We start from the raw sequence: 57,671 nt of genomic DNA, 5'->3' as shown, positions 1-57,671 counted from the left end.
CTCTTCCTTCCAAGCGCCGAATCCATCGACAACGGCATCGAAACCAGCGAGGTCTTCCTTCGTGAGGTCGAGGATGTCTTTCTTGCGGTAATCCTTTGCCTGCGTGTCATTTTCCGCATGGCGGCCAAAGGCGACAACCTCATGGCCGCGATTCAGAGCCTCGGCGATAACTTTCTTAGCGACACGTCCATTTGCTGCTACAACTGCGATTTTCATGATAACATTCTCCTTTTCACGCTCAGGGCTCTGCCCCGTTTCTTTCGCAATTAATTATGTAACTTTCTTTATTACATCTTACATTTCGTATAATACCATCCACGAGTATTGTTGTCAATAATTTTATTACATCTTTTTCCAAAAAAGAACACGCAGCAATTTCCAAGAAATGCGTGCGTGTTCTTGCTATCAGACTTCCCGTATAAAACAGTAAATCACCATGGCGCCTCAAGAGTTTTCACCTATATCATGTACTACATCCTTTTCAATCAGGCGATGCTCGACTAGCGAAGCGTAGAATACCTTGCCGTAATTGGCATTATCGGCCAGACGCCAGATGGAATACACCCGCTTCGTGTTGCCCTTAAGCGTATGGATGCAGTAAATCACGCTTCTCTCCTTGCCGGACTCCGCATTAGCGAGTTGCTGATGAACCATTTCCTTGACACGTTCCCGGTCACATCCACAAATGATATTTTCCTGGATGCCCTGCGTGAAATTCATGAACTCATTGACATTCTGGCACTCAAATAGCTCGAGCATTGTCTTGTTGACGAAAAGGATCCTGCCGCGCGGTGCAGCCTCGCAGACGAGCAAGGCCGTCGGCAGATTGCTCGCGATTGTCTCAAGGTTGAAGCCGAGCGACGTGCGGTTGAGCTTCTCCATCGTCTCCTCATAGCAGCGGTAGTGGTTGCGCCCGCGCAGCTTGACAGCGTAAAGCGCCGCATCAGCCTGATGGAAGAGCTTCGAGAGCGTCATATCGGCGCCCGTATACAGGGCATAGCCGATGGACACGGAAAAATCATGCGTCTCGCCGCCGAAACAGAAATACTTCGGCTGTGCAGAAAAAGACTTGATCTTGTCCAGGACTTCTTCAGGCGTAGCATTCTTCATAAAGATGGCAAACTCATCGCCGCCGTTGCGCCCGATGATGTGATTCTCGCCGAAGGCGGCACGCAGTTTGCGTGCCAGTGTACGCAGGGCTTCATCGCCGGCCAGATGGCCATGAAGATCATTGATGAACTTGAACGCATCGATGTCGATGCTGATGAGCGCACCCGGCTCATTGGGATGGCGCAGCAGCCAGGTCTGGATGGCATGGTCGAGTCCCATGCGATTGAGAATGCCCGTCAGGGGATCATGGCGCGAAACGTATTGCAGATTTTGCTGCGACGCAGCCACCTTCTGCACCATCGACTGGAAATTGCGGCTGAGCTCGCCGATATCATCTTGATGCGTATCATGCAGATCGATATCGAAACGACCAGCCTCCACCGATTTTGCCGCGCCGATGACCTTCTGCAGGCGGATGGACAGGCGGTTGATCATGAAGACTGGCAGCAGCGAGACGATGAGGCAGACGAGAATCAGGCCGATGCCCATCTGCATCAGGGCTTTATGCGTCCGGGAATAAATCTGACGGACATTGCGCAGATCCATGAGATTCATGTTGTTGCGCAGCGACGTCACCGCCGCGATGCTGTCCTTGCCTTTCCATTGATACGAAATCATCTTGGCATCGGTCATGCCGGCAACTTTCACTTCATCCGCGGAGCTTTCCAGATGGATATCGAGATCCTCGAGCCGCACGCCCTGAGGATCTTCCGGTGAATACGTCATCTTACCGCTGGCATCGCTGAGAATCATCATGCCGTGATCGCCTTCCGGCGGTTCGTCCCCATAAATGTCGCGCATAAACGACTCAAAATCGAGGTCGATGCCCAAGATAGCTACCATGACCCCCTGCTTATAGACAGGGCATACGTAGGAGATGATATAACGCTGCAAGGCCTCTGAATAATACGGCGCGAGCCAGGCGGCCTGTCCCTGCTCGGTCATGTAGGAAAATGCCTTGACATGGCGTGGCGAGGAATAAAGCCCCTCTGCACGAGCTTTTGCCCGTACATCGGTAAATGTGCCATTCTTGTCCATATCCGCCTTCCAGAGAGCGGAAACATTCTCCGACGGATAATACAGATAATACGAACAGATCAGGCTGAGGCCCGGCACAGCGCCCTGGAAGTCATTGTCCACGAGTCTGGCTACGTCCCGCTGAAACGCCGGATCCCGGAGCAGCCGGGTATCCGTGATTTCCCGTTCGACCGAATGCGTCGCATAATCCACGATATTTTCGGAACGCAGCAGTTCATCATTCATATCAGCCGTCTTCCCGTCGACAATATGATTCATGTTCTGCAGCTCATAGTCATGCGTCAGATGTGAAATTGTCCAGATACTGATACCACCCATGCAAAGGGCCATCAGAAGCATGCCGGCAAGGCACACGGCCAAAACCTTTCGTTTTAACGAGTAAAACAGCTTCATGACAAATCCTTTCCGTCCGACTGCAATCCATAAACAAATGAATGTCTGAGATTGGTTCCTCCCCAATCATTATATCCTATTCGCCAGAAGAACGAATATTCCTGTATTTATTTCAGGTATTTTTGCCCCCCCCCGAAAGGACAAACAGGTTCTGCCAGCAGTTCCGTCTGCTCCGGCTCCCCTTTGCTGCCTTCGGGACGCGAGGGAAAGAAGACCTGCAGGACGCGCGCATCAGCCGGTTTTCCCGCATAAGCGCCGATCAGGAAGAACAGCAGCGAGACGGTGATGCCGATGGTGATCTGGTGGAGGCCCATGACCTTGAAGCCAAGGCCCTGCGTCAGGCAGTAAGCAAGGGTGCCGCCGCCCATCGACAGGATGGCGCCGAGCTTATTGGCCCTCTTCCAGAAGAGCCCGAAGAGCAGCGTCCAGAAGAAGGCTGTCTCCAGGCCGCCAAACGCAAACATATTGATGATCCAGATGAGGCTCGGCGGCGTCAGCGCGATGAAGAAGACCGCCACGCCGATGGCAGCCGTCACGACAACGGAGAGCAGGCGCAGGCGGCGTGCCGGAACCTCTTCTTCATGTTTCTGCTTATAGTGCAGATAGACATCCTTGACAATGGCCGATGACGCGACGATCAGGAGGCCCGAGATTGTCGAGATTGACGCCGCCAGCGGCCCGATGATGGCAAAGCCCACGAGCGCCGAGGGCATGGCCGCGACGATGGTCTTCGGGATGATGTAGTCGACACCGCCGTAATCGGCCGGCGAGCCCGTGAGCACGCCATGAGCCAGGATGCCCGTGAAATTGACGCCGATGTTCATGAAGCCCACGACAACCGTGCCGATGAGCATCGCGCGGTGCAGGCTCTTCGTGTCCTTGTAGCTGATGCCGCGCACGACGGACTGCGGCAGGGCAATCGTGCAGATGCCCACGAGAATCCACTGCGTGAGATAGAGGCCAACGGGCATGTGTCCGGCCGAAAGCGGTTCCAGCATCTCGGGATGCTGCACGTGAATGTTTTCCATGATGGCCGTGTAGCCGCCGCCAGCCGATAATACGTAATAGAGAAGCAGCACGATGCCGCCCATCATCATCAGGGCGCAGCAGGTATCCGTAAAGGCCACGGCCCGGAAGCCGCCGATACTCGTGTAGACGACGACCACGAGGCCAAAGAGCAGGAGCCCCGTCTCGTAGCTGTAGCCTGTGACGGTCGCGAAGAGCTTGGCGCCGCCGACAAACTGAGCCGTCATCGTGCCGCAGAAGAACAGCACGATGATGAAGGCCGCCATGGCCGCGAGGCCATCGGACTGGAACCGTTCACGAATGATATCGACAACAGTCACAGCATCAAAGCGGCGCGAGAGCAACGCCACGCGCTTGCCAAAGATGCCGAGCACGAGAAAGATGGATGTGACCTGGACGACGGCCATGTAGATCCAGCCGAAACCAATGGAAAATGCCATGCCCGGCCCGCCGACAAACGAGCTCACAGAACTGTACGTGGCAACCGTCGTCATGGCCAGCACAAAGCCGCCGAGATCGCGGTTGCCGATGAAATACTGGGAGACAAAATCGCGGCCAAGCCCATGACTCGAGCGCCGGACCCAGAAGCTGATGCCCACCATGATGCCCATGAAGACGAGCAACGGCAAGAGTGCCAAGAGATTCCCCTCATTTGTCATGACGAGTCACCTCCTCATCCTCAAGCGACATATCGCGGAAGACGAAATGCGTCAGCGCCTTGACGCCCACGATGGCAAACACCCATACACCGAGGCTCGATGCCCAGACCCAGAGCGGCAGATGCAAAAACTCCACCTGTGTGCCCGCGAGGCCAAAGCCCGCCGCCGTCCAGAACAGGATCAGCGTGAGCAGCAGCGCTCCCGTCGCACCAGCTTCTTTCTTGACCTGCTGGTACTTCTCATAGTTATTCATGTTTTTCCTCCTTGTACAGTCGCACCTTAATCCATGCGTACCGTCGTTTTTATGATAACACGATTGGGAGGAAATGCCAAACAAAACAAAGAGCAGGAACCGTAAAAAAACAGCTCCTGCTCTTTGTTTATAGAATGTTTCACAATGTAATATGGAAGCAAACACCAGCTGCCGCTCGCAGGCGGCGAGCCGGTGTTTGGCTTAGTCAGCTTCATGCAACATCCGTAATGTTGATCTCATGACCTTTTGCCTCGGTCTTGGCCGTCTTCGGCATATGGACGGCGAGAACGCCATCTTTGTACTCAGCGGTGCATTTGGCATCATCGATGTTGTCGATGTAGAACGAACGGCTCATCGAGCTCGTATGACGCTCGCGGCGTACATAGTTGCCCTTCTCGTCCTTTTCATCGGACTTCTCATCCTTCTTCGTGGCGATGGTCAGGTAATTGTTCTCGTAGGTAAGGGAGATGTCTTCCTTCTTGAGGCCAGGCAACTCAGCCGTAAGATCGTAACTGTCGCCATTATCTTTGACATCAACCTTGAATTCCGGAGCCTTGAAGCTCGTCATGAACGGTTCATCAAAGACGTCCAGCAGGCGATCGAATACGTTGTCTTCCTTAGCTAAATCATGACGTGATGCAAATGGAACCAAACCAAACATAATCAAGATCCCCTTTCTGAAGTCTCAGCCCGTGGCATAAGCCCTGCGGCTCTTTGCCCGGACCCTTTTGCGAATTGTTGAGGTTACGTCCGGAGGTTTGCGGTTCGCTCTCGGACCTTCCGGCCTTCCTGCTCTCTCAACCTCCTTACAATTCTTATTATACTCAAATTAGTCAAAAAGTCAATAAGTCAAAAAGAAAAATAGTTTTTTTACAAAAAAGCAGGGCTGCCTGCACGAAAGACAGACAGCCCTGCTGAAAATACTATGCGCTTAGTCCAGAGCCTTGAACGCCTGGTCGAGATCGTAGATGATATCGTCGATATGCTCCGTACCGATGGACAGGCGGATCGTCGACGGTGTGATGCCGGAAGCGGCGAGCTCCTGCTCGTTCATCTGGGAATGCGTCGTCGAAGCCGGATGGATGACAAGGGATTTGACATCGGCCACATTTGCCAGCAGGCTGAAGACCTTGAGGTGGTCGATGAACTTCTTGGCAGCCTCAGCGCCGCCCTTGATCTCGAACGTGAAAATCGAGATGCCGCCGTTCGGGAAGTACTTCTTGTAGAGCTCATGATCCGGATGGTTCGGCAGCGACGGATGGTTGACCTTATCGACATGCGGGTTCTTGGCCAGATAATCGACGACCTTGAGGGCGTTCTCGACATGGCGCTCAACGCGCAGCGACAACGTCTCCGTGCCCTGCAGCAGCAGGAAGGCATTGAACGGCGAGAGCGTTGCGCCCTCATCGCGCAGGATCAGCGTGCGGACGTACGTCGCAAAGGCTGCGGCGCCGACATCCTTGGCAAAGCTGATGCCATGGTAGCTCGGGTTCGGCTCAACGAACTGCGGGAACTTGCCCGAAGCGATCCAGTCGAACTTGCCGCCGTCGACAAGCACGCCGCCGAGCGTCGTGCCGTGACCGCCGATGAATTTCGTTGCGGAATGCACGACGATATCGGCACCGTATTCAAACGGACGCAGCTGATACGGCGTTGCAAACGTGCTGTCGACGACAAGCGGAATCTTGTGCTTATGCGCGATGTCAGCCACAGCCTGGATATCGATGAGGTTGGCATTCGGGTTGCCGACGGACTCGATGTAAACGGCGCGCGTATTCTCCTTGATAGCCTCCTCAAAGACCTCTACGCCCTTCGTCGGATCGACGAACGTCGTCTCGATGCCATAGTTCGGGAACGTGTGCTCAAAGAGGTTGTACGTGCCGCCGTAGATCGTCGTGGCAGCGACGATGTGCTGGCCATGGTGAACGAGAGCCTCGAGCGTATACGTGACGGCAGCTGCGCCGGAAGCAACGGCAACAGCGGCCACGCCGCCCTCGAGTGCTGCGATGCGCTTGGAGAAGACATCCTCCGTCGGATTCGTCAGACGGCCGTAGACGTTGCCGGCATCCTTGAGCGCAAAGCGGTCAGCGGCATGCTGCGCATTGTGGAACACGAAGGACGTCGTCTGATAAATCGGTACGGCACGCGCATCCGTGGCAGGATCAGCCTGCTCCTGACCAACATGCAGCTGCAGCGTTTCAAAATGATACTTTCTCTCTTCACTCATGAATAACGGCCCCTTTCTATGACGGCTCACCCGAATGGTGTTTAAACATATCTATTTAATATGTTTACATTATAATTGTAACACTGTAACTTGTCAAGGGGCAGGCTCATTTTTTTACAGTCGTCTGTCCATCACCAGCAGAAGCCTGTTTATCAGCCGAACCGTCTGCCTTGCTGTCCGCATCCGGACGATTCCAGATATAGCCGCGCAGGTTCACCTGCTGAATGAGATCCGTCATGGCCTCACGCGCCAGATAGGAAGCCGTGCCCGTCGTGGAATAGTCGTCATCGTAGAAACGGGAGGCCTTCTTGTCGACGGCCTTGTCCGTCGCACGGTCGTACACGACGAGCTCAAGCGAAACGTAGCTGTGCAGGATGATGTCGCGGTCCCAGTGCCAGCTCATCGTCGTGTACTGGACGTAGTCGTTAACGATGGGGATTACGACGAGATCCGCGCCGAGCTTATCGGCTATGGCCTTTGCCCTGTCCTTGACTTTCCGTGAGCTGCTTTCAGCTGCGGCCTCGTCCCAGGCAGCCAGGCAGTCCTTCTCCGGCAGGTACTCCACACGGTGCAGCGTGCCGTTGAGCGGCACATGCAGGGCCCTGTCGATCTGCCTCTCGAGGTCGTCCGTCACCTCCAGGCCCGGCTCGAGCCAGGACGACTGCACGATGAGCGGGAACTGCGCCACCTTCAGGGGCTGGCGTTCCGCCGCTCCCGCCACGCCGCAGAAAGCCGTCAGCATCACGAGCATACAGAGAAAAGAGAGTAACTTGCGCATGATAAACACCTCCAGAACATCTCAGGCAGCAGCCGTTTTCGCGTGCAGCACTGCCAGAATCAATGAATGGCCTTTTTCTTGAAACGGCCGCCCACGATATCGTGCACGGCATTGATTGTCACGAAGGCATTCTCATCCTTCTCGAGCACAATTTCCTTGAGCTTGTCGACCTCGAGACGGGTGACGACACAGTAGAGGACTTCCTTTGGCTCGCCCGTGTAGCCGCCCTGGCCGTGCAGCAGGGTGACGCCACGGCCCAGGCGGTCGTTGAGGGCGGAAGTAATCTCGTCATGCTCGTTCGTGACAATCATGACGGCGTACGATTCATCGAGGCCCTTGATGACGACATCGATCATCTTCGAGATGACGAAGTAAGCCACCAGAGAATACATAGCCTTATCCCAGCCATAGAGCAGGCCGGCGCTCGACAGGATGAAGAGGTTGATGAACATGACGACCTCGCCAACCGAGAACACGGACTTCTTGTCCATGATGATGGCGACGATCTCCGTGCCGTCCAGCGAGCCGCCCGCGCGGATGATGAGGCCCACGCCGAGGCCGTCGATGATGCCGCCGAAGATGGCCGCGAGGAACGGATCGTCCGTCACGCGCGGAATCGGGGCAAAGACAGCCGACCAGGCCGAGAGCAGGCAGATGGCAATCGTCGTCGCGATGGCGAAGTTCTTGCCGATCTGCTTGTAGCCGAGATACAAGAACGGGATGTTGAGCAGCACGAGGAATACGCCGAGCGACAGCCCCGTGATTGAGCTCATCATGATGGAAATACCGACGATGCCGCCATCGATAACGTTGTTCGGAATCAGGAACAATTCGAGTCCTACGGACGCGATGATGGCACCCAGGAAAATCGTCAGGTATTTCTTGACGTAAAATGACGCCTTGCGGTGCTGCTGGATTACCGCCTTGGCACGCTCCGTGGGCACAATCTTCTGTACATCTTGCTTGATATCGGTCATCTATCTTCCTCTTTTCCTATTTATACTGCGCTTCTGTACTTTACATTATATAAGAAAACACCTGCTTTCTCCATGAAAAAAATGTGAAATCTCTATACGACGTCCTTCTCCTGTCCATGGGTGTGCACAAGAAACTTGAACGCATATGATTTGCAATCGTTACCAATTATTTATGCTCATTTCTTTTGTATTCATAAGCGGATATGATTGACTTTGACTGACTTTGATGATATTATAGGCGTATAGAAAGGTGTGAACGCCATGCTTACGGAAGAACGATATGCCACGATCCTGCGCATCCTCAAGGAGAAGCGGGCCGTGACCGTTCCGGAACTGACCCGTGCACTCTGCACGTCGGAATCCACCATCCGCCGCGACCTGACGGTACTCCACAAACGCGGACTCCTCTACAAGGTCTACGGCGGCGCCACTTCCATCGACAACAACTACAGCGCCATGGAAGAAGACATGCCGACCAAGAACAGCCGCTGCACCGAAGAAAAAATCGCCATTGCGCGCCGCGCGGCCGCGCTCGTGACGAGGCGCGACTTCGTATACATCGATGCCGGCTCGACGACGCTGCATCTGGTGGATTTTCTCAAGGAACGTCAGGCCGTCTACGTGACGAACGGCCTGCCTCATGCCTCCCGCCTTTCCGCCAAAGGCTTCAAAGTCTTCATGTTAGGCGGACAGATCAAATCCGTCACGGAAGCCGTCATCGGCACCGAAGCCCTGCACAACCTGGAGCTCTACAACTTCACGAAGGGATTCTTCGGCGTCAACGGCATCAGCGTCAAGTCCGGCTTCTCCACTCCGGATTCGAGCGAGGGGCTCGTCAAGAGCGAGGCACTCTCCCGCTGCGAGCACGCGTACGTCCTGGCCGATCAGTCAAAGTTCAACAAGATCTCACCGATCACATTTGCCAATATCTCAAGTGCCACCATCATCACCGGTCATCTCATCGATAGGAAGTATCTGGACTGCACCACGATACTGGAAGGAGAGTAAGAAATGATCTACACCGTAACATTCAACCCGTCCCTCGACTACATCGTACGGCTCGATTCCTTCACGGCAGGCGAAATCAACCGCGTGAACTACGAGCAGGTACTCGGCGGCGGCAAGGGCATCAATGTCTCGATTGTCCTCGGGAACCTCGGCCACGAGAGCACGGCCCTCGGCTTCACGGCAGGCTTCACGGGCGAAGAGATCAAGCGCCAGCTCGATACCTTCGGCGTCAAGCACGACTTCGTGCAGCTGCCGGCAGGTTTCACGCGCATCAACGTCAAGGTAAAGGCCGAGAATGAGACGGAAATCAACGGCCAGGGACCGGACATCAGCGAAGCCAAGCGCGAAGAGCTCTTCGACAAGCTCGACAAGCTCCAGGAGGGCGATACGCTCGTGCTCGCCGGCTCCATCCCGAAGACGCTGCCGGATGACATCTATGAAAAGATCATGGCACGCCTTGAAGGCCGCGGCATCCGCATCGTCGTCGATGCCGAGAAGAAGCTCCTGCTCAATGTCCTCAAGTATCATCCGTTCCTCATCAAGCCGAACAACCACGAGCTCGGCGACATGTTCGGCGTCAAGCTCACGACGGACGAGGAAATCATCACCTACGCCAAGAAACTGCAGGAGAAAGGCGCACAGAACGTGCTGATCTCCATGGCCGGCGACGGCGCCATCATGCTGACGGCAGACGGCCGCCACTTCAAATGCCCGGCACCGAAGGGCAAGCTCGTGAACTCCGTCGGCGCCGGCGACTCCATGGTTGCAGGCTTCATCACGGGCTACATGGAATCGAACGGCGACTTCGAGACTGCCTTCCACATGGGCGTCGCCACGGGCTCCGCTTCCGCCTTCAGCGAGAATCTCGCCACGCGCCCGGAAGTCGAAGCACTCCTGAAAACCATTGCGTAATTCCATCCATTTATCAAAAAGGAGAGAAATAAATGCGTATCACTGACTTGCTCAAGAGTGAGAGCATCGCTCTGGGCGTAAAGCCGACTGACAAGAAGTCAGCCATCCGTCAGCTCGCCGACCTCATGGCAGCGTCCGGCAATCTCGCGGATAAGGAACAGTACTTAAACGATGTCTTCGCCCGCGAAGCTTCTGGCACGACGGGCCTCGGCGACGGCATTGCCACGCCGCACGCCAAGAGCAAAGGCGTCAAAGAAGCCGGCCTCGCCGCCATGACGGTTCCTGAGGGCATGGACTTCGAGTCCATGGACGGCAACCCCGCCCGCCTGTTCTTCATGATCGCAGCTCCGGATTCCGCCAATGACGCTCACATCCAGATTCTGCAGCAGCTTGCCATGATGATCATGGACCCGGACTTCAAGGAAGCCCTGATCGCTGCCAAGACGAAGGAAGAGTTCCTGCACCTCATCGACCTCAAGGAAGATGGCAAGTTCGAAGCACCGAAAGCGGAAGAAGCGGAAACGGTCGAAGAAGCCCCCAAGAGCGACCATATCCAGGTCCTGGCTGTCACGGCCTGCCCGACGGGCATCGCGCACACCTTCATGGCTGCCGAAAGCCTCGAGCAGCATGCCAAGAAGCGCGGCATCTCCATCAAGGTCGAGACGAACGGCTCCGGCGGTGCCAAGAACATCCTGACGGACGCTGAGATTGCCGCAGCTGACGGCATCATCGTCGCCGCCGACAAGAACGTCGCCATGGCCCGCTTCAATGGCAAAAAAGTCGTCATCACAAAGGTTGCCGACGGCATCAACAAGGCCGATGAGCTCATCGACCGCGCGCTCGCAGGCGATGCCCCCGTTTACCACGCTTCGGGCAGCGACACGGAAGAAAGCGCTGCTGACGTCCAGGGCGAGAGCCTCGGCCGCCAGATCTACAAGCACCTGATGAACGGCGTCTCGCACATGCTGCCGTTCGTCGTCGGCGGTGGTATCCTCATCGCCCTGGCCTTCCTGTTCGATGATTACTCCATCGACCCGAAGAACTTCGGCTCCAACACGCCGCTCGCCAAATTCTTCAAGGATATCGGCGGCGCCTCCTTCGGCTTCATGCTGCCGGTCCTCGCCGGTTTCATCTCCATGTCGATTGCTGACCGCCCGGGCCTTGCTGTCGGCTTCGTCGGCGGTGCTCTCGCCGGCACGACGGGCTCCGGCTTCCTCGGTGCCCTGATCGCCGGCTTCCTCGGCGGCTACATCGTCAACTTTCTCAAGAAAGCTTCGAAGTGCCTGCCGGAGTCCCTCGAAGGCATCAAGCCGATGCTCATCTATCCGTTCTTCGGCATCCTGATCATGGGCTTCATCAGCCTCTTCATCATCGCGCCGCCGGTCTCCGCCATCAACGGCTGGATGGTCGACACGCTGAAGAACATGGATCCGTCCGCCCGTATCTTCATGGGCATGATTGTCGCCGGCATGATGGCTGTCGACATGGGCGGCCCGATCAACAAGGCTGCTTACGTCACGGGCACGGGCCTCTTAGCTTCCGGTGAGTTCCACGTCATGGCTGCCGTCATGGCAGGCGGCATGGTCCCACCGCTCGCAATTGCCCTCTGCACGACGTTCTTCAAGAACCGCTTCACGGAGAGCGAGCGCAAAGCCGGTATCACGAACTACGTCATGGGCCTCTCCTTCATCACGGAAGGTGCCATCCCGTTCGCCGCAGCTGACCCGCTGCGCGTCATCCCATCCTGCGTCATCGGCTCGGCCGTGACCGGTGCATTGACGATGGCCTTCGACTGCACGCTGCGCGCTCCGCACGGCGGCATCTTCGTCGTCCCGACCATCGGCAACCCGCTGATGTACCTCGTATCGATCCTCGTCGGTGCCGTCATCGGCTGCATCGTGCTCTCCATCCTCAAGAAGCCGCTCAAGAAGGGCGAGGAATAAGAGCATTCACCCCATCAAAACAAGCAACAAAAAACGTGTCCGGACGGACACGTTTTTTATTGCCATGATTCAAATCAGATCGACCCCCTGCACACCCTCGAGGCTGCGCACGGCATCGACCACGATGACACCCTTGACGCCCTGTGGATTGTAGACCTCCAGGTCGATGGAAAGATACTTGCGCCCCTTCTTGCCCCAGCGGCCATCATCGAAGTCATCCGACTTGATCTTGACGCCGCGGATGCGCAGATGCAGCCCCTCCAGGCAATTGTTGATCAAAAGCATCTGTCCCGGACGGTCTATTGTGTGGATGGATAGCGAGAAATTCTTCTCATGATCCACCCACTCGTCAAGCTTTGAAAGCGTGCCAAGCGTCACGAAGACGAGTGCCGTCGTGATGAGCGCACCGGAATAGAAGCCGCCGCCCACGGCCAGCCCCACGCCCGCCACGACCCAGAGGCAGGCCGCCGTCGTCAGCCCCGTAACCGTCAGCCCCTCCTTCATGATAGCACCGGCGCCGAGGAAACCGATACCACTGACGACCTGCGCCGCCAGACGCGCCGGATCGGCATTCGTATGCCCTTCGACGCCCTGATAAATCCCTTCTGACATCACCATGATGAGGCAGGCGCCGAGACAGACGAGCACATTCGTCCGCAGGCCCGCTGACTTGCGCCGCGATTGCCGCTCATAGCCGATGATGCCGCCCAGGATACAGGACAGCACCAGCCGCAGCAGCAGCTCCTCATTCGATATCATCATAGTCCCCATACATCTGCATCCCTTTCTGTTATCCACAAAAGAATCCACACCTGTGGATAAACTGTTTTTCCACAAGCCCATTTTTTCATTTCCTACTATAATATATACAGGGCTATGTGCATATTGTGGCTAAAATTTTTCTCCTTTTCTGTGGATAATGTGGATAAATCCGTGGATAACCACCATATATACGAAAATCAACTTGTCAACGCCCATATCTTGCGCTTTTTACCGCGATTTTCCCCACCATATCCTGTGGATATCTCAATCACCTCATGACCTTGTTTTCCACAGGCAATACGGATGGGCAATCAGGCTCGAATTGTAATACCGTGCATCGCCGGAAACCTCCTGCCCTGTCCACTCGGGCTTTTCAAACGGCGTATCCTCCGCCGGCAGCTCAATCTCTGCCACACGCAGCCCCGCATTGTCTCCCGCGAAGACATCGACCTCCCAGGTAAAACCGCCCACCTCTTCGAGATAGCGCGTCTTCTCGATGAGCGGCTGCTCGCAGAGCTTCAGCAGAGCCTCGGCATCCGCACAGGGAATCTCGTACTCAAACTCCAGCCGCCGGATGCCCTCATTGCGTCCCTTGATCGTAAGGAATCCCTTGTCCCCCTTGATGCGCACGCGCACGATGCGTTCCGGCGCAGACAACAGATATCCCTGCGCAATGCGCACGCCCACATGCTGTGGCTGCCAGCCCTCTTTCACGAGGAATTTGCGTTCAATCTCATCTGCCATGAAAATCCTCCCCTTTCTTATCCTCATGCTATTCTAACACGCCTACAGTTTTTTTTCAGTCTTGTTGCTTACGATATGATGTGGATATCAAGAAAGTAATTGCATGGGAGCCCGCCGCTCTTTATAATAAGAATATACCCCAATAATGGGGAAGTTTTGCTATCATCAGAAAAGAAGGTATCAATTTGCAAACAAATCCGATCCCGCCGCGCCAGCCACGCCGTTCACGCCGCAAACGCCGCGTCTGGCTCTGGGTGCTGCTGGTCCTGGCCTTTGTCGGCGCAGCAGCCGCCGGTGCCCTGTTCGCATCGAACAGCCTGCTCGACAAATCAGCCGACGACGTTGTCGAAGACGGCCTGCTTACGGCCAAGGACAAATCGACCATCATGATCATGGGCGTCGATGAACGAGCAGACGACGTCGGACGCAGCGACACACTGATGGTCGCCACCATCGATCCGAAGAAGGACCAGGCCGCTCTCATGTCCATCCCGCGCGATACCCGCGTCAAGATCAAGGGACACGGCTGGGATAAGATCAATGCCGCCTACGCCTACGGCAGTGCCAAGGGTGGCACGGAAGGCGGCGAGAAGCTCGCTCAGCGCACCGTGGAGGATTTCCTCGGCGTCAATATGGACCACTACGTCGTCATCAACATCCAGGCGTTCCAGAAGATCATCGACGCCATCGGCGGCATCGACATCGATGTCGAGAAGCGCATGTACTACGAGGATCCCTGGGACGACGACGGCGGCCTCATCATCGACCTCAAGCCGGGCATGCAGCATATGGATGGCAAGACCGCCGTCACCTACGTGCGTTACCGCGACGAGGAAGGCGACATCGGGCGCATCAAGCGTCAGCAGAAATTCATGAAGGCCTGCATGGACAAGGTCACCTCGCCGACCATCATCCCGAAACTGCCTTCAGTCATCAAGGAAGTCATGTCCTCCGTCAAGACCGACCTCTCCTTCCGCCAGATGCTGGAATTCGCCGGCACGCTCAAGGAAGCCCAGAAGAATGGACTCAAGACGGAAATGGTCCCGGGCAAGCCCCTCTACATCGACGGCGTCAGCTACTGGATCCCGGATCTGCGCAAATTGCGCACGACGCTTGCCGACACGCTCGGCATCCAGCTCAACGCCAGCGAACGCGCCCTGCTCGACCGTGCCGAGCACGAGTACGAAAGCTCGATCCCGGCCAATGCTACGGCTGCCCCGGCGACGAAATCGTCAAACAGCAAGAGCAGCACGCAGAAGAGCACGCAGAGCTCAAGCAAATCCCAGTCCTCCAGCTCTGCGAAGTCGCACAGCTCCTCTTCAACGGAGAGCCAGAGCCGCAGTTCCTCCCAGACGCAGGAAAGCAGGTCCCCGTCCAGCAGCGTCAGCCAGGGCACGGCTCCTGCCGCTCCAACAAAAAACAGCGGCAACAATAGCAAGACACAGTGATTTTTTCGATAAATCCATAGGAACATATAGAGAAGCAGACATTTTTCCTGTCTGCTTCTCTTTTTCTTTGCGCATATAACTTCCGGTTATAGGCCTAATTAATAATGGATATTTGTAATTTCCGTATAAAACTATATAATAGTATTCAACACGATTTTACAGATTATTGAGTCATAACTAAAAATAATTTTTAAAGTGTAACATCAGTCACAGTAATTCATAATTACAATCGTTAAACTGGAAACATCGGTAGGAGCTCGATAAGTCGAGCATATGAAAGGGTGTATGAATATGAATAACATCAATGAAAAGGCATTGGCTTTGCATAGAGAGAACCAGGGCAAAATCGAGATGCGCAGCAAGGTGCCTCTCGAAAAATCACGTGATCTGACGCTGGCTTATTCGCCGGGCGTCGCCGCACCGTGCCTCGAGATCAAGAAGAATCCCGAAACGATCTATGATTATACGGCCAAGGGCAATCTCGTCGCCGTCGTGACGAACGGCAGCGCCGTACTCGGCCTCGGCAACATCGGTGCCGGCGCCGGCCTGCCGGTCATGGAGGGCAAGGCCATCCTGTTCAAGGGCTTTGCCGGTGTCGATTCCGTCCCCATCTGCCTCGACACGCAGGATGTCGATGAGATTGTCCGCGCCGTCGAGCTCATGGCCCCGACGTTTGGCGGAATCAACCTCGAGGACATCAAGGCACCGCAGTGCTTCGACATCGAGAAGCGCCTGCGCGAGAAACTCGATATCCCGGTCTTCCACGATGATCAGCACGGCACGGCCATCGTCGTCGTCTCGGCTCTCATCAATGCCTTCAAGCTCACGAAGCGCAACTTCCAGGACTCGAAATTCGTCATCAATGGCGCCGGTGCAGCCGGCCAGGCCATCACGCGCCTGATCTACAACATGGGCGGCCGCAACATCATCCTCTGCGATTCCAAGGGTGCCATCTACACAGGCCGTCCGGAAGGCATGAATCCGTACAAGGACGACATCGCCACGATCACGAACCCCGCGCATCAGGCCGGCAAGCTGGCGGATGTCATCAAGGATGCCGATGTCTTCATCGGTGTTTCCGTAGCCGGCTGTGTCACGAAGGACATGGTCCGCTCGATGAAGAAAGACCCGATCATCATGGGCATGGCCAACCCGACGCCTGAGATCATGCCGGAAGACGCCCATGCCGCCGGTGCCCGCGTCGTCTGCACGGGCCGCAGCGATTACCCGAACCAGGTCAACAACCTGCTGGCCTTCCCGGGCATCTTCCGCGGCGCTCTCGACGTCCGCGCCAAAGCCATCAATGAAGAAATGAAGATGGCCGCAGCCAAGGCCATCGCCGGCCTCATCGACGCCAAGGAGCTCGACGAGAATCACGTCATCACGAGCCCGTTCGACCCGCGCGTCGCACCGACCGTCGCAGCTGCTGTCGCCAAGGCAGCCATCGAGAGCGGCGTAGCCCGCCGCACGGACGTCACGCCGGAGCAGGTAGCCCGCCATACGCACGATTTGCTTGAAAACGAACGCGCCAAGGAAGCTACGGCTTGACAATTTCAAAACAAAAACAAAAACGGCTTATCCGCATCACACGATACGGATAAGCCGTTTTTTCCGGAAGGCGCTGAAGACCTGATTTATTTTGCCGACAGTGTTTTATCGAGTTCCCTGGCCAGCTCAAGATCTGAAGACGGATTCTGCCCCGTAATAAGCTCGCGGTCATGGACGACGTGGCTGCCATACATGCCATCGACACGCATCCTGCCGCCTGCAATCTGCAGGGCCTGCTCGACGTGAAACGGCATCTCCGTGCCCTTGGCGACTTCGCCAGGCCACTCTTCTGCATCCGAGAGGACCGTCATCTCGTAGCCGCTGTAGATCCAGCCCTTGGCAGCAGCCATGGCTCCCTTCGCATCATGCGAGACAAGCGCCTGACGGTAAGCTGCGGCATCCGGCAGAGCTGCAAGCATCGCAGACGGGCCATGGCAGATGAACGCCGTCGGCTTCTGCTTCTCGTGGAAGTAGCGCAAGATTGTGCCGAGATCCTTATCCTGCATGAGGTCCGTCATCGGCGCATGGCCGCCCGGCACAAAGATGGCCGCATACTGCTCGAGGCCGTCCTTGATGGCGTCCTGCAGCGAGATGGGCTTGAGACCATTGACGAACGCCACAGCCTTGGCGCGCGCTGCTTCATCGCCGCCAAAGAATTTCTTGTCGTTCGAGCTCTTGTCCATGACCGGCATCTGGCCGCTCGGCGTGGCGAGCACGATCTCATAGCCGCGCTCTGCCAGATACTCCGTCGGCACGGCGAATTCATTGAGAAAGAAGCCGACATCCATGATGCTCTTGTCGGCAAGCTCCATCTTATCCTGACTCGAAACCACGACGAGGATCTTGCCCTTGCTCGCGGCCGCTTCTGAATGGGCGCTGAAGATTGGCAGCAACAGGAGCGCTGCCAGGCATAAGAATAGCACCTGCTTCATCAAAATCCCTCCTGTTGATCTTCGTGTGGATCCGGTAAAATCCTGTCTTTCATATTTGCCTTGCCCCAGTCGCAGATAGCCTGAACGACAGGCGTAAGGCTTTTCCCGAACTCGGTCAGGCTGTATTCCGTGCGCGGCGGCACGACGGGGTAAACCTTGCGATGGATGACGCCATCTGCCTCGAGCTCGCGAAGTTGCTGTGTCAGCATCTTCGGAGTCGCCTGCGGAATAAGGCGGTGCAGCTCGCCATAGCGGTGCGTCCGCTGCATCAGGTGCCAGATAATGATGCATTTGTATTTGCCGCCAATCAGGCTCAGCGCTGCTTCAACCGGGCAATGGAACATTGCTTCCTTCATCAAACGCTCACTCCCATCTGCCAACACCTTCTACAACCATCCGGCCAGCTCCAGCAACACTCATGCCTGATGTGCCGCTAATACCGTAGCAGCGAGGCCGCGAACCCATTCCTGATGACCGACATTCATCGGGTCCTTCGGGTCTTCGTGGAGCTCAGCTGCCGGCTTTCCCTTCTGCGATTCCTGCGTCAGGATGCGCACGCGGCCTTCCGAGAGGTCCTCAATAAGCCAGGCATGGATGACATCGAGGCGGTGCTCTGCATCGCCCTCTGCCCAACCATGCCAAGCCAGGCGGCCCGGCTCACCATCGTGCGGTGCCTCGAACTCCGTGATCTCCGCTTCAATCGGGAAGCCGAACGTCTTGAAGCGGAAGCGCGTATCCGGTGCTAGCTTCGTGCCCTCCGTATTGTCGAACTCGACGTCCGCGACATTGCTGTAGTACGTCGGCCAGATGCTCGTGTCGATAAGGTTCGCAAACGTCTCCGCAGCGTCGATGCCCTTGACGATGACCTCATTCGAGGCGAAGTTATCTGTCAGCCCCGGCAGGTAGTCATGCGGCCAGTTAATTTCGTTTAACATAAATATCCTCCATTTATTTCGTCGTATCTCATAGATTTTCCTTTTGCCGCAGCGGCTCATTTCAGCTGATGCATTCATTATAGCCACAAAGAATCCTTTTGTTAAGAATGCACTTTATTGTATGATAGTACCCAAAAGGATAGTATTGAGGATGGGCCGCATCTGCTATAATGATAATAGACAACAACTAAAGAGAAGGGACGATACTATGAACGCCATCTTCACCCGCACGAGCGTCCGCAAGTTCGAGGACAGGCCCGTAGAAAAAGAGAAGATTGAGAAACTACTTCAGGCTGGCTTTGTCGCGCCATCGGCAGGCAATCAGCAGCCCTGGGAATTCTATGTCGTGACGAAACGCGAGACGATTGAAGCGCTTGCCAAGACGAGCCCCTATGCGGGAGCAGCCGCCAAAGCTCCCGTCGTACTCGTCATCGCTGCCCGCAAGGACGTCATCTTCCCAAGTATCACGGATATCGACTGTGCGATTGCAACGGAAAACATCTGGCTTGAAATGGAAGAGCTTGGCCTCGGCGGCGTCATGATGGCCGTCTCTCCCGTCCCCGAGCGCATGGAGGCCGTCCGTCAGATCCTGAGCCTGCCCGACAACCAGTACGCCTTCGCCCTGCTGCCCTTCGGCTACCCCGTCGGCAAGAAGCCCCAGGTCGACCGCTACGATGCCAGGAAAATCCACTGGATTGAATGATTGCCGTGACACAAAAGACGAATGACATGATAAAAACATGCCATTCGTCTTTTTCTTTGTCTGCCGGGCATTGTATAATAAAAAAAACACCGTGAAAGAAGGATTTATTTGTCTACACCAAAACGTTACCTGCTGCTGATCCTGGCTGTCATGATCCAATCGGCCGGCATCGCCCTTGTCGTCAAAAGCCTCTTGGGCACGTCGCCGATCTCCAGCCTGCCGTATGTCCTGAGCCTGATCTCGCCGTTCACCTTCGGCCAGACGACATTTGCCGTCAACATGGTCTTCGTCATCTTCGAGCTCCTGATGCTGCGGCGCGACTTCCCGACAGTCTTCTGGCTGCAGATTCCCGTGACGATTCTCTTCGGCCTCTGCATTGACTTTTTCATGCGGCTCTTTGCCATTGTGCCGGATTTCTACTCGCTCCAGATTGCCCTCTGTGTGCTCGGTACCGCTCTCGTCGCGCTCGGCGTGGCTGGACAAGGCATCGCCGACGTCCTCATGCTCGCCGGCGAAGGCGCCGTCTACATCTTTGCCCATAAATTCCACATCGACTTCGGCAAGGTCAAGGTCGGCAATGACATCAGCCTCGTCGTGCTTGCGGCCATCATCTCACTGCTGACCATGGGCACCATCGAGGGCATCCGCGAAGGCACGCTGATTTCCGCGCTGCTGACCGGCATCATCGCCCGCTTCTACCTGCGCCACCTGAGCCGCGTCGATGCCCACGGCCGCATCTACCTCGCACCGCATACGCATAAATCATAACACACAAAAAGGCTATTCTCTTGAGCAACCAGCTCAAGGAAATAGCCTTTTTACGTTACTTACGTGATTCAGTTCTCGAAGATATCAGCCAGGGTGATATCGAAGCCGGGGGCGAGCTCAACGGGGATGGTGTATGGCATGTCTGCCTCTTCTTCCCGGTGCTCCTCGAGCAGCTCGGCGTTGCGAGCACGGTCAGCTTCGGAGTAGTAGGTGTAGACCTGCGCAAGCTCGAAGCGGCCTTCTTCATTGTGATAGATCTCGATACTGCGCGTCTCGATGCTGACAATCCAGTAGACGCGGACGCCAGCCTTTGCGTAAGCCTTTGCCTTGTCGCCACGATCCCGCTTCGCCGTGCTTGGCGACAGGACCTCAACGACGAGGTCTGGCGCGCCCTCCACACAGGTATCCTTGATCTTGTCCGGGTCGCAGACAATCATCGCGTCCGGTATGAAGTGGTTCTTCTCATCCAGGATGAGGTCGACGCCGTCCGGCAGGGCCGTGTATCGTTTGCCGCGTAACTTCTGGTCAAATAAGTTGGCAATACGAGCAGCCACTTGAACATGGCGCACACGAGGACGCGGCGACATCATGACCACTTTGCCATCGATGAGTTCAAATGGCGTCTGGTATTCCCTCTCTACTGCATGATCCATACAATCACCCCTTCCCAAATCATTCTTCAAGTCATCAGTTCTTCTGATCCATGACAGCCATCGAAGCAACCGTATCATTCTCTGCCGTGGACATGAGCTTGACACCCTGCGTGTTGCGGCTGATGACCGAGATGTCGGAGATGTTCGTGCGGATCACGATGCCTTCCGTCGTGATGAGCATGAGCTCCTGGTCGGGATGAACGACGCGCAGGCCGATGACATCGCCGGTCTTCTCCGTGACTTTGAGGTTGATGAGGCCCTTGCCGCCGCGGTTCTGCGTGCGGTACTCGCTCGTCTCCGTGCGCTTGCCATAGCCCTCGGCCGTAACCGTCAGGACCTCGGCATTCGGCGACAGCGTATCCATGCCGATAATCTCATCGCCGTCGTTGAGGCTGATGCCCTTGACGCCGCGGGCAGCGCGGCCCATCGCGCGCACATCGTCCTCGGAGAAGACGATGGCCATGCCCCACTTCGTGCCGAGGATCATATCGCGCTCGCCGTCCGTGAACTTGACGCCGATGAGCTCATCATCGTCATCGAGATTGATGGCATTGAGGCCGCCCTTGTGCAGGTTCTTGAACTCGACAAGGCTCGTCTTCTTGACGATACCCTTCTTCGTGGCCATGAACAGGTAAGCATCCGGATTGAAGCCCTTGACCTGGATGACCGCCGTGATCTTCTCATCCTTCTCAAGCTGCAGCAGGTTGATGATGGCCGTGCCCTTCGCCGTGCGGCTGGCCTCGGCAATCTCGTATGCCTTGAGATGGTAGACGCGGCCGCGGTTCGTGAAGAACAGGATCGTATGATGCGTCGTCGTGATCAGGAGATTCTCGACGAAATCCGTCTCCTTCGTACCCATGCCCTTGACGCCCTTGCCGCCGCGGTTCTGGCGGCGGTACGTGTCGAGCGGCATGCGCTTGATGTAGTTGTTATGCGTCAGCGTGATGACGACATCCTCCTCCGCGATGAGGTCTTCGACATCAATTTCGCTCGTATCAACCGTCAGGCGCGTGCGGCGGGCATCGCCGAACTTCTGCTTGACTGCCGTGAGCTCTTCCTTGATGATGCCGAGGATGCGGCTCTCATCTGCGAGGATGGCCTTGTACTCCTCGATTGCCTTCAAGACTTCCTGATACTCCTCCTCGATTTTCTCACGCTCGAGGCCGGTCAGGCGCTGGAGACGCAGATCGAGGATGGCCTGAGCCTGCTTCTCGGAGAGCTTGAAGCCCTCCATCAAAGCCGTGCGGGCAATGTCGGCCGTGCGGCTCTCACGGATCGTCGTGATGACGGCATCGAGATGGTCGAGGGCAATCGTCAAACCTTCCAAGATATGGGCGCGTGCTTCTGCTTTCTTGAGTTCATAGCGCGTGCGCCGCGTGATGACGTCTTCCTGATGCTTGATGTAGTAATGCAGGACTTCCTTGAGGTTCAGGATCTTCGGCTTGCCGTCAACGAGTGCCAGCATGATGACGCCGAAGCTGTCCTGCAGCTGCGTATGCTTGTAGAGCTGATTCAGGATGACGTTGGCGTTGGCGTCGCGGCGCAGGTCAATGACGATGCGCATGCCGCCGCGATCCGACTCATCACGCAGATCCGTAATGCCCTCGATCTGTTTGTCGCGCACGAGCTGCGCAATCTTCTCGACGAGGCGGGCCTTGTTGACCTGATACGGCAGCTCCGTCACGATGATGCGCGGCTTGCCGTTCGACATCGTTTCGATGCGGGCATTGGCACGCATCTTGATGACGCCGCGGCCCGTCGTGTACGCCTGGCGGATGCCGTCCTTGCCGAGGATCAGGCCGGCCGTTGGGAAATCCGGGCCCTTGATGACCGTCATGAGCTCTTCAACAGAAGCGTCCGGATTATCAATGAGCATCAGCGTGCCGTCGATGACCTCGCACATGTTGTGCGGCGGGATGTTCGTCGCCATGCCGACGGCGATGCCGCTCGTGCCGTTGACGAGCAGCTGCGGGAACTTCGCCGGCAGTACCTCCGGCTCCTTCAAGGACTCATCGTAGTTCGGCGCAAAATCGACCGTTTCCTTGTCGATGTCCTGCAGCATGAGTTCCGCAATCTTCGACATACGGACCTCGGTGTAACGCATGGCAGCCGCCGGATCTCCATCGACCGAGCCGAAGTTGCCGTGGCCGTCCGCGAGCATGTAGCGCATGGAGAAATCCTGCGCCATGCGCACGATGGCATCGTAAACGGAAGAATCGCCGTGCGGATGATATTTACCGAGGACTTCACCGACGATACGGGCCGATTTCTTGTAGGGCTTGTTGGAGCCCATGCCCGCTTCCTGCATCGCGTAAAGGATGCGGCGGTGTACTGGTTTCAAGCCGTCCCGGACATCCGGCAGTGCACGCGCAACGATGACACTCATGGCATAATCGATGTATGAGTTCTTCATCTCGTGTTCCAGATTGACCGGCACGATCTTTCCCTGTCCAAAATCCACAATCTCACCTCAAAATCTAAAAAATAAACTCATTTTTTACAAAATCATTTAGCATTTAATTATACCATTTTCCCGCTCAAAAGTCCACAAACGCCCGTCTCACAAGGGCTGAACGGCCCCAATACGAATAAGGCCCGCCGGGTAGTCAATCCGGCGGGCCTTTGGTTTTTCATGATGTGGTGCGTTAGCGCCCCAAGACTTCAGCGTAGATGTACCCTTCACGTACGCCTGAATCGCTGTAGGTGATGACCTGACTGTGGAAACGGCTTGCGAGCACCTCGGCGATGATGAGCCCCGGGATGACTGTATGCATGCGCTCCGGCACCGTGCGCATCAGCATCACCGTCATCTCCTCCGTCAGACCATGCTCGAACGTGAAGCGGCGGACGATCTCCGATAGCTTCGCGGCCTCCATCTTCACATTGTCCTCAGGCTCATGGAACAATGCATTGTAGAGCGCACAGGCCCCCTTGAACGTGCCCCCGATGCCGGCAATAGCCCCTTCCTTGACATCCTCGAAGCCATCGGCCGCTGCGAGCGTCGCCCGGGCCTCTTCGCGCATCGCCTGGCACTCCTCCGCCGTCGGCAGGACGCCTGCGACATACTTCGTATAGAACGCCAGCGAACCGATGGGCAGGCTGACCTTCTCCTGAATCTCACGGCCGCGGTACACGACGATCTCCGTGCTCGCACCGCCGATATCGATGAGCAGGCCGCCTTCAGCCGTCAGGCCATGCGTCGCCCCGATGAAATCGTACGTGGCCTCTTCATCGCCCGTGATGACGCGGATGGGAAGTCCCGTACGCCGCTCGATTTCCCCGACGGCCGCCTGACTGTTCTTCGCATTGCGCAGCGCCGCCGTCGTAAAGGCCACGACATGCGTGATATTGAAGTTCATCAGGAAGCTCTTGAACTCCGTCAGGATCTCCACCGTCTTATCGATGCCCTGCTGCTGCATGACGCCATCTTTGAGATACGCCGCCAGTCCGACCGTATGCTTCTTCTTCATGAGCATCTCCACATGCGTGCCCTCGATGAAGTAAATCGCCATGCGCACAGTATTGGAGCCAATATCAATCATTCCGTATAACAAACTTCTCGTCCTTTCTCATCTGCCATGCGTCATTATCACCGTTTGAGCCCATTGCCCGTCAGAGGAATGACGACCTTGTAATTATCCGGTTTGCCGTCCTTGAAATACTGCACGGCTCCCGCCAGAGCCGCTGCCGACGTCATCTCGACATAGACGCCGCGATGACCGAGGTACTTGTGCGCCTTGAGGATATCCTTATCCGCCACCGTGATGGCATCGCCATGCGAGAGCTTCAGCACGCGCACAATATCGTTCATGCGCTTCGGCTCCGAGATGCGGATGGCCTCGGCAATCGTCGAACGGCGCGGTCCCTTCGGCAGCCCATGGAACGCTTCATAGACCGGCGCACATTTCTCCGACTGCACCGCCACGAACTGCGGCAGGCGGCCAATCTCCCAGAAGCCGAGGAACAGCCCCAAAAGCAGCGTGCCATTGCCGACCGGCACGAAGATGTAATCCGGCACATGCTCGTGCAGCTGATGATACATCTCATACGCCATCGACTTGATGCCCTCAAAGAACAGCGGATTGTAGACATGCGACGCATAATACGCCTTACCGAGATTCTGCTTGACGGCCGCACACGCCTTCATGCGCCCGTTGGCCACCTTGACGATCTTCGCGCCATACGCCTCGATCTGAGCCACCTTCTCCTGCGAGATATCATCCGGCACATAAACCGTACACTTCATATCCGCTGCAGCCGCGTAGGCAGCCATCGATGCACCGGCATTGCCCGAGGAATCGAGCGCGATTTCCTTGATGCCGAGGCGATGAAGCTCATTGATGAGCGTATACGCTCCGCGGTCCTTGAAAGAACCCGTCGGCTGCAGATTCTCGAGTTTCAGCAGGAAATCCAGCTTATCCACGGTAAACGGCAGCAGCGGCGTCTCGAACTCCCCGAGCGTGATGCCCGAGGCCAGCACATCCTCGGGATCCTTATGCAGGCTCAGCATGCCCCCGCATTCACAGCGGTAAAGATGCGTATTCAGCGGATATTCCTTCTTGCATGTTTCACAATAAAAGTACATGTGAATCGCTTCCTTTCCTACAACAAGCGCCCCCGCGTCGATTTCTCACATAAATCCATTCACTTATTAGATTCGTCATTGCTTCTCCGTTCCCCTGTCAGTCCCGCAAGAAACTTTCAGAAAAACGCAACCGCTCCGTGCCGCCACCAGCCAGTAAGAAAATTTCTCTCGCCCTCTATTGAAATACGCCCCCATTTGTTGTAATATAGTCATGGGAGGCCTACTACATCTAGTATGTGGTAGGTGGCAGAAGGTATAGAGGCGGCAAAAGCGGGAACGTTCGGTTGTTCCCGCTTTTGTATTGTAAAAAAGACTTGTCAGACGGTACAGATGTGATAGAATGGAATCAGCGTGGATAAGCACAATAACCCACATGGCAAAAGCCACTTCCTAGGATGGTAACCTGGAAAGTGGCTTTTTTGATTAAACAGATTTAATTTGAGTTTATAGGCTCTATTGCACTTAGATTGTAAATATATCCCCCATAAAAACTATTTTACTAAGTGGACCGTCTTTTTTCCTTCTCCAGATGGATTTGATCCTCCAGAAAGGTAATTAGCCCATCGTATTGTTTTGTTTCCGCCTGTTATAAGCACTCTATTGGCAACGATACTACCATTAAAATTTGTGTTATATGTTTGTATAGTAACCGTCTTATTCTTATTAGGAGCATATATTATTCCATTTAATTCAGGTAAATCAACAGGGACTGTTATATTGCCATATAGTGATATGAAAATAAAAAACTCATCTTTTGTCGGTTGTGGAGTATTTTCAAAGCTAACCGTCAAGTTTCCTGGAACGATGATAACCCTATAGTAATTGTTATCATTCATGGTTAAATTCGGATATGTCTTTTGAGGATTTCCCTGCCAACTATGAAATGAATAGCTCCAATCTTTCTTTGTTGCATCATCATCATAATAAACATGATTTTTTTCTCTATCTTCAGGTTTCATTTTTTTATATTGCTCAATTAATGATTGTATTCCCTTATTCTTCTCTATGGAAATATCAATATTATCACCATACTGAACTTTATCAGGATTAGTCTTATAATAATAAATATCTTTATAGGCAGGGTTATCAGGATATTTTAATTTCATTTCAGAAATAGGCTGCCCATCTTTATCGATAAAGGTATAAAATTCTTCTCTTCCATTATACCATCCATATCTACCCCAAACATTTGGGTCAATATCCACTTTTCCCTTAAATCCTCCATAATCAAAATTTTTAAATTTAGGAGTTCCGTATGTTACATCTTCGGATGTATATATTTTTCCTAACAACGTATTACTCCGACTCTGGTCCATAGCAATTCTTCCATTAGTTCTTATATTTCCTTCTATCGTTACATTGTTTGTATTAATATATAATCCTGATGTATTAGGATCGTTATAATCATCATGCAAAGGAACCTCTTTACCAGTAGTTATTGCATAATTAAACATATCGTCTGATGGAATAGATGGATTATCTTCACTAGATACTTTTGCTGTTGCCGTAACGGACACTGGTATCGTATTGATATCAAACAACTTCAAGAATGACGCTTCTACACTGCCCCGCAAGGTTACATCCAATTCATCTTTCTGCTTATCGGTATGATAATTCAAGGTTTCATATTCATTAGGAAAATCATCACCAGTTTGATACGAATAATTTTTAAAATATGGCCCTAAATTCGTTTGCAAATACTGAAGAACAACGCCATCAGCCTGATTATCGTCGAGATGATAAGCACCAGCTAAAACCGCGGCATCCGCTGCGTTCTGCAGCTGCGAGCGGCGCACGTAGGCACTGCCAAAGTCAACAGCCAGTCCCGTAAATGCGATGATAAAAGGCAGCAGAAAAGCCGTCAGGACCAGTATGGCTCCTTGTTGCGCGTGTATCGGTCTGCCCATGACGACTCCTTCTTTCCTGATCCTTCAATAAAATCCTACGACTCCAGTATAGCAACATCTCCCTGCACAGGCAAGAAAAAGGACATGCTCAGATTCAGCCCTTCTCTGCCAAGGCTATGCCCATGAGTGTACTAGCTTGGTCGGCCATGAACAAAGGGATGTTCAGGACGCCGTTATCGAATTTCAGGTTATTCAAGGAAAAACGTACCCTGAGTTTTGTTTCTTGAGGATAGGTTTCCGCGTATTTCTTCAGACTGGTGCTTTTGATGTTCGTGTCTGCCTTGACCTCAACGGGGATGATATCGTTCTGACGCTGGATGACGAAGTCAACTTCATACGGTGGATTGGTGCGAGACCAATAACGAGGCGTGACATCCAGCTGTGGAACCAGCGACTGCAGGACGAAGTTCTCGGTCAGCGCGCCTTTGAATTCCACAAAAAGACGCGCGCCCTCTCGGAATGCTGAAGGATCGAGTTTGGACAGCCGTCTCAAGATGCCGACATCAGTCAGATATATCTTGAAAGCACTGAGATCATCATAGGCAGATAGTGGCAGCCCCGGCGCCTTGATGCGGAATATCTTGTAAACGAGCTCCGAATTGACAAGCCACTGCAGCGCATCTTCGTATTCGCGCGCACGCGCCCCAGGCCTGACAACATTGTACAAGAACTTCTTGTTCTCACGAGACAGCTGCGACGGCAATGAATCCCAGATCATAGTAATCTTAGGATATTCCCGTGTCTCTGGATGCTTCATAAAGTCACGCACATAGGCATTCAGGATGTTCATCAGCGTTTCCTGCACCTGCCCGACCGACTGCGTCTCAATCCAGCGCTGAACCACCTCCGGCATACCACCTGTAATGTAGTACATCTTGAGTTTCTCCACCAGCGGATTGAAGAACGCCTCCGGCAAAGGCGCCAAATCTTCAACCTGCTCCAGATAGGCGGCCAGATTCCCACTGCCAGTCGCCATAAGAAATTCCAAAAAATTCATCGGATAGACTGACAAAAAGTCTATCTGCCCCACAGGAAACGACGACGGTTTTGCCAACGTAATGCCCAGCAGCAACCCTGCGCAGGCAACATGGTACTCCGGCGCATTCTCATGGAAATACTTCAGCGCGTTGAGCACCTCTGGAGAATTCTGTATCTCATCAAAGACCAGCAAGGTCTTGCCGGGCAAAATCTGCTGCCCGCTCGCCATCGCCAGATTCGGCACTATACGGTAAACATCCTTCGTCGTCTTGAAAAAATCCCTATACTCCGGATTTTCATCAAAGTTAAAATACGCCATATTCTCATAATACCGCCGTCCCAATTCCTTCAGAAGCCAAGTCTTGCCGACCTGACGGCCCCCCTTCAATATCAGTGGCTTCCGATAAGGCGACTTCTTCCAAGCTACCAGCCGCTTCATCACCAGTCTCTCCATGATAATCACCTCTTTATATATAATTATGTGACTTTTTACACATAATTATATATAAAGAGGTGTAAACATGCAAAAAAAAGACAGTTAATCCATTTTCCTGACCGAACTTAAATTATTGGATAGCAAAAAGTCAGGCACGATATTTTGTCGAGCCTGACTTTATTTTTGTTCTTGGAAAGTAAGGATTTGATCTGGCTTTAGGCCCAGGGCATCGGCCTGACCGGCGGTCATCTCGAGGACGCTGTGGGCTTGCCAGCAGGCGGAGAGGCCGAGCCAGGGGCGCAGGTAGCGGGTGATTTTAAGGATCTTGCCATGCTGGTCGAGGTAGACGGCATCAATGGCGAAGCGCATGAAGCACATGTGGATGCTGTTGCAGGGCGTAATGAGGAGCCCTGTCGCGGGCGGCAGAGGACGGCGAAACATCAGCCCCGCCAGGCGCGTCCAGAATGTATCAGCCATATGAACCTGGATGCTGCGGCCGTTATCCGGATGGATGAATATGCATTGCTTCATGCGCTAAATTGTCCTTTCTGTTTCTTTCATCTGCCGCATGCCCATGGACCTCTTCCGCCTCATCCGTCAGCTGCGCTGACACCTTCTCCCTAGGAGAAGGCTTGGCGTCCCCTCTGGGGAAGCTGGCGCGCAAGCGACTGAAGGGGCGGCTGCTCGCAGGAACATGCTGGCTCGCTGAAAACCAGTCCTTAGCATGCGAATTTCAACGGGAATGGATGCCAGTGACGGTTGCTTCCCCTTTCGGCCCTGCGGGCCACTTTCCCCGAAGGGGACAGCTTACAAGTTCTTCAACAGATAGAGTAAACTCGGTACGAGAGTGACGACGAAGATGGCGGGGAAGATGAAGAGGACGAGCGGGAAGACAATTTTGACCGGGGCTTTCATGGCCTGGGCTTTGACGTATTGGCGGCGGCGTTCGCGGATGTTGTCGGCCTGGTTCTTGAGGGTCTTGCCCATGCTCGTGCCGAGGCGTTCGGCCTGGATAATGGAAGTCATGAAGAGCGAGACGTCCTCGAGGCCGCAGCGATCCGCGAGGGCGCGCATGGCGGTGCGGCGCACGACGCCCATGCGGATATCTTCCTGCAGGCGGCGGCATTCGTCGATGAAGGGGCCTTTCATGCGGGCTGTGATCTTGGCGAGGGCGGCGTCGAAAGAAAGGCCGGCCTGCACACTGACGCAGAGCAAATCGAGTACCTGGGGCAGCTGGCGTTCGATTTGTTTCTGCCGCCGGTCGATGGTGGTATTGAGGAAAACAACGGGCATCAGGCCGCCGAGAAGGCCCAGCAGGAAGACCATCATGGTTTTCTGGACGGGCGCAAAGGAGCCGCCGCGCACGAGTACGGTGGCAAAGAGCCACATGACGACGGCACCGAGCAGGCAGCTGCCAAAGAATTCGGCGACGCCCCATTCGCGGGATTTGCCGGCCAGTACGAGGCGTTTCTGGATGATGGGGCGCAGGCCCTTGGGCATCAGGTGCTCAGCCAGTTCTTCCATGGTCTGTTTGAAGCCGCCCGTTTGAGGCGCGGATTGGACGGTGGAGACGGCTTCATAGGCCGGTACGGCAAAGGGGTCGTTCGCTTCGTCCATCGTTTCCAGGCTGGCCATGCGCTTGCGGATGGTGGTTTTGGGCTGTACGATGCTCCGGATGATGCCGAAGAGTACGAGGAAGATGATGGCGGTCAGCGATATGGCAAATAGTACTTTCAGCATCGTTGCGCTCCTTTCATTCCCAACATATTTCTACAAAAGTCCAAGGACCTCTTCCACCGCTTACGCGGTCCCCCTTCCCCGTGCGCGGGGAAGGCGACCTCATCCGTCAGCTGCGCAGACACCTTCTCCATAGGGGAAGGCTTGGCGTCCCCTCTGGGGAAGCTGTCGTGCAAGCGACTGAAGGGGCGACTGCTCGCATGAACATTCTGGCTCGCTGAAAACAAATCCTTAGCGTGCGAATTTCAGCGGGGATAGATGCCTGGGACGGGTGTTTCCCCTTTCGGCCCTACGGGCCACTTTCCCCAAAGGGGACAGCGTATCTCGCTCTACCGCCCAAAAATCTCTTCCTCCGCTTAGAAGCGGCCGCCGGTGAAGGCGATGTCGTTGTTGCCGCCAGGGGTGAAGAAGCCTTCAGGGAGTTTGATACCGCTGATCTCGAACTTCTCGAGGAACTCGGGCTGCATGCCGGTGGGCATGAAGTGGCCGATGACTTTGCCGTTGTTGTCGAAGCCGGTCTGTTCGAAGCGGAAGAGGTCCTGCGTGGTGATGGTACTGCCTTCCATGTGCTGGACTTCGGTGATGTAGGTGATCTTGCGGCTGCCGTCGCGCATGCGGGACTGGTGCAGGATGAGGTCGATGGCCGAGGAAATCTGCTCGCGGATGGCGCGCTCCGGCAGGTCGAGGCCGGACATCATGACCATCGTCTCAAGGCGCGACAGGGCGTCACGCGGGCTGTTGGCGTGGGCCGTGGTCAGGGAGCCGTCGTGGCCGGTGTTCATAGCCTGCAGCATGTCAAGGGCCTCGCCCGTGCGGACCTCGCCGACGATGATGCGGTCGGGGCGCATGCGCAGGGCATTGCGCACGAGGTCGCGAATGGTAATGGCCCCCCGCCCTTCGAGGTTGGCCGGACGCGCCTCGAGCGTGACGACGTGCTGCTGCTGCAGGCGCAGCTCGGCGGCATCCTCGATGGTGACGATGCGTTCGCCCTCGGGGATGAACGACGAGATGACGTTGAGCGTCGTCGTTTTACCGGAGCCCGTGCCGCCCGAGACGAGGATATTGACGCGCGCCTTGATGCACGCGCGCAAAAAGGTCGCCATCTTCTCATCCATCGTGCCGAAGGAGATCAGATTGTCGACGGTAAGCGGAGTCTTGGAGAATTTGCGGATGGTCAGGCACGGGCCGATGAGCGATAGCGGCGGGATGATGATGTTAACACGCGAGCCATCTTCGAGGCGGGCATCGACGAGCGGCGAGGATTCATCGACGCGGCGTCCGAGCGGCGTCAGGATACGCTCGATGATGTTCATGAGGTGCGCCGTATCGTGGAATTTCACGTCGGTCAGTTCGAGCTTGCCCATGCGCTCGACGAAGACCTGATGCGGCCCGTTGACCATGATTTCGGTGATGGAATCGTCCTTGCGCAGGGCTTCAATCGGACCGAGGCCCAGGACTTCGTCGCGGATATCGGCAATGAGCCGCGGCTTCTCGCCCTGCGGAATGGCGAACGGGTCCTCATCGAGCACGCGCTGGCAGTAATCGCCGATCAGCGTCTCGACTTGATGCGGGTCCTGATGCACCGAGGAGAGCATGGCCTGCTCGGCCGGCGTCATCTCGTCAACGATGCGCTGGTGGATACGCTGCTTGACCTGCTGATAGGAGCGTTCCGCCGCCGTGTCCTGCCCTTCACTGCGGGAGCCAAAAATATTGACCTGACGGTTCTCCCCAGCCGCCCGTCCCAGGCGCGTCAATAAAGACATCGTATCTCACCTCTTACTATTTCTGCATCTTCCAATTATCTTCACTGTACATCGTACAAGTTATATTCAAATTCAATTTATTGGTATTTTTATTATCGGTCAAACCATCGAGGATCCCCGATAACCAAGAACCATCATCATTAAGTTTAGCCTTGACAGTAACCCTTACATTGCCATGTTCATTTGTATTTTGTGATGGCACGTACTCTATAACAAAATCAGATGAAGTAGGGTCCCAATCATAAATATCGACAGGTAATTTCTGATTTTTATAATGCTCTCGGATGGTCGGATAACCATTTGCCGATTCTGTTTCACTTGTTACCACAGCTGCTTCACGAGCACTATTACGGGCCACGGTACTCAAAGTCATATAATCCAAAAATATCATTGAGAAATATACAATAGCGAATAAAAATAAAAGAAAAAGGGGTAGGATTAATGTAAATTCCACAATGGATTGTCCCTTTTGGAATCTCATAATTCTACCTCTTTCAACCTATCATACTAAAACAAAAACATTCGTCTGACTAGACAAAAAATCATTTACCGCCACTGGACGAAGACGCAGCTTCACCATTCTGAAGCAAAGAACTAATATTTTCAAAAATCTTGACAATATGATCCTTAATTCCATTGTTAGTAAACAATGCCGCTGCGATAACGGCTACAAATGCCAGAATTAGAGCATATTCTACAATGCCCTGTGCCTTTTCGCTCACATAACGAGCTTTCAAATACTTCATAATTTCGAGAACCCGAGAACCATGGTAAACTCCTCCCTAAAACATAATGTTGCAATAAACTCTACTTTATGTGAATCCTTTCGGATTACATACTACATTGATACGTGTTTCAATAAATTTGAAATACGATAAATTGCATCTTTAATAGACAATACAAATGAGTGTAATTCTTCTCTTCCATTTTCATCAATCGTGATATTGTAATAGAAGCACAGTGCAATAATCGAAACAAACGCTAGAATCAAAGTATATTCTACCAATGCCTGTGCACTCTGACAAACCAGTAAGGATTTTATACAAGAGTAGAATCGTTTTATCATATACGCCCTCTTACTAGAGATTAAATTCTGATATCTACAATACGATGGATGATAATAAAACCTATCAATTGTAATATAACAGCGCCGACAATAAACATCCTGCCGATTTCTGTCTCAAGCAAAGGTTTTAAATAGTTTGGATTCAATACAGAAAGAGCCGCTGCCACTCCAATCGGTATACATGAAACAACCAATGCAGATGCTCGTCCTTGTGCCGTCAAAGTCATGACTTCTCGCCGCATTCGGATTCTCTCTTGAATCGTCTCGCTGATCGTATCAAGAATCTGAGCGAGGTCGCCGCCGACCTGCCTTTGGATCAGGACGGCGGTGACCACGAGTTCGAAGTCGGGACTGGCGACGCGTTTCTGCATGTTGTCGAGAGCCGTCTCCAAGGTGTTGCCGAGGTTGACTTCGTTGACGACGAGCCTGACTTCCTTGCCCATCGGAGCGTCCATCTCGCGGGAGATGAGCTCGAAGGCCTGCATGAAGCTGAAGCCGGCACGCAGGGCGTTCGCGACCATGGTCAGCATGTCGCCGAGCTGGTTCGTGAATTTCTTGCGCCGCCTGCGGATGCGCAGGGCCAGCAGCAGGAAGCCGAGCAGGATGGCCACGATGGCACCGATGAAGAACATCGATCCCTTGAGCGTCACGAGAAACGTGATGAAGCCCACGAGCAGGCCCCAGAGCAGCAGGATGGCTTCAAACTCCGTGCCGTGCAGCGGCCAGTCGGCCTGCTGCATGAGGAGCTCAAGCTTCTGTCCTTTCTGGATGCGCCCAAGGCCGGAGGAGATGCTCTCGACGAGGTGAACGAGCATTTCCCTTGGACTCGCGCCCTTTGCCTGCTGTGGCTGCTCAGGACCAACGCCAGCAAAGTAGTTCATGCGCTCCGTCAGCGTGTGATCCTCACGCGAGCGCGAGCGGATGGAGAGCAACATCAGCAGGAGGCCGAAGCACAGGATGGCGATGAAGATGGCCAGGAGTGCCTTCATGTGGACCACCTCTCTGGCACGCGGTGGCCGGCAATCTGCTCGGCCAGGCGGTCGACGCTTTTGGCAAGCGGGTTATCCGGCTGGATTTCCGTTGCCATCTGGCCATTATCCGCCGCGTGGGAAACCACGAGGTATTCGTTCGGGATAATGGCCGTGACGGGGTAGCCAAGCTGCGTCTCAAGCTTGCCGCGCATTTCCTCCGTGCAGGGAGAGACGCGCGTGAAAATGACTTTCGCGCGTTCCTCGACGTCGGGCCAGTCCTTGAAGATTTCCAGCGCCTTGCGCATGTGGTCGATTTCGTATGCCCCGTTAATCATAGCACAAAGATACGTTGTCGTCGAGGCTTCTGCGGCTGAAATCGATGTTGGATTGAAGCCGGGCGGCACATCAATGAGCAGGTAGCGGAACAGGCTTTTACTCATGCGGATGAGGTTCTCGAGCGCCGGTATCGATACCTTGTCGATGTAATTGGGGCGCGTCGTGCCGCAGAGGACGTGGACGCGTTCCGAGACGGGCACGAAGTAGCGCTTGAGCGTGACCGGCGAGAGAAAGCGGATGTCGCGTGCTGCTTCGACGATGGTCGACTGCGGCGTGATGTTGAAGAAAACGGCCATATCACCGAACTGGAGATCGGCGTCGATGATGCCGACCTGTTCATGCGTGCGGCGGGCCAGAGCTACAGCGAGGTTCGCAATGAGCGTGGTCTTGCCGCTCTTGCCCTTAGGGCTGAAGAAGACGAGCGTTTCGCATTCTTTTTCGAGGCCGGCCTGAGCAAATTCCTTGACGGCGTCCTGGAGTTCGACGCCGTTGAAGGGCTTGATGAGGCAGCCGCGGGCGCCGGCCGCGACGAGATGGCTGGCGCTTTCGGGCTGCCATTCTTCGGCCATGCAGAGGATGTCGGCGTGCGGGTAGGATTCGTGGAAGGATTCGATGAGCGGGATGGTGTTTTCATGGTCGATGTCAAGCAGGATGAGGTTTGGGTTGAACATCTTGCCTTGTCCGAGGGCGTCGCTGGCGTTCTGGTAGCGTACGGCCATAGTGAAGCCGGGGGTGCGTTCGATGACGCCTGAGAGTTTTTGCAGCATGAGGCGGTCTTTTTCGACCATCATGACGCGGTAATCCATGAAAACACCTCCTTTCAAGTCAAGTTTGAGCAAACAGGTCCAAGGACCTCTTCCGGCCCTTCGGGCCACCTTCTCCGGGGATGCCACCGGCATCCCGCGCTTCGCGCCCGTGCGCGGGGCTGCGCCGCTTGCAAAGACTTGCAGGCGAGCATGGTCCTTCCCCGCCAGTTCAAAGACCTCTTCCGGCCCTTCGGGCCACCTTCCCCGTGCGCGGGGAAGGCTTGGCGTCCCCTTTGGGGAAGCTGGCGGCGCAGCCGTCTGAAGGGGTACCTGCTCGCATAAGCAAATGACGTCGATGCAATACGTTCGATTTTCATCGAGCAGCCATATCGATGCCGTTTGTTTCCCCTATCGGCCCTGCGGGCCACTTCCCCCGAAGGGGGAAGCTGTTCTCGCCCGTGCGCGGGGAAGGCTTGGCGTCCCCTTTGGGGAAGCTGGCGGCGCAGCCGTCTGAAGGGGTCCCTGCTCGCATAAGCAAATGACGTCGATGCAATACGTTCGTTTTTCATCGAGCAGCCATATCGATGCCGTTTGTTCCCCCTATCGGCCCTGCGGGCCACTTCCCCCGAAGGGGGAAGCTGTTCTCGCCCGTGCGCGGGGAAGGCAACCTCATCCGTCAGCTGCGCTGACACCTTCCCCAGAGGGGAAGGCTTGGCGTCCCCTTTTGGGAAGCTGGCGGCGCATCCGTCTGAAGGGGTACCTGCTCGCAGCAGCAAATAGCGTCGATGTAATGAGTTCGATTTTCATCGAGCAGCCATATCGATGCCGTTTGTTTCCCCTATCGGCCCTTTGGGCCACTTCCCCCGAAGGGGGAAGCTGTTCTCGCCCGTGCGCGGGGAAGGCAACCTCATCCGTCAGCTGCGCTGACACCTTCCCCAGAGGGGAAGGCTTGGCGTCCCCTTTTGGGAAGCTGGCGGCGCATCCGTCTGAAGGGGTACCTGCTCGCAGCAGCAAATAGCGTCGATGTAATGAGTTCGATTTTCATCGAGCAGCCATATCGATGCCGTTTGTTTCCCCTATCGGCCCTTTGGGCCACTTCCCCCGAAGGGGGAAGCTGTTCTCGCCCGTGCGCGGGGAAGGCAACCTCATCCGTCAGCTGCGCTGACACCTTCCCCAGAGGGGAAGGCTGGGCGTCCCATTGGGGGAAGCTCCGCGTACAAGCCCGAGTCCTCTGCGGGGATCAGCTGAAGATGCGGCTGAGCCAGGATGATTCTTCGCGGGTTTTCTCGGTTTCGGCGGGGGCTGTGGTGTGATTGGTGTAGCGGGCTACGAGGGCCTTGAGGGCATCGCCGAGGTCGGTGTGCTCTTTGGCGAGCACGAGGGGGACGCCGTCGCGCAGGGATTGGCTGGCAGCGCGGAAGTCGTTGGGCAGGACGTGGTAGAAGGGCTCGTCGAGGAGCTTCTGCACGTCAGCCAGGCTGATGCGTGTCTTGGCATCGCTGCGGTTCAGCACCAGTCTTATTTTGTTCTTATCATAGCCCAGCATCTTCAATGTGTCCATACCAATTTTCATATTTTTTATGGTCGGGATAAAGTCGACGATGCCGAGGAATGTGACGATGGTGGAGAGGTCGAGCATGGCGAGGTTCAGGGTGCTGAACATCGAGGCCATATCGATGAGGATGTAGTCGTACTGGACCTGAAGTTTGCGTATGGCGCGCACGGCGTAGTCGTGATGGATGTTGTAGGCTTCTTCGAGGGCCTTGGGTGCCGCGAGTACCGAGAAGGAGACGTCGCCGTTCTGGTAGGGCGTCAGAAAGTCCTGGACGCGGCAGGAGTCGCCTTCGACCTGCATGGTGCGCTGTACGTCAGCCAGGGTCCGCAGTGGCTCGAGATGAAGGTAGTTGCAGACGTCTCCGAACTGCAGGTCGAAGTCGGCGAGGCAGACGCGATAGCCTTCATGGGCGAGTTCCGAGGCCATGTTGCAGGCGACGAGGGTTTTGCCGACGGCTGAGGCGGTGCTGAAAAAGGTGATGACGATGCCATTGACAGGCGTCGGCCGGTTTTCTGTTGACATAGGCATCTTCCTTTCGTTGATGATTGCTTCTTGGGTTGCAAGTCCATGGACCTCATCCGTCAGCCTGTGGCTGCCACCTTCTCCGGGGATGCCCCCGGCATCCCGCGCTTCGCGCCCGTGCGCGGGGCTGCGCCGCTTGCAAAAACTTGCAGGCGAACATGGTTCTTCCCCGATAGTTCAAGGACCTCTTCCGCCCCTGCGGGCCACCTTCCCCGTGCGCGGGGAAGGCTGGGGCGTCCCCCTATCGGCCCTACGGGCCACTTCCCCCGAAGGGGGAAGCTGTTCGCGCCCGTGCGCAGCGGGGAAGAAGTCCTCGGGCGCCAGAGCTTTATTTGTCCATGTGGCTGAGGATCTCGCGGGCGCTCGCTTTGATGCGGTCGCCGGGGGCTTCGCTGCTTTCTGTCTCGACCCTTGTGGTCAGGGCTGAGGACTTAGATGCGGCTTTGGCTTCTTTGGCCAGCTGCTCGTTGGATTTCTCGGGGATTTCGCCGTTGAGGTCGACCTGCTTCATGCTGCGGTCTTCACGGCGGCTGTCATTGTAGGCATCCTCCATATCAGCCGACATGCGGGCCGGTGTTTCTTCGCTGACGACGCGCGGCGTAATCAGGACAATGATTTCCGTGCGCGTATGCGAGTTGTTGTGGTATTTGAAGAGTTCGCCGATCAGCGGGATGTTGCCGAGCAGCGGCACTTTCTGAATGGTCTTGGCGTCGTCGGAATTCAGCAGGCCGCCGATAACCATGGTCATGCCCGAAGGGATGTTGACGGTCGTGTAGGCGGAGCGAGTCGCGATGCCCGGCATGCGGTAGCCGTCTTTCGTGACGGCGTTGTTCCAGTCGAGGCGGCTGACCTGCGTCTCGAGCTCCGTCGTGATGTTGCCGTCCTGGTCAACCGTCGGGGCCTTGAGGTCGAGGCCGATGCCGTATTCCTTGTATTCCGTCGTCGTCGAGCCAAAGCCGTTCGAGGATTCATACGGAATCTCGCCGCCGATGAGGATTTTGGCGTCCTTGCCGCTCATGGTCGTGACATTCGGACGCGAGACGACGCGGGCCTTGCCGTTCTCGATGAGCGCATGGATCTCGGCGTTGATCTTCGAGAAATGCGTGAAGAGCCAGTTGCGGTTGTACCAGTGGCTGCCGGCGCTGCGCTGGCTGCCGTACGATTCACCGGCATAGAACGTGCCGGCGTTGTTCATGGTGATGCCATTATTATCCGTATCGCTCATATCCTGCGAGGTGTAGTTGATGCCGAGGTTCTTGGCATCGGTCGAGCTCAGCTCGACGAACATCGCCTCGATGTTAATCTGGTCGGGATTCGTCATCTCGAGCATGTTGACGACGGAATCGTCGATGTCGCCGCGCGAGTCGTCCGAGGAGCCGAGGCTCGAACCCAGCGACTGCAGCGAGCCGCTGCCCGAGGACGAGGAGCTGCTCTGACTCTTGCCGGAGGAGGAGCCGCCCGTGCTGCTGCCCGTGCCCGCATAGAGCTTGGCGATCTTGTAGGCGAGGTCGCGCTCGTACTGGTTCTTGACGGCACCGCGCAGGAGAATCTTGCCGCCGATCATCTGGACGCGGACGCCCGGCAGGTCAATGGCTTCCTGGACGATCTTCGCGAGGCCCGAGTCCTGATTGGAGACGGTGACGCGATATTCGTAGCGGTAGCCGTTGCTGGCCCAGACGTTCAGAGTCGTCGTGCCCGGCGAGATGCCGATGATGTTGAGCGAGGAGCGGTCGACGAGGCTGACGTCGGCGATTTTCGGATTGGCAATGGCCACGCGCGTGATGCTGCGGCCCGTGTTGAGATAATACGACTGGTTGAGGTCGATGGAGACCGGCGTGTACTGCGCATAGGCGGGAGCCGGGGCCAGTACGGCCGTCACAGCCAGGGTGCCTGCGGCCAGGCCGAATAAGGCGTTTTTCATTTGACTCCCTCCCTCGTTGCGGTCACGCCGCGGATGACTTCGATGGTATGCCCGAGGACGGGGACGGGGCCGCCCGCGGAGCCCGCAGATGGGACAGAGGGGGGCGCCGACTGTGCCGCCGGTGCGCTGTAGCTGTAGGATGGGGCAGGAGCCGAGGAGGCCGGCGGTGCCGGCTGATTCTGGGAGCCGCCCGTGCCCTGCGGCACGCCCGTGTAGTCGGTATCAAAGGTGTACATGTCGCGCGGCTTGAAGGGGCGGAGGTCCAGGTAGAGCGTGCCTTCCTGGGAGGCCACGGCCAGCTTGAGGGCTTCGGCGGGCTTGAGCGCCACGGTAGCCGTCGCCATGCTGTCCGAGGCCGCCTTGGTGCTCGTGCTCGTGTTGCCGCTTGAATCGGTGCTGGCTGCCGGCAGATTGGCATTCTTGTTGATGCCGAGCAGGAGGACGTTCTGCAGGATGATGCGGCCGTTCATGCCGCTTTCCTTGGAGCCCGTGATGACCATGATGTCCACGTAGTCGCCGGGATGTGCAAAGCCGGAAACGCCCGTGACATCGGAGATGGGAATCGTGACGGCGCGGCAGTCCGGCGGGATGATGCCGGTGAAGCCGGCCATGCGGATGTCGCTGTAGACCTTGCGTGAGGTCACGATGTCGCCCTGCTGGATGGCCGTGCTGGCCGGATGGTCGATGGCGTCCGCCACGTCGTGAAAGGCGCCTTCGGGCACCATGTCACTCGGGACTTCGACGACCTTCAGCATGTCTTCCTTGACGACGGTGCGCTCGGGGATATCCTGCTTGGCCGCGACGACCTGCACGAGGTTCGACGGGGTCTTGGCTACGGGCTTTTCGTCCGAGCCGGACATCGCGAAGTAAACCATGAGGCCGAGCAGGCAGCTGACAACGGCAGCTGCGATGACCCATTGACGATATGTAATTTTGTCCAGGAATTCGCGGATGCGTTCCGCAAATTTCATACGATTTGCCATACTGTCATTCCTTCTGTAATCGTTTGGTCGAAGCGTTCGACGATGAATGCTGTATTCCTTGCTGCCGGGGATGATGCAACATTCCCCATTCTTTAATATCCAGTATACCATATCCGCTATAAGTTGGTTCAACTTTTTTGACGATTGTGCCGGTTTTTGCTAGGATAGGGGACAGATGATACCTAGCTTATATTCTTGGGGGTCTTATCATGTTCATCTTGATGAAATGCGTACTGGCCGGGCTGCTCGCCGCGGGAAGCGGCTTGCTCGGCTGCCGCTGGATTGATGCCCTGTACCAGAAGTCCACGGCCATCCTGAGCTTTCCGGACAAGGTGGCTTCTCAGCAGGCGCGCCGCCCGCGGGAGTTCATCCCGACGCTTTTCCTGCTCTTCGCGTTCACGCTCATCACGATGCATCATCTGCATCCGCTGCGCCTGGCATTTTTGCTCGTGTTCCAATATTTCATGCTGCTCTACACCTGGACCGATATGGAGCAGCATGTCATGTTTGACCGCATGATGATCCCGTTTGCCGTGCTCGGCGTGATCTCGCTGCCGGTGCTCGAGCGCGTTGTGACGGATCATATTGAGGCGGCAGCGGTCGGCGGCATCGTGTTCCTGCTGCTGGCCATCGTGACGCACGGAGGGATTGGCGGCGGCGATATCAAGCTCATTGCGGTGCTCGGGCTGTGGCTCGGCACGGATATGCTGCTGACGATCGTGATTTCGGGTGTGGTGCTTGCCGGCATTGCCGCAATCATCATGCTCGTGACGAAGAAGAAGGGGCGTCAGGATTATTTCGCGTACGGGCCGTATTTTACGCTGAGTGCGCTGGCGTTTACGCTGCTCTGAATGCACGCGCATGCAAAAAGCCTTGCCACTGGCAGTTGCCAGCAGCAAGGCTTTTCTCTTCCACCGCTGCGCGGTCCCCCTTCCCCGGGGATGCCACCGGCATCCCGCGCTTCGCGCCCTGCGGGAGACGGCTTGGGGAATCTTCCCCTGCGGCAGAACAATGCGTGCAGCGCGTGCAGCAAGCAGCGCAGCGCACGGGGAACGCTCAGCGGACGCGCATTTCGCGGGCTTGTTCGTGGAGGCGGGCGATGCGGTCGGCGGTGTCGGGGTGCGTGCTGAAGAGTTTGGTGATGGCTTTGCCGGTGCCCTCAAACGGGTTGACGATGTACATGTGTGCCGTGGCCGGCTGAGCTTCCGGCATCGGGGCAGCGTGCGTGGCGTAGTAGTCGATTTTCTCGAGAGCTGCGGCGAGGTAATTCGGGTTGCCGCAGATCTCGCCGCCATCCTTGTCGGCCTCGTATTCACGCGAACGCGAGATGGCCATCTGAATGAGCAGGGCGGCAAGCGGGGCCAGGATGATGACGGCCAGGCTCACGAGGATGTTGCCGCTGCTGCCCTCGTCGTCGCTGCTGCCACCGCCGAAGAACGCGAAGAACTGCGCCACGTAGCCGATGACCGTGGCCATCATGGCGACGACCGTCGAGGTCAGGATGTCGCGGTTCTTGACGTGGGAGAGCTCATGTGCGAGGACTCCTGAGAGCTCGTCGTAGTCGAGGACGCGCATGATGCCCGTCGTGACGGCCACGGCGGCATGCGAGGGATCACGGCCGGTCGCGAAGGCATTCGGCACGTCCGTATCGATGATGCAGACGCGCGGCATCGGCAGGCCAGCGCGCTCCGCGAGGCGCTCGACGAGCGCGTAGAGCTGCGGCGCTTCTTCGCGCGTGACTTCCTGCGCACCCGTGGAACGCAGCACGAGGGAATCACTGCACCAGTAGGTATAGGCATTCATGGCCAGCGAGATGATGAGCATGATCATCATGCCGCTGCGGCCGCCCACGAGCCCGCCGATGAAGATCATCAGAGCGGCCATGAGCACCATGAGGAACAAGGTCTTGAGGTTATTCATAAAAACTCCTCCTTCAACAGAAAAAGGCAAAAGGTAAGCTGCCGTCAGGCGTTCTTCTGCGCGGCACGGCGGTTCAGGCAGTATCCCGCAGCAAGTACGAGGATGACAAAGCCTATCTTGAGCGGGAGTGCGTAGGGGGTGAGGAAAGCACCGACGGCGGGGTCTTCCGTCATGAGTTCGGCCGAGGTCCAGCCGAGAATGCCGGCGCCGAGATAGATGAGCGCGGGCACTTTCAGCATGATCATCAGGAAGATCTGTGCGCCGAACAGCACGATGGGGATGGAGATCATGAGGCCGCAGATGATGAGGCTCCACTTGCCGTGCGGCACGGTATTCGCGACGCCGGCGAGCGACAGGATGTTGTCGATGCTCATAATGAAATCCGCAATGAGGATGGTGCGCACGGCCTCGCCGAAGGTGGCCGGCTGCTTTTTCCCCTCGCCGGGCTTTTCATCGTGACGGTCCGTCAGGAGGCGCACGGCGATGAAGAGCAGTGCGGCGCCGCCGACAAATTCGACGTAAGGCGAGGCGAGCAGCCCCGTGGCGAACAGGGTGCAGACGATGCGGATGCCCACGGCGCCGAGGCCGCCCGCGATGATGGCCTTGCGCCGGTTGTGCTGCGGCAGATTCTTGCAGGCCAGCGCGATGAGGATCGCGTTGTCGCCCGACAGCAGCAGGTCCAGCAGCAGGATGCCCGAGAGCGCAGCCAGCCACTCCGGCGAGAACATGCCTGCAAACAGATTATCCAAAAGTATCACTCCCCCAAGATGTGACGAAATATACGAAAAACCCTGCCCTACCTGCCGCCGAGCGGTTGGATAGGGCAGGGTCTTGCTTACTCGCGCCGGCCACACCGGGACAGCTCATGTCCGTACTGACGATGGTGGTCGTTCAGCTACTCCCCCTGTTGGAAGTATGCATATTTCATAATCTCAATATAGCACAATGCAGCGGCTTTGGCAAGTAAAAGTCAAAAAATCAGATATCGAGGTTGCGCACGAGCTTGGCGTTCTCCTCGATGAACTGGCGGCGCGGCTCGACCTTGTCGCCCATGAGGATCGTGAAGAGCTCATCGGCTTCCTCGGCATCCTCCATCTCGACGCGCAGCATCGTGCGGCCCTCGGGATCCATGGTCGTTTCCCAGAGCTGCTCCGGATTCATCTCGCCAAGGCCTTTGTAGCGCTGGACGGTAACGCCGTCGCGGCCGACCTCGTCGAGCTTGCGCGAGAGCTCGTCATCACTGTAGGTGTACCAGTGCTTCTTGCCCTTGCGGATCTGATAGAGCGGAGGCTGAGCGATGTAGACATGGCCGTGCTCGATGAGCGGCTTCATGTAGCGGTAGAGGAAGGTCAGGAGCAGCGTGCGGATGTGCGCGCCGTCAACATCGGCATCCGTCATGATGATGATTTTGCCGTAGCGGCGCTTCGAGATGTCGAAGTCCTCGCTGATGCCCGTACCGAAGGCCGTGATCATCGTGCGAATCTCGGCATTCGCGAAGATCTTGTCGAGGCGTGCCTTCTCGACGTTGAGGATCTTGCCGCGCAGCGGCAGGATGGCCTGGAAGCGGCGGTCGCGGCCCTGCTTGGCCGAGCCGCCTGCGGAATCACCCTCGACGAGGTAAATCTCGGCCTGCTCCGGGTCCTTGATGGAGCAGTCCGCGAGTTTGCCCGGCAGGCTCGATACCTCGAGAGCGTTCTTGCGGCGCGTGAGCTCGCGGGCCTTGCGGGCAGCTTCGCGGGCGCGGGCGGCCATGATGGCCTTCTCGATGATTTTCTTCGTGATGACGGGGTTCTCCTCGAAGTATTCGGAGAGGCCCTCGGTGACGATGGAGTCGACGATGCCGCGCACCTCGGAGTTGCCGAGCTTCGTCTTCGTCTGGCCCTCGAACTGCGGCTCGCGAATCTTGAGGCTGATGACGCACGTCAGTCCCTCGCGGACGTCGTCACCCGAGAGATTGGCGTCCTTGTCCTTGAGGATGCCCTGCTTGCGTGCGAAGTCATTGGCTGCACGCGTCAGCGCGAGCTTGAAGCCCGCAAGGTGCGTGCCGCCCTCTTCGGTGTTGATGTTGTTGACGAAGGAGTAGATGTTCTCCTGGTAGCTGTCGTTGTACTGCATGGCGATCTCGACGACCGTATCGTCCTTGACGCCGTTGAAGTAGATGGGCTCCGGGTTGAGCTTCTCTTTCTTGCGGTTGAGATGCTCGACAAAGGAGCTGATGCCGCCTTCGAAATGGAACGTCTCGTTCTTGACAGGATCGACGCGGTCGTCTGCAAGGCTGATCGTGATGCCGTGATTCAGAAAGGCGAGCTCGCGCAAGCGATGGCGCAGCGTCTCGTAGCTGTAGGTCGTGACCGAGAAGATTTCCGGGTCCGGTACGAAGTGGACGCGCGTGCCCGTCTCTTCCGTCGTGCCGACAACCGTCAGCGGCTTCACGGTAACGCCGCGCTTGAAGGCAATCTCATAAATCTTGCCGTCGCGCTTGACCTGGACTTCCATGCTCGTCGAGAGGGCGTTGACGACGGAGACGCCGACGCCGTGCAGGCCGCCCGATACCTTGTAGCCATCGCCGCCGAATTTGCCGCCCGCGTGCAGGACGGTCAGAACGACCTCAACGGCGGGCTTGCCGCTCTCGTGCATATCAACCGGGATGCCGCGACCATTGTCGACGACTGTGATGCTGTTGTCCTTCTCGATCGTGACCTCGATGTGGTCGCAGTAGCCGGCCAGGGCCTCATCGATGGAGTTGTCGACGACTTCATAGACGAGGTGATGCAGGCCGCGCTCCGACGTGCTGCCGATGTACATGCCCGGACGCATGCGGACGGCCTCGAGGCCTTCAAGGATCTGGATCTGCTCGGCGCCGTAATCGGCGTCAACGGCCGTGACCTCTGCACTCGATTCATCGCGGTGGATCTCAACGCCCGTGGTATCGAGGTCCTTATCCGTCAAATCCTCCTGCACGGCAGGCTCAGCCGGCGTCAAGTCGATCGTTTTCTTATCGTTATCGTTTGCCATAAAATCTTCTACGCTCCAATCATTCAGAAGTATCCATATCGAAAATCTGCCGTGAGCGCCGCCTGAGTGTGGCCGGCGATATGACGGACAGATACATCTTGTCTGGTGTGATCACGAGGGACTTGATCATCTCCCGCGTGGCGTCGGCCCGCAGGACGCGGCCTTCCCGGCGCCGTCTCTCCAAAAAACGTGCATTGTCGCCGTCACGGAACATCTCGTAGTCGTAGATGGCGATGATATCCTTGGTGCGCACAGAGGCACCGTTGCCAAGATGCAGGAACATGACGCTCATCCTTTCTTTTCTTGCACGTCTTGTGCGCCCCGCGGCCTGGAGGCTGCCGCCTTCCTGCCGTGTTCAGCATGGCGCAGCGGGACGACCTCGTAGCGCCGCGGAGCCTTGTAGTCCTTCGGGCGGTGCAGGTTGAAGCGCAGGTCGTAGATGGCGCGCTTCATGACCTCCTCCGTCAGCTTGTCGGGCGGCAGGCAGCGGTAGAGCATGACGAGGTTCTTGGCCGCGAGGCTCTCCGTATCCGTTACCTCAACAGTGGACGCCAGCTGCTGGACGAGCAGGGCGCGCTGCTCATTGACGATCTTGGTCGTGCAGTCCGGCACGTATTCATGGACCTCAGCGTAGCGGGCCCAGGGGATGTCCCGCAGCACGCCGCGCACCTTCGCGCGAAGCTCCTCCTCTTTCTTCATGCGGCAGGCCGGACAGAGCCGGTCTTCCGGTGCACAGAGCCTGCCGCATGAGGCGCAGGGATGCCATTCTTCCTGAGCGTGCAGCTTGTCGAGCTGGCGCTGCTTGCGGTAGAGACCGCGCAGGGACATGGCCAGGTCTTCATCCTCGATGCCTGCGGCCAGCCTCTGCGCGTCGGCTATATCCTGCTCCGTCAGGGGGATCTGGCGGCGCTTCCTGCCGATGTCGGGTTCTTCCTCACCGGCGTCTCGTGCGAGCCAGGTCCCTCCGCTCGAACGGTCCGGCACGGCCGGCTTCTCCCATTTCTTGACGAAGCGCATCTCCTTGATGAGTGCCTGTCCGGCATAGTTGTTGACATTCTGGACAATCTGCGGCATCATCATGCGGATCTCCTGCGCCCAGACGGAATCATCGCTCGTCGCATAGAGCACCTTGTTGCGGATGCCCATGACCTTGACATGGCGTGCAATGGCGTCGCCCGCAATGTCCACCCAGTGCCAAAGCACCCAGTGCGCATAAAACTCCTTTTCCTGTTTCGGACCAAGAGCATGAATGGCTTTCGGGATGATGGTCGCCGTATGCTCCAGTCCCGGCATGCGTCTTGCCATGCAATCACCTCGAGACGGTTCCCTGTTTCACCTGATAATACGTGCCGAAGCGTTCCTGCGGGAAGTAAGCCGCATCCGTGGCCGTGATGAGCGTCTGGATGCGCTCGCGGCGGATGAAGTCCAGGAGCTGGCGCCGGCGCAGGGCGTCGAGCTCGCTCATGACGTCATCGAGCAGCAGGATGGGGTATTCGCCCGTCTCCGAGCGCAAGAATTCCAGTTCCGCGAGCTTCAGCGAGAGGACGCCCGTGCGCTGCTGCCCCTGCGAGCCGAAGGTCCGCAGATTGATGCCGTTGACGAAGAGGACCATGTCATCGTGATGCGGCCCGATGCTCGTCGAGCCGCGCAGGATATCCGTACCGCGGCATTTCTCCAGCATTTCATTATACCATGAAGCGAGAGGCTTTGTCATGTGTTCCTGCTCGAGCCCGGCAATCTCGTAGGTCACGGCGAGGTTCTCCTGGTCGCCGGAGATGCGGCGCTGCATGAGATTGGCGAGCATGTTGAGCTTCCGCACGGCTTCCTGGCGCTTCTGCGTGATCTTCTCGGCACTCGCGGCGAGCTGCACATCCCAGAGGTCAAGCATCGAGGCATCCGCCCGGTGTTCGCGGATGCGCTTCAAGAGCGTATTGCGCTGCGAGAGGATGCGGTTGTACTGCAGGAGCTCGTGATAGTAGGCAGGGCTCGCCTGTGAGATCTCACTGTCTAAAAAGCGCCGGCGGCCAGCCGGCGCTCCCTTGATGAGGAAGAGGTCCTCCGGAGAGAAGAGGACGGTATTGAGATTGCCGACGAGTTCCTTCAGGGGAATCGTCTGCCCGTTGAGCAGCATGCGGCGGCGCTTGTTGCGGCTGAACGCAAAGGCGAGCTTGTTGGCGACACCGCGGCGCTCGAAGGTCAGCTCGATGCTCGCGTCATCCGCCTGCCAGCGGATGAGGTCGGCATCGGCATGCGTCCGGTGCGAACGGCCCAGGGAAGCATAGCAGACGGCTTCGACGATATTCGTCTTGCCCTGGGCGTTGGCCCCGAGAAAGATATTGATGCTCGGCGAAAGCTCGAGATTCAGCTCATTATAGTTCCGATAATTTCTCAGCTTAATAGAACGAACATACATTCTCTTTTATCCTTCTTCGTGGACGACCTTCCAGGCTCCGAGGCCCTCGATCTCGATGATGTCACCGTCATGGAGCTTGCGGCGGCGGGCGCTTTCGACCTCGCCGTTGCGCCTGATGCGGCGTTCCTCAATGAGGATTTTCGTTTCGCCGCAGGAGGGCAGGATGCCTGCCCATTTGAGGAATTGGTCGAGCTGGATTTCTGCGGTATCAATCTTGACGTTTTCGATATTCATGATGCGTCCTTTCTCTGTGGCAGAATCAGTGAGCCGTGCGCACCGGCGTCACGATGTAGATGAATGCCTCGTCTTCAGCTTCCTGGATGGAAGCCGGCGAGAGCGGTTGATTGAGGCTGATGCGGCACTGCTGGCCATCGATGTTCTTGAGCACATCGATGATGTACTGTGCATTGAAGGCGATGGTGAGAGCCGGACCATCGATCTCGGCCGGCACGTACTCTTCGGCATTACCGATTTCTGGATTGTTCGACGTGATATGAATCTGCTGGCCATCGAATTCAAGCTTGATGATGTTGTATTCGCCCGAACGGGAAATCAGGGAAACACGATCGACGGCCGCACTGAACTCCGCCGTGTTGACGAGGACATGCGTTGCGAACTTCGGCGGGATGACGCCGCGGTAGTTCGGGAACTGTCCCTCGATGAGGCGGGACATCATGTAGAGATTGTCGAAGGAGAAGCTGATCTGGTTGTACGAGCAGGTTACTTTGACATCGGTCGGGATATCCGAAACCATGTTGTGGAGAAGTTCCTGCAGGATACGAGCGGGGATGATGATCTTGATGTTGCCGATGGACTGATCGAACGTCTCGGCTTTGACGGCCAGACGGTGTGTGTTTGTTGCAGCCATCGTGACTTTGTTCTCGGTGACTTCAAGCGAGCAGCCCGTGAAGACCGGACGGGATTCATCGCTGCTGCAGGCAAAGACCGTTTTCTTGATGAGTCCGCGCAGGATATTGTCCTTGATGCTGAAGGAAAGGTTGCCTTCAAATGGTTTGATGGTCGGGAATTCTGCGGCGTTCATCGAAAGAAGCGTGAATTTTGCCTGATTCGATTCAATCAGGACGATGTTGGCATCGCGATTGAAGGAAAGTTTGACGGTATCCCCAGGCAGCTTGCGGACAACTTCCTGGAAATAACGGCCTGCGAGGGCGATTTCCCCTTCTTCCGTGACGTCTGCTTCGATGCGTGCCACGAGTCCAATCTCATAATTGGTGGCCTGGAGTTCCAGGATGCCATTGGCTGCTTTGAGGTAAATTCCTGAGAGGATGGGGGTTTGCGGCTTGTTGGCCACGGCTTTCGATACGATTTGCAGGGCATTGGCGAGTTCATTTTTCTGGCAGGTTATTTTCATGTTGGGCCTTCTCTCTGTTTTTCTATGATAGGACTGAAATATATATATAAATAGCCGACGTAGTAGTAGGCCGTGTGGAAAAGTGGATAAGTGGCTGTATGGCGCTTGGGTGTTCACCGTTTGCTGTGGGTAACTTGTTCATAACAATAGGGGAGGTTATCCACAGTTTCCACGGCGGTAAACTCCCCTTTCGGTTATCCACATTGTGTCGACAGGAAATCCATAGGGTTCTCCACAAGGTTATCCACGTCGTATGGTTCGCTTTTTTACATTTTCTGGATGCTCTCGATAAGGTCGTTGATAATCTTATGGAGCTTCGGGTTGTCCTCACGTTCCTTGTTAATTTTATCGTAAGCGTGCAGGACGGTCGTATGGTCGCGGCCTCCGAAGAAGTTGCCAATCTGTGGCAGCGACGTATCGGTGAGCTCGCGGCAAAGGTACATGGCAATCTGACGCGGGAAGGCGATGCTGCGCGTGCGCTTCTTCGCGTGCAGGTCCTCGATCCTGATCTTGAAGTAGGAAGCGACGATTTCCTGGATGACCTCGAGCGTCACTTCTTTCTTGCGGTTGTTCGGGAAGACATCCTTGAGCGCTTCGGCGACGACCTCGGTTGTCACGGGCTTCTTGATGAGCGAGGCGTAAGCGACGACACGGGTCAGCGCGCCTTCGAGCTCACGGATGTTGCTGTCGATGCGGTTGGCGATGAACATCAGCACATCGTTCGGCACGTCGACATGGTCGAGCAGGGCCTTGTTCTTGAGGATGGCGATGCGCGTCTCGAGGTCCGGCGCCTGGATATCGGTGATCAGGCCGCCTTCAAAGCGGGAGCGCAGGCGGTCTTCGAGCTTCTGCACTTCGCGCGGCGGGCGGTCGGATGACAGGATGATCTGCTTGTCCGCCACGTGCAGGGCGTTGAACGTATTGAAGAATTCTTCCTGCGTGCTCTGCTTGCCTGAGAGAAACTGGATATCGTCGACCATCAGGATGTCGATGGTGCGGTATTTCTGGCGGAAAAGCTCGGCCTTGCCTTCCTGGATCGCGCGGATGATTTCGTTCGTGAACTGTTCGCTCGAGACGTAGAGCACGCGCATCTCAGGATGGTTCTGCAGCACGCGGTTGCCGATGGCGTGCATCAGGTGCGTCTTGCCGAGTCCGACGCCGCCGTACATGAAGAACGGATTGTACACCTTGCCTGGCGATTCGGCGACAGCCATGGCCGCCGCATGAGCGAAGCGGTTGGAACTGCCGGTTACGAATGTCTCGAAGGTGTATTTGGGGTTCAGGGAAGAGCGGTCGCCGGGGGCGACGATGTGCATGTCGCCATTGTCGACGACTGGTGCCGGCTGCTCCTGGAAGAGCGAGCCCTGGTCCGGGTTTTCTTTTTTCGCGCGGCCGCCCGTATGCGTACTGACGGCCGGAGATGGTTCTTCCTTTGGCTTTTCAGGGACGGGGGCGGCTGGAATGATTTCGAGTGTCACTTTATGCTTGCTGCCGAGGACGGCACTGACGGCGTCTTCGACAATCGTGAGGTAATGGCTGGTAATCCAGTCCTTGACGAGATCATTCTGCACGCTGAGGATGAGTTCGTCGTCAGCCAGGGAGAGCGGTTTGACTGATGCGAACCACTTGAAGGCTGACTCGGCGAGCGATTCCTTCATCTTGGTGAGGATCTGCTCCCAGACAGCCTGCAGCTGTGTCTGCTCCATGAAAAAAATCCTTTCCTGCTATTAGAATATGTAGAAACTTTTTCCACAGGTGCATAATTTTATCCACATTTTTATCCACACGTGTGGATAACTCGAAGGTTCTCCTGGGGTTGAGGCGGGAAGCGTGGATATTGCTTAGAGATTCGCGAGCCTTGTCAGGCAGGGCACCAATGGGTTTTCCGCACAATAATCAACAATATCTTATCAAAATCAGGGGGACTTATCAACAGTTTTTATGTGAGCAAGTCCCAATGAGGCGCGAAATATCCACAGGCCGGGGGAAAAAGACAAGGGAAAATCCTTGACATTCCACAAGCGGCTAGTCTATAATTTGACATAGTTAAAATTCTGATACTATGCTTCTATACAGCCATTTAGTTCAGAAAACAGCAAAACCAAAGGAGGTGTTGAGGGAATGAAACAGACTTATCAGCCGAACAACCATTGGAGAAAGCAGACCCATGGCTTCCGTGAGCGCATGAAGACGAAGGGCGGCCGTCTCGTTCTGAAGAGAAGACGCCAGCGCGGCAGAAAGAAGCTTTCGGCATAAATCGAGATGAGGTCACTTCGGTGGCCTTTTTTACTATGATGAACGCGTTTTACTTTTCTGTTTGTTTTTGGGGAATTGCGAATGCTTACCTTACCGAGAAAACGGATCATCAAGCGGCGCAGTGATTTCCAGCGTGTCTACCGGGTTGGCCGTTCGTATGCGAACCGGTATTTTGTGCTCTATGTATTCCCGGCTGCGAATGTCCGCGGGCGGGTTGGCTTTGCTGCCGGCAAGAAGCTGGGCTGTGCCGTGGTACGCAATCGCGTCAAGCGTCTGCTGCGCGAAAGTTACCGGCTGCATCAGGAGCTTCTGCGCGACGATGTCGCCCTGCTCCTCGTCGGACGCAAGGCCATGGTCGAAGCCAAGTGCCAGGTCGTCGAGAAAGCTTTCCTGAAAGTCGGGAAGAAGGCCGGCATTTTCGCATCGCCTGTCCCGGATAGAGGAAAGAGGTCCTGACGGATGATGAAGAAGGTGCTCCTGCTGCTCGTGCGGTTTTATCGCGGCTTTATCTCACCGCTTCTGCCGCCTTCCTGCCGCTATGTCCCGACCTGTTCGGAGTATGCTCTCATCGCCATCGAGCGCTACGGCGCCCGCCGCGGCGGTTATCTGGCCTTGAAGCGCATCCTGCGCTGCCATCCCTTCCACAAGGGCGGCTATGATCCTGTACCGTGAATGATTCTTGTATGTGCGGCGCCTGCCGCCTGCATCGTGTGTGCAAATTAATAACGTTTCTTTTAGATTAGGATGTGATACATTGGGTTTCTTTGCAACGATTTTCGAGCCGATTGAACATATCCTGCAGGTTGTCCTGCAGGCCCTCTACCATGTCACGGAGCTGGTTGGCCCCGGCAGCTACGGCGTGGCCATCATCCTCCTGACGATTGTCATCAAGATGATCCTCTATCCGCTGACGGTAAAGCAGGTTCGTTCCATGAAGGCGATGCAGGAGCTTTCGCCGAAGATGAAGAAGATTCAGGAGAAGTACAAGGACAATCCGCAGGTCATGCAGCAGAAGGTCGGCGCGCTCTACAAGGAAGCCGGCGTCAATCCGCTCGCAGGCTGCCTGCCGCTGCTCATCCAGATGCCGATTCTCATGGGCATGTACTATTCCCTGTACAATTTCACGTATCCGACGCCGGAATCCGCGCAGTTCCTCTGGCTGCCGAGCATGTCTGATCCGGATCCGTACTACATCCTGCCGGTGCTCTCGGCACTGACGACGTTCCTGCAGCAGAAGCAGACGACGACGGAAATGAATCAGCAGATGAAGATCATGATGACGGTTATGCCGCTCTTCATCGGCTGGATCAGCTTGAATTTCCCCTCGGGCCTCGTGCTCTACTGGGTCACGATGAACATCGTACAGATTGCCCAGCAGTGGTGGATGTACCGCGATAGCAACGACACCAAGAAAAAGGAGGCTGCCTGATATGGCAGAAACCATGGAATGGACGGGGAAGACGGTCGAGGCGGCATTGGCCGCCGCGGCCGCATCGCTCGGCTGCAGCGAGGAAAGCCTTGAGTACACGGTGCTCGAGCAGCCATCCCGCGGTTTCCTGGGCATCCTGGGCCGCAAGCCGGCCCGCATCCGCGTGCGTCAGGAAGAGCCGGAAAAGGCGCCCCTTACGGATGCATCGGCTGATGTAGAGGAGCTCGAAGAAAGTCTGGCCGAGGAAGCCGGTGCTGCGGCGCCGACGCTCCTTGAGCAGGAGCAGCGGGCAAGGAAATTCCTCGAGGATGTCTTTGCCGCGATGAAGATCGAGGTGGAGCTCGTGCGCGAAGAGCACGAGGATGGCATCATCTTCCATCTGGAAGGCAAGAACCTCGGTATCCTCATCGGCAAGCACGGGCAGACGCTCGATGCACTGCAGTATCTGGCAAATCTGGCGGCCAATCACGGCACGAGCTCGGAGCGCCTGCACGTCATCCTCGATGTGGAGGGCTACCGCGCGCGCCGCGAGGAGACGCTGACGCGCCTTGCGGGGCATTTGGCCGAGAAGGCCTGCCGCATCGGGCAGGAGATCCATCTCGAACCGATGAACCGCCACGAGCGCAAGATCATCCACATGGCGCTGCAGGACAGCCGCAAGGTGTCGACGTATAGTGCCGGTGAAGAGCCGCGCCGCTACGTGGTCATTGCGCCGAAGCGTCGCCGCCGCGAGCGCGACGATTACAAACGAGAATAAAAGAAATCATGCAGAGAGCTGTGAAAGGGCTGTCTCCTATCCTGGGAGCAAGCCCTTTTTGCTTTTTTGAAAGGAAGGGTATCATGCAGCAGGGAGATACCATCAGTGCGATTGCCACGCCTCGCGGAGAGGGCGGCATCGGCATTGTCCGCATCAGCGGAGAGCATGCCATTGAAGTGGCCGAGGCCGTTTTTCAATCGGCCGGCGGCCGCAAATTGGCGGATACGGAGAGTTATCGTGCCGTTTACGGCCGGATCATCGATGAGAACGGGCGGGTCGTTGATGAGGCCATTGCCCTCGTCATGCGTGCGCCGCATTCGTATACGGTGGAGGATGTCGTGGAACTGCAATGCCATGGCGGCATGATGCCGCTGCGCAAGATCCTGTCCCTGACGTGGCAGCAGGGAGCGCGTCCCGCCGAGCGCGGCGAGTTCACGAAGCGCGCCTTCCTCAACGGGCGGCTTGATCTGTCGCAGGCTCAGGCCGTCATGGACATCATTGAAGCGCGCACGGATGCTTCGCTGGCCATGGCTGCGGGGCACCTGACGGGACATTTCTCACAGGGCATCCAGGCGATGCGCCACGATATACTCGGCATGATTGCCCATATCGAAGCCGCCATCGATTTCCCGGAGGATGAAGTGGACGATGTGCTGACTTACGATATACAGAAAAAAGTGGTTGATATGCGCAACAAAATTTCCGGCATACTGAAAACGGCACATGCCGGACGCATCCTGCGGGATGGACTCATGACGGCCATCATCGGCAAGCCGAATGTCGGCAAGTCCAGCCTGCTCAATTCTTTGCTCCGCGAGGAACGGGCCATTGTCACGGAGATTCCCGGCACGACGCGCGATTCGATTGAGGAATACGCCGATGTCGGCGGCATCCCCCTGCGCATCATCGACACGGCCGGCATCCGCTCGACGGATGATGTCGTCGAACGCATCGGCGTCGAGAAGGCCCGCTCGTATGCGGACCGGGCTTCTCTGGTACTGGCACTTTTCGACGCGTCACGCCCGCTCGGCCGCGAAGATGAGGAAATCCTCGCGCTCAGCGCGCAGCACGATGCCATCCTTCTGCTCAACAAATGCGACCTGCCGATGGTGACGACACCCGAGCTCCTGTCTGCACGCGCCCCGCGCCAGACGGTCATTCCCATTTCGACGCATACGCAGGCCGGCTTCACGCGCCTGGTGGAAAGCATTCGCTCGCGCGTTTACGCCGGCGCAGCTGCCGGTGAGGAAGGCGATTTTGTCACGGATGCCCGCCAGGCCGAGGTACTGCGTCAGGCTGACGCACATCTTGAGGCGTCACTGCGGACGATCGAGGCCGACATGGGGCTGGATTTCATATCCATCGACCTGCGTTCGGCCTGGGAAAAGCTCGGTGAACTGACAGGCGAGACGGTCGGTGAGGATATCATTAATGAGATCTTCAGCAAATTCTGCATCGGCAAGTAAGGATTATGGCTTGCCAATCGTTACTATATAAATAAGGAGGAGTTATCGTTGTTTACTGCTGGAAAATACGATATCATCGTCATCGGTGCAGGCCATGCCGGCGTGGAAGCGGCGCTCGCCGCGGCGCGCATCGGCTGTCGGACGCTTTTGGCGACGCTTTCGATGGACAATATCGCCCTGATGCCCTGCAACCCTTCCGTGGGAGGACCGGGCAAGGGCCATCTCGTGCGCGAAGTGGATGCACTCGGCGGCGAGATGGGCGTCAATGCCGACAAGACCTGCATCCAGTTCCGCATGCTCAATACCGGCAAGGGCCCGGCCGTCCACGCACTGCGCGCGCAGGCCGACAAGAAGCTCTACCAGTTCACGATGAAGGAGACTTGTGAGAATACCGAAAATCTGGACGTAAAACAGATTCTCATTACCGATTTGCTCCTGACTGAGGACAAGAAGGCTGTAAGCGGCGTCGTGGTCGAGACGGGGGAGGTCTATCTGGCTCCCGTGATCATCATGGCGACGGGCACGTATCTCAAGGGACGCATCATCGTCGGGGAGCATACGTACAGCGGCGGCCCGAACGGGCAGCGCCCGGCCATGAAGTTCTCGGATTCACTCAAGGCGGTGGGCATCCGCCTCATGCGCTTCAAGACGGGCACGCCGGCCCGTGTCGACGGCCGTACGCTCGATTATGCGAAGATGCAGATCCAGCCCGGCGATGAAGAAGCGCGCAATTTCTCGTTCATGAGTGATGTGAAGACGCGCGAGCAGGTGCCGTGCTGGCTGACATATACGAATGAGGCGACGCATAAGATTCTGCGCGACAATATGGACCGTGCGCCGATGGCCAACGGCATCATCGAGGGCATCGGCCCGCGCTACTGCCCGTCCATCGAGACGAAGATCCTGCGCTTTCCCGATAAGGACCGCCATCAGCTGTTCCTCGAGCCGGAGGGCCTGCACACGAATGAGGTTTATGTGCAAGGCATGAGCACGAGCATGCCGATGGATGTCCAGCTCGCGTTTCTCAAGACCATCCCCGGCCTTGAGCATGCCCATGTCATGCGCGCCGGCTATGCCATTGAATACGACTGCATCGACCCGACACAGCTCAAGCCGACGCTTGAATTCAAGGATATCCATGGCTTTTTCTCGGCCGGTCAGGCCAACGGTACCTCAGGCTACGAGGAAGCTGCGGCCCAGGGCATCATCGCCGGCATCAATGCGGCCATGCTCATCAAAGGGCAGGAGCCGCTCGTGCTCAAGCGGTCCGAAGGGTATATTGGCGTGCTCATCGATGATCTCGTGACGAAGGGGACGAATGAGCCGTACCGCATCATGACGAGCCGGGCTGAATACCGCCTGCTGCTGCGCCAGGACAATGCGGATTTGAGACTCACACCGCACGGCCGCCGCGTGGGCCTCGTCAAAGACGACCGCTGGGCCCGCTTCACGAAGAAGAAGGAGGCCATCGAGCAGGCGATGAAACTGCTCAAGGGTACCGCCATCAATCCGAGCCAGGAGACGAATGACCGGCTGAAGGCTGCCGGCATCGAGCCCATCAAGAGTGCACAGCCGCTTGCTGACCTGCTGCGCCGTCAGGATGTCGATTATGATACACTGCGCGCTGCCTACCCGGATTTGCCGGAACTCACGCCCGAGGTCCGGCAGCAGGTCGAGACGTCCATCCTGTACGAAGGGTATATCAAGAAGCAGCTCGAGCAGGTAGCGCATATGGAGAAACTCGAGGCGAAGCTCCTACCGGAAGATATTGATTATCAGGATGTGCCAAGCCTGCGCGACGAGGCCCGTGAAAAGCTCGCAGCCATCCGTCCACGGTCGGTCGGGCAGGCTGGCCGCATCAGCGGTGTTTCGCCGGCCGATGTATCGGTTCTGCTCGTCTGGCTCGAGCAGCAGAAACGGCTTCGCGATGCAGAACATGCGAAGGTTTGAGAGGGGGCGTGAAGATGTTTCAAGATGAGATGAAGAAGGCCGCAGAGGATTTCGGCCTGACGCTGAGTGAGCGGCAGCTCGCGCAGTTCACGCGTTACTATGAGCTGCTGGTGGAATGGAATGAGAAAATGAATCTCACTGCCATTACAGAGGCACATGAGGTAGCTGTCAAGCATATGGTCGATTCGCTTTCCGCGTATGATCCTGCTATCTTTAAAGGTGAGATATCGATAATCGATGTCGGCACAGGCGCCGGCTTCCCGGGACTGCCGCTCAAAATCTTCTGCCCGCAGGTGCATCTGACGCTCATGGATTCCCTGAACAAGCGCGTCAACTTCCTGCAGACGGTCGTCGACGAGCTGGGTCTGCAGGATGTGGAATGCGTCCATGCAAGGGCAGAGGAGGGGGCGCGCAACAAGAAGTACCGCGAGCAGTTTGACCTTGCCGTCTCGCGCGCCGTCGCACGGCTGCCCATCCTTTGTGAATACTGCCTGCCGTTCGTCAAACGCGGCGGCCACTTTCTCGCGCTCAAGGGCAGGGCTTTTGCCGAAGAAGTCGAGGAGGCTCAGAAAGCCATCAGGGTCATGGGCGGCAGCCACACGGAGGTGCGCGAAGTCCATCTGCCGGGCCTTGATGACAAGCGTGCCATCATCACCGTGACCAAGACTATGCCGACCCCCAAGGCCTATCCGCGCAAGGCCGGCACACCGGCAAAGAATCCGCTTTAACAAAAGGGGCTGTGAAATAACAGATCCCCAAAAACAAGAGGG

The 57,671-nt window shown here is 56.4% G+C and carries 54 protein-coding genes (1 of these 54 running past the window's edge); 16 read left to right on the top strand and 38 right to left on the bottom strand.

Annotation, left to right across the window (positions count from 1 at the left end):
- The 8 genes from DWX75_RS06425 to DWX75_RS06390 form a co-directional block, all read right to left on the bottom strand.
- Positions 1-216: the 5' portion of an NAD(P)-dependent oxidoreductase gene (locus DWX75_RS06425; RefSeq protein WP_118015507.1), read on the bottom strand. Its footprint begins 417 nt before the window's first position; the window shows 216 of its 633 coding nt (coding positions 1-216); it begins with the start codon at positions 214-216; its stop codon lies off the left edge, out of view.
- 228 nt (positions 217-444) lie between these two features.
- Complete coding sequence (locus DWX75_RS06420; protein WP_158558771.1) at positions 445-2,466, bottom strand: diguanylate cyclase; 2,022 nt, start codon at positions 2,464-2,466, stop codon at positions 445-447.
- A 182-nt stretch (positions 2,467-2,648) separates the two neighbouring features.
- Positions 2,649-4,226: a sodium/pantothenate symporter gene (gene panF / locus DWX75_RS06415; protein WP_118015505.1), complete on the bottom strand. Its 1,578-nt coding sequence runs from the start codon at positions 4,224-4,226 to the stop codon at positions 2,649-2,651.
- Positions 4,216-4,479: a YhdT family protein gene (locus DWX75_RS06410; RefSeq protein WP_118015504.1), complete on the bottom strand. Its 264-nt coding sequence runs from the start codon at positions 4,477-4,479 to the stop codon at positions 4,216-4,218. The genes panF and DWX75_RS06410 overlap by 11 nt, the downstream gene beginning before the upstream one ends.
- 211 nt (positions 4,480-4,690) lie before the next feature.
- Entirely contained in the window at positions 4,691-5,140 is a 450-nt protein-coding gene (locus tag DWX75_RS06405) for an Hsp20/alpha crystallin family protein (protein ID WP_118015503.1), read from the bottom strand.
- A gap of 270 nt (positions 5,141-5,410) precedes the next feature.
- Entirely contained in the window at positions 5,411-6,706 is a 1,296-nt protein-coding gene (locus DWX75_RS06400) for an O-acetylhomoserine aminocarboxypropyltransferase/cysteine synthase family protein (RefSeq protein ID WP_118015502.1), read from the bottom strand.
- Positions 6,707-6,812: 106 nt separating this feature from the next.
- Positions 6,813-7,484, bottom strand: coding sequence for a hypothetical protein (locus DWX75_RS06395; RefSeq protein WP_118015501.1), 672 nt, complete (start codon positions 7,482-7,484; stop codon positions 6,813-6,815).
- Between the two features lie 59 nt (positions 7,485-7,543).
- Positions 7,544-8,461, bottom strand: coding sequence for a YitT family protein (locus DWX75_RS06390; RefSeq protein WP_233519500.1), 918 nt, complete (start codon positions 8,459-8,461; stop codon positions 7,544-7,546).
- Between the two features lie 261 nt (positions 8,462-8,722).
- Here DWX75_RS06390 and DWX75_RS06385 point away from each other — a divergent pair, with 261 nt between their 5' ends.
- The 3 genes from DWX75_RS06385 to DWX75_RS06375 are packed head-to-tail and all read left to right on the top strand — an operon-like array spanning position 8,723 to position 12,324.
- Positions 8,723-9,469, top strand: coding sequence for a DeoR/GlpR family DNA-binding transcription regulator (locus DWX75_RS06385; protein ID WP_118015500.1), 747 nt, complete (start codon positions 8,723-8,725; stop codon positions 9,467-9,469).
- 3 nt (positions 9,470-9,472) lie between these two features.
- Positions 9,473-10,381 (top strand): 1-phosphofructokinase, encoded by a 909-nt coding sequence (gene pfkB, locus DWX75_RS06380; RefSeq protein WP_118015499.1) that lies wholly within the window; start codon positions 9,473-9,475, stop codon positions 10,379-10,381.
- A gap of 32 nt (positions 10,382-10,413) precedes the next feature.
- Entirely contained in the window at positions 10,414-12,324 is a 1,911-nt protein-coding gene (locus DWX75_RS06375; protein ID WP_118015498.1) for a fructose-specific PTS transporter subunit EIIC, read from the top strand.
- A gap of 69 nt (positions 12,325-12,393) precedes the next feature.
- Here DWX75_RS06375 and DWX75_RS06370 read toward each other — a convergent pair whose 3' ends face one another.
- A complete protein-coding gene (locus DWX75_RS06370) occupies positions 12,394-13,083 on the bottom strand; it encodes an MgtC/SapB family protein (RefSeq protein WP_199497538.1) in 690 nt (229 codons plus the stop codon).
- A 276-nt stretch (positions 13,084-13,359) separates the two neighbouring features.
- Positions 13,360-13,830 carry a CYTH domain-containing protein gene (locus DWX75_RS06365; RefSeq protein ID WP_118015497.1) on the bottom strand — a complete coding sequence of 157 codons (471 nt, stop codon included), beginning with the start codon at positions 13,828-13,830 and terminating at the stop codon, positions 13,360-13,362.
- A gap of 185 nt (positions 13,831-14,015) precedes the next feature.
- Between DWX75_RS06365 and DWX75_RS06360 the strand changes: the two genes are divergently transcribed.
- Together DWX75_RS06360 and DWX75_RS06355 are read left to right on the top strand one after the other, a co-directional pair.
- Complete coding sequence (locus DWX75_RS06360) at positions 14,016-15,278, top strand: LCP family protein (protein WP_199497536.1); 1,263 nt, start codon at positions 14,016-14,018, stop codon at positions 15,276-15,278.
- Positions 15,279-15,569: 291 nt separating this feature from the next.
- Positions 15,570-16,826, top strand: coding sequence for an NADP-dependent malic enzyme (locus DWX75_RS06355; RefSeq protein ID WP_118015526.1), 1,257 nt, complete (start codon positions 15,570-15,572; stop codon positions 16,824-16,826).
- Positions 16,827-16,912: 86 nt separating this feature from the next.
- On the opposite strand, the gene DWX75_RS06350 is transcribed toward DWX75_RS06355, so the two are convergent.
- The 3 genes from DWX75_RS06350 to DWX75_RS06340 are packed head-to-tail and all read right to left on the bottom strand — an operon-like array spanning position 16,913 to position 18,693.
- Positions 16,913-17,758 (bottom strand): type 1 glutamine amidotransferase domain-containing protein, encoded by an 846-nt coding sequence (locus DWX75_RS06350; protein WP_118015496.1) that lies wholly within the window; start codon positions 17,756-17,758, stop codon positions 16,913-16,915.
- Entirely contained in the window at positions 17,758-18,114 is a 357-nt protein-coding gene (locus DWX75_RS06345; protein WP_118015495.1) for a helix-turn-helix domain-containing protein, read from the bottom strand. Before DWX75_RS06345 ends, DWX75_RS06350 begins: the two co-directional genes overlap by 1 nt.
- 60 nt (positions 18,115-18,174) lie before the next feature.
- Positions 18,175-18,693 (bottom strand): SRPBCC domain-containing protein, encoded by a 519-nt coding sequence (locus tag DWX75_RS06340; RefSeq protein WP_118015494.1) that lies wholly within the window; start codon positions 18,691-18,693, stop codon positions 18,175-18,177.
- A gap of 208 nt (positions 18,694-18,901) precedes the next feature.
- Here DWX75_RS06340 and DWX75_RS06335 point away from each other — a divergent pair, with 208 nt between their 5' ends.
- Together DWX75_RS06335 and DWX75_RS06330 are read left to right on the top strand one after the other, a co-directional pair.
- Positions 18,902-19,396: a nitroreductase family protein gene (locus tag DWX75_RS06335; protein WP_118015493.1), complete on the top strand. Its 495-nt coding sequence runs from the start codon at positions 18,902-18,904 to the stop codon at positions 19,394-19,396.
- A gap of 108 nt (positions 19,397-19,504) precedes the next feature.
- Positions 19,505-20,164, top strand: coding sequence for a YitT family protein (locus DWX75_RS06330; protein ID WP_233519499.1), 660 nt, complete (start codon positions 19,505-19,507; stop codon positions 20,162-20,164).
- A 68-nt stretch (positions 20,165-20,232) separates the two neighbouring features.
- Here DWX75_RS06330 and DWX75_RS06325 read toward each other — a convergent pair whose 3' ends face one another.
- The 16 genes from DWX75_RS06325 to cpaB form a co-directional block, all read right to left on the bottom strand.
- The gene (locus DWX75_RS06325) at positions 20,233-20,817 is read right to left on the bottom strand and encodes a Uma2 family endonuclease (protein ID WP_158558770.1); all 585 of its coding nucleotides are present in this window, start codon (positions 20,815-20,817) and stop codon (positions 20,233-20,235) included.
- Between the two features lie 34 nt (positions 20,818-20,851).
- Entirely contained in the window at positions 20,852-23,278 is a 2,427-nt protein-coding gene (gene gyrA, locus DWX75_RS06320; protein ID WP_118015491.1) for a DNA gyrase subunit A, read from the bottom strand.
- A gap of 184 nt (positions 23,279-23,462) precedes the next feature.
- The gene (locus DWX75_RS06315) at positions 23,463-24,359 is read right to left on the bottom strand and encodes an exopolyphosphatase (protein WP_367181021.1); all 897 of its coding nucleotides are present in this window, start codon (positions 24,357-24,359) and stop codon (positions 23,463-23,465) included.
- 47 nt (positions 24,360-24,406) lie between these two features.
- Positions 24,407-25,402: a pyridoxal-phosphate dependent enzyme gene (locus tag DWX75_RS06310; protein ID WP_118015489.1), complete on the bottom strand. Its 996-nt coding sequence runs from the start codon at positions 25,400-25,402 to the stop codon at positions 24,407-24,409.
- 491 nt (positions 25,403-25,893) lie between these two features.
- The gene (locus DWX75_RS06305; RefSeq protein ID WP_118015488.1) at positions 25,894-27,309 is read right to left on the bottom strand and encodes a Tad domain-containing protein; all 1,416 of its coding nucleotides are present in this window, start codon (positions 27,307-27,309) and stop codon (positions 25,894-25,896) included.
- 94 nt (positions 27,310-27,403) lie between these two features.
- Positions 27,404-28,741, bottom strand: a complete 1,338-nt coding sequence (locus tag DWX75_RS06300; protein WP_118015487.1) for an ATP-binding protein — start codon at positions 28,739-28,741, stop codon at positions 27,404-27,406.
- A 159-nt stretch (positions 28,742-28,900) separates the two neighbouring features.
- Positions 28,901-29,254, bottom strand: a complete 354-nt coding sequence (locus tag DWX75_RS06295) for a DUF192 domain-containing protein (RefSeq protein ID WP_118015486.1) — start codon at positions 29,252-29,254, stop codon at positions 28,901-28,903.
- Positions 29,255-29,530: 276 nt separating this feature from the next.
- Complete coding sequence (locus DWX75_RS06290; protein ID WP_118015485.1) at positions 29,531-30,463, bottom strand: type II secretion system F family protein; 933 nt, start codon at positions 30,461-30,463, stop codon at positions 29,531-29,533.
- A gap of 353 nt (positions 30,464-30,816) precedes the next feature.
- On the bottom strand, positions 30,817-32,223 hold the full coding sequence (locus DWX75_RS06285; protein ID WP_118015484.1) for a CpaF family protein: 1,407 nt from the start codon (positions 32,221-32,223) through the stop codon (positions 30,817-30,819).
- Between the two features lie 16 nt (positions 32,224-32,239).
- A complete protein-coding gene (locus DWX75_RS06280; RefSeq protein ID WP_118015483.1) occupies positions 32,240-32,704 on the bottom strand; it encodes a TadE/TadG family type IV pilus assembly protein in 465 nt (154 codons plus the stop codon).
- Between the two features lie 61 nt (positions 32,705-32,765).
- Positions 32,766-32,969, bottom strand: a complete 204-nt coding sequence (locus DWX75_RS06275) for a Flp family type IVb pilin (protein ID WP_118015482.1) — start codon at positions 32,967-32,969, stop codon at positions 32,766-32,768.
- Positions 32,970-33,309: 340 nt separating this feature from the next.
- Positions 33,310-34,278 (bottom strand): type II secretion system F family protein, encoded by a 969-nt coding sequence (locus DWX75_RS06270; RefSeq protein ID WP_118015481.1) that lies wholly within the window; start codon positions 34,276-34,278, stop codon positions 33,310-33,312.
- A complete protein-coding gene (locus DWX75_RS06265; RefSeq protein ID WP_118015480.1) occupies positions 34,275-35,402 on the bottom strand; it encodes a P-loop NTPase in 1,128 nt (375 codons plus the stop codon). The genes DWX75_RS06270 and DWX75_RS06265 overlap by 4 nt, the downstream gene beginning before the upstream one ends.
- A 1,180-nt stretch (positions 35,403-36,582) precedes the next feature.
- On the bottom strand, positions 36,583-37,419 hold the full coding sequence (locus DWX75_RS06260; protein ID WP_233519498.1) for an AAA family ATPase: 837 nt from the start codon (positions 37,417-37,419) through the stop codon (positions 36,583-36,585).
- 328 nt (positions 37,420-37,747) lie between these two features.
- Entirely contained in the window at positions 37,748-39,340 is a 1,593-nt protein-coding gene (locus tag DWX75_RS06255; RefSeq protein WP_118015478.1) for a type II and III secretion system protein family protein, read from the bottom strand.
- Positions 39,337-40,323, bottom strand: a complete 987-nt coding sequence (cpaB, locus tag DWX75_RS06250) for a Flp pilus assembly protein CpaB (protein ID WP_158558769.1) — start codon at positions 40,321-40,323, stop codon at positions 39,337-39,339. The genes DWX75_RS06255 and cpaB overlap by 4 nt, the downstream gene beginning before the upstream one ends.
- A gap of 209 nt (positions 40,324-40,532) precedes the next feature.
- Here cpaB and DWX75_RS06245 point away from each other — a divergent pair, with 209 nt between their 5' ends.
- Positions 40,533-41,174, top strand: coding sequence for an A24 family peptidase (locus DWX75_RS06245; RefSeq protein WP_233519497.1), 642 nt, complete (start codon positions 40,533-40,535; stop codon positions 41,172-41,174).
- A gap of 205 nt (positions 41,175-41,379) precedes the next feature.
- Here DWX75_RS06245 and htpX read toward each other — a convergent pair whose 3' ends face one another.
- From htpX to dnaA, 9 genes are all read right to left on the bottom strand, one after another.
- A complete protein-coding gene (htpX, locus tag DWX75_RS06240) occupies positions 41,380-42,243 on the bottom strand; it encodes a zinc metalloprotease HtpX (protein ID WP_118015475.1) in 864 nt (287 codons plus the stop codon).
- A gap of 44 nt (positions 42,244-42,287) precedes the next feature.
- Positions 42,288-42,992 (bottom strand): YjbE family putative metal transport protein, encoded by a 705-nt coding sequence (locus tag DWX75_RS06235; protein WP_233519496.1) that lies wholly within the window; start codon positions 42,990-42,992, stop codon positions 42,288-42,290.
- A gap of 229 nt (positions 42,993-43,221) precedes the next feature.
- Positions 43,222-45,258 carry a DNA topoisomerase (ATP-hydrolyzing) subunit B gene (gyrB, locus tag DWX75_RS06230; protein WP_199497535.1) on the bottom strand — a complete coding sequence of 679 codons (2,037 nt, stop codon included), beginning with the start codon at positions 45,256-45,258 and terminating at the stop codon, positions 43,222-43,224.
- A 19-nt stretch (positions 45,259-45,277) separates the two neighbouring features.
- Entirely contained in the window at positions 45,278-45,541 is a 264-nt protein-coding gene (remB, locus tag DWX75_RS06225) for an extracellular matrix regulator RemB (protein ID WP_158558768.1), read from the bottom strand.
- A 5-nt stretch (positions 45,542-45,546) separates the two neighbouring features.
- Positions 45,547-46,563: a DUF721 domain-containing protein gene (locus tag DWX75_RS06220; RefSeq protein WP_118015473.1), complete on the bottom strand. Its 1,017-nt coding sequence runs from the start codon at positions 46,561-46,563 to the stop codon at positions 45,547-45,549.
- 4 nt (positions 46,564-46,567) lie between these two features.
- Positions 46,568-47,671 (bottom strand): DNA replication/repair protein RecF, encoded by a 1,104-nt coding sequence (gene recF, locus DWX75_RS06215; protein WP_118015472.1) that lies wholly within the window; start codon positions 47,669-47,671, stop codon positions 46,568-46,570.
- A gap of 6 nt (positions 47,672-47,677) precedes the next feature.
- Positions 47,678-47,905 carry an RNA-binding S4 domain-containing protein gene (locus DWX75_RS06210; RefSeq protein ID WP_199497534.1) on the bottom strand — a complete coding sequence of 76 codons (228 nt, stop codon included), beginning with the start codon at positions 47,903-47,905 and terminating at the stop codon, positions 47,678-47,680.
- Between the two features lie 25 nt (positions 47,906-47,930).
- Positions 47,931-49,043, bottom strand: a complete 1,113-nt coding sequence (dnaN, locus tag DWX75_RS06205) for a DNA polymerase III subunit beta (RefSeq protein ID WP_118015471.1) — start codon at positions 49,041-49,043, stop codon at positions 47,931-47,933.
- 266 nt (positions 49,044-49,309) lie between these two features.
- Positions 49,310-50,749, bottom strand: coding sequence for a chromosomal replication initiator protein DnaA (gene dnaA, locus DWX75_RS06200; RefSeq protein WP_118015470.1), 1,440 nt, complete (start codon positions 50,747-50,749; stop codon positions 49,310-49,312).
- Positions 50,750-51,164: 415 nt separating this feature from the next.
- On the opposite strand from dnaA, the gene rpmH reads away from it, so the two are divergent.
- The 8 genes from rpmH (at position 51,165) to rsmG (ending at position 57,629) form a co-directional block, all read left to right on the top strand.
- The gene (rpmH, locus tag DWX75_RS06195) at positions 51,165-51,299 is read left to right on the top strand and encodes a 50S ribosomal protein L34 (RefSeq protein ID WP_075429623.1); all 135 of its coding nucleotides are present in this window, start codon (positions 51,165-51,167) and stop codon (positions 51,297-51,299) included.
- Positions 51,300-51,380: 81 nt separating this feature from the next.
- The gene (rnpA, locus tag DWX75_RS06190; protein ID WP_118015469.1) at positions 51,381-51,755 is read left to right on the top strand and encodes a ribonuclease P protein component; all 375 of its coding nucleotides are present in this window, start codon (positions 51,381-51,383) and stop codon (positions 51,753-51,755) included.
- 6 nt (positions 51,756-51,761) lie between these two features.
- Complete coding sequence (gene yidD, locus DWX75_RS06185; RefSeq protein WP_118015521.1) at positions 51,762-51,971, top strand: membrane protein insertion efficiency factor YidD; 210 nt, start codon at positions 51,762-51,764, stop codon at positions 51,969-51,971.
- A gap of 82 nt (positions 51,972-52,053) precedes the next feature.
- Entirely contained in the window at positions 52,054-52,728 is a 675-nt protein-coding gene (locus tag DWX75_RS06180) for a YidC/Oxa1 family membrane protein insertase (protein WP_118015468.1), read from the top strand.
- 1 nt (position 52,729) lies between these two features.
- Complete coding sequence (gene jag / locus DWX75_RS06175) at positions 52,730-53,485, top strand: RNA-binding cell elongation regulator Jag/EloR (RefSeq protein WP_118015467.1); 756 nt, start codon at positions 52,730-52,732, stop codon at positions 53,483-53,485.
- An 83-nt stretch (positions 53,486-53,568) separates the two neighbouring features.
- Positions 53,569-54,951 carry a tRNA uridine-5-carboxymethylaminomethyl(34) synthesis GTPase MnmE gene (gene mnmE / locus DWX75_RS06170; protein WP_118015466.1) on the top strand — a complete coding sequence of 461 codons (1,383 nt, stop codon included), beginning with the start codon at positions 53,569-53,571 and terminating at the stop codon, positions 54,949-54,951.
- Positions 54,952-54,999: 48 nt separating this feature from the next.
- Positions 55,000-56,901 carry a tRNA uridine-5-carboxymethylaminomethyl(34) synthesis enzyme MnmG gene (gene mnmG / locus DWX75_RS06165; RefSeq protein WP_118015465.1) on the top strand — a complete coding sequence of 634 codons (1,902 nt, stop codon included), beginning with the start codon at positions 55,000-55,002 and terminating at the stop codon, positions 56,899-56,901.
- Between the two features lie 14 nt (positions 56,902-56,915).
- Positions 56,916-57,629, top strand: a complete 714-nt coding sequence (gene rsmG / locus DWX75_RS06160) for a 16S rRNA (guanine(527)-N(7))-methyltransferase RsmG (protein ID WP_118015464.1) — start codon at positions 56,916-56,918, stop codon at positions 57,627-57,629.
- Positions 57,630-57,671: the final 42 nt, after the last annotated feature.

Origin of the sequence: Mitsuokella sp. AF21-1AC, from assembly GCF_003458855.1 — a bacterium.
GTDB lineage: Bacteria > Bacillota > Negativicutes > Selenomonadales > Selenomonadaceae > Mitsuokella.
Note: the sequence above shows the minus strand (reverse complement) of the source record. Positions and strands in the feature narration are given on the sequence as shown.

What these genes read in the sequence shown, in the direction of transcription:
- DWX75_RS06420 (WP_158558771.1), bottom strand. Translation starts at nt 2,466, where the DNA reads ATGGGTGGTATCAGTATCTGGACAATTTCACATCTGACGCATGACTAT.
- panF (WP_118015505.1), bottom strand. Translation starts at nt 4,226, where the DNA reads ATGACAAATGAGGGGAATCTCTTGGCACTCTTGCCGTTGCTCGTCTTC.
- DWX75_RS06410 (WP_118015504.1), bottom strand. Translation starts at nt 4,479, where the DNA reads ATGAATAACTATGAGAAGTACCAGCAGGTCAAGAAAGAAGCTGGTGCG.
- DWX75_RS06405 (WP_118015503.1), bottom strand. Translation starts at nt 5,140, where the DNA reads ATGTTTGGTTTGGTTCCATTTGCATCACGTCATGATTTAGCTAAGGAA.
- DWX75_RS06400 (WP_118015502.1), bottom strand. Translation starts at nt 6,706, where the DNA reads ATGAGTGAAGAGAGAAAGTATCATTTTGAAACGCTGCAGCTGCATGTT.
- DWX75_RS06395 (WP_118015501.1), bottom strand. Translation starts at nt 7,484, where the DNA reads ATGCGCAAGTTACTCTCTTTTCTCTGTATGCTCGTGATGCTGACGGCT.
- DWX75_RS06390 (WP_233519500.1), bottom strand. Translation starts at nt 8,461, where the DNA reads ATGACCGATATCAAGCAAGATGTACAGAAGATTGTGCCCACGGAGCGT.
- DWX75_RS06385 (WP_118015500.1), top strand. Translation starts at nt 8,723, where the DNA reads ATGCTTACGGAAGAACGATATGCCACGATCCTGCGCATCCTCAAGGAG.
- pfkB (WP_118015499.1), top strand. Translation starts at nt 9,473, where the DNA reads ATGATCTACACCGTAACATTCAACCCGTCCCTCGACTACATCGTACGG.
- DWX75_RS06375 (WP_118015498.1), top strand. Translation starts at nt 10,414, where the DNA reads ATGCGTATCACTGACTTGCTCAAGAGTGAGAGCATCGCTCTGGGCGTA.
- DWX75_RS06370 (WP_199497538.1), bottom strand. Translation starts at nt 13,083, where the DNA reads ATGATATCGAATGAGGAGCTGCTGCTGCGGCTGGTGCTGTCCTGTATC.
- DWX75_RS06365 (WP_118015497.1), bottom strand. Translation starts at nt 13,830, where the DNA reads ATGGCAGATGAGATTGAACGCAAATTCCTCGTGAAAGAGGGCTGGCAG.
- DWX75_RS06355 (WP_118015526.1), top strand. Translation starts at nt 15,570, where the DNA reads ATGAATAACATCAATGAAAAGGCATTGGCTTTGCATAGAGAGAACCAG.
- DWX75_RS06350 (WP_118015496.1), bottom strand. Translation starts at nt 17,758, where the DNA reads ATGAAGCAGGTGCTATTCTTATGCCTGGCAGCGCTCCTGTTGCTGCCA.
- DWX75_RS06345 (WP_118015495.1), bottom strand. Translation starts at nt 18,114, where the DNA reads ATGAAGGAAGCAATGTTCCATTGCCCGGTTGAAGCAGCGCTGAGCCTG.
- DWX75_RS06340 (WP_118015494.1), bottom strand. Translation starts at nt 18,693, where the DNA reads ATGTTAAACGAAATTAACTGGCCGCATGACTACCTGCCGGGGCTGACA.
- DWX75_RS06335 (WP_118015493.1), top strand. Translation starts at nt 18,902, where the DNA reads ATGAACGCCATCTTCACCCGCACGAGCGTCCGCAAGTTCGAGGACAGG.
- DWX75_RS06325 (WP_158558770.1), bottom strand. Translation starts at nt 20,817, where the DNA reads ATGGATCATGCAGTAGAGAGGGAATACCAGACGCCATTTGAACTCATC.
- DWX75_RS06315 (WP_367181021.1), bottom strand. Translation starts at nt 24,359, where the DNA reads ATGATTGATATTGGCTCCAATACTGTGCGCATGGCGATTTACTTCATC.
- DWX75_RS06310 (WP_118015489.1), bottom strand. Translation starts at nt 25,402, where the DNA reads ATGTACTTTTATTGTGAAACATGCAAGAAGGAATATCCGCTGAATACG.
- DWX75_RS06305 (WP_118015488.1), bottom strand. Translation starts at nt 27,309, where the DNA reads ATGGGCAGACCGATACACGCGCAACAAGGAGCCATACTGGTCCTGACG.
- DWX75_RS06300 (WP_118015487.1), bottom strand. Translation starts at nt 28,741, where the DNA reads ATGGAGAGACTGGTGATGAAGCGGCTGGTAGCTTGGAAGAAGTCGCCT.
- DWX75_RS06295 (WP_118015486.1), bottom strand. Translation starts at nt 29,254, where the DNA reads ATGAAGCAATGCATATTCATCCATCCGGATAACGGCCGCAGCATCCAG.
- DWX75_RS06290 (WP_118015485.1), bottom strand. Translation starts at nt 30,463, where the DNA reads ATGCTGAAAGTACTATTTGCCATATCGCTGACCGCCATCATCTTCCTC.
- DWX75_RS06285 (WP_118015484.1), bottom strand. Translation starts at nt 32,223, where the DNA reads ATGTCTTTATTGACGCGCCTGGGACGGGCGGCTGGGGAGAACCGTCAG.
- DWX75_RS06280 (WP_118015483.1), bottom strand. Translation starts at nt 32,704, where the DNA reads ATGAGATTCCAAAAGGGACAATCCATTGTGGAATTTACATTAATCCTA.
- DWX75_RS06275 (WP_118015482.1), bottom strand. Translation starts at nt 32,969, where the DNA reads ATGAAGTATTTGAAAGCTCGTTATGTGAGCGAAAAGGCACAGGGCATT.
- DWX75_RS06270 (WP_118015481.1), bottom strand. Translation starts at nt 34,278, where the DNA reads ATGAAGGCACTCCTGGCCATCTTCATCGCCATCCTGTGCTTCGGCCTC.
- DWX75_RS06265 (WP_118015480.1), bottom strand. Translation starts at nt 35,402, where the DNA reads ATGGATTACCGCGTCATGATGGTCGAAAAAGACCGCCTCATGCTGCAA.
- DWX75_RS06260 (WP_233519498.1), bottom strand. Translation starts at nt 37,419, where the DNA reads ATGTCAACAGAAAACCGGCCGACGCCTGTCAATGGCATCGTCATCACC.
- DWX75_RS06255 (WP_118015478.1), bottom strand. Translation starts at nt 39,340, where the DNA reads ATGAAAAACGCCTTATTCGGCCTGGCCGCAGGCACCCTGGCTGTGACG.
- cpaB (WP_158558769.1), bottom strand. Translation starts at nt 40,323, where the DNA reads ATGGCAAATCGTATGAAATTTGCGGAACGCATCCGCGAATTCCTGGAC.
- DWX75_RS06245 (WP_233519497.1), top strand. Translation starts at nt 40,533, where the DNA reads ATGTTCATCTTGATGAAATGCGTACTGGCCGGGCTGCTCGCCGCGGGA.
- htpX (WP_118015475.1), bottom strand. Translation starts at nt 42,243, where the DNA reads ATGAATAACCTCAAGACCTTGTTCCTCATGGTGCTCATGGCCGCTCTG.
- gyrB (WP_199497535.1), bottom strand. Translation starts at nt 45,258, where the DNA reads ATGGCAAACGATAACGATAAGAAAACGATCGACTTGACGCCGGCTGAG.
- remB (WP_158558768.1), bottom strand. Translation starts at nt 45,541, where the DNA reads ATGTTCCTGCATCTTGGCAACGGTGCCTCTGTGCGCACCAAGGATATC.
- DWX75_RS06220 (WP_118015473.1), bottom strand. Translation starts at nt 46,563, where the DNA reads ATGGCAAGACGCATGCCGGGACTGGAGCATACGGCGACCATCATCCCG.
- recF (WP_118015472.1), bottom strand. Translation starts at nt 47,671, where the DNA reads ATGTATGTTCGTTCTATTAAGCTGAGAAATTATCGGAACTATAATGAG.
- DWX75_RS06210 (WP_199497534.1), bottom strand. Translation starts at nt 47,905, where the DNA reads ATGAATATCGAAAACGTCAAGATTGATACCGCAGAAATCCAGCTCGAC.
- dnaN (WP_118015471.1), bottom strand. Translation starts at nt 49,043, where the DNA reads ATGAAAATAACCTGCCAGAAAAATGAACTCGCCAATGCCCTGCAAATC.
- dnaA (WP_118015470.1), bottom strand. Translation starts at nt 50,749, where the DNA reads ATGGAGCAGACACAGCTGCAGGCTGTCTGGGAGCAGATCCTCACCAAG.
- rpmH (WP_075429623.1), top strand. Translation starts at nt 51,165, where the DNA reads ATGAAACAGACTTATCAGCCGAACAACCATTGGAGAAAGCAGACCCAT.
- rnpA (WP_118015469.1), top strand. Translation starts at nt 51,381, where the DNA reads ATGCTTACCTTACCGAGAAAACGGATCATCAAGCGGCGCAGTGATTTC.
- yidD (WP_118015521.1), top strand. Translation starts at nt 51,762, where the DNA reads ATGAAGAAGGTGCTCCTGCTGCTCGTGCGGTTTTATCGCGGCTTTATC.
- jag (WP_118015467.1), top strand. Translation starts at nt 52,730, where the DNA reads ATGGCAGAAACCATGGAATGGACGGGGAAGACGGTCGAGGCGGCATTG.
- mnmE (WP_118015466.1), top strand. Translation starts at nt 53,569, where the DNA reads ATGCAGCAGGGAGATACCATCAGTGCGATTGCCACGCCTCGCGGAGAG.
- rsmG (WP_118015464.1), top strand. Translation starts at nt 56,916, where the DNA reads ATGTTTCAAGATGAGATGAAGAAGGCCGCAGAGGATTTCGGCCTGACG.